Here is a 57,671-nt window from a genome sequence, read left to right as displayed (position 1 = left end):
TATGGGACCGATCTATCGTGGTCATGCCGTCCCGCCGGAAGAACTGCTTCAATACGGACCGAAAGATTGGTGGGAGGACGTCTTGAACGCCTACCAGTCGCTCAAAGACAAAGGATATGAAGAAATCGTCGTCTGCGGACTCTCGCTCGGCGGCGTCATGTCGCTCCGTCTCGCCGAGGAGAAAGACGTGATGGCGGTCATCCCGATGTGCGCACCGACGGGAATCGATGCCGAGGACCGCTTGTATAAAGGAGTCCAGGCATATGCCCGAGAATATAAGGGAAGAGAAGAGAAGTCGCCGGAACAGATCGAGCAGGAAATGGCGGAATTCAAGCCGATGCCGACGCTCAAAGATCTCCGTGCCTTCGTCCGCGACACGGCGTCGAAGCTCGAGGACATCTTCGTCCCGACACTCGTCATCCAAGGCGCCAAAGACGACATGATCGACATTCGATCAGCCGATCAAATTTACGAGGCGGTCAACACGTTCCAAAAAGAGTTGCTCATGTATGAGAACTCGGGGCATGTGATCACGCTCGACAAAGAAAAAGAGAAACTGCACCAGGACGTGCTCGATTTTCTCGAAACGTTACACTGGTCAGTGTAAAAAGGAGGTGTCACGTTGAATTTACGTGACCGCATTACAGAGGTCCTCGAGTCCAGCGAAAAAGCGCTGAGCGTGGACCAACTGACCGAGCGCTTACAGCTCGAGTCAACGGATGATTTTAAAGAACTCATCCGCACATTGAACGCCCTCGAAGAAGAGGGCGCCATCGGCCGGACGCGGACGAACCGTTACGGGACGCTCGCTTCACTCGGCCAAGTATCAGGAATCATCTCGATCCACCAGCGTGGGTTCGGATTCCTATCGGTCGAAGGGGAAACAGAAGACGTCTTCTTACCGGCCGACCAATTGAAAGACGTTTACCACGGGGACACGATCCTCGTCAAAAAACGCGAGGACAACCGGGGCAAGACCGAAGGGGTTCTGTTGAAGGTGTTGAAGCGTGGGCTCTCCGAGTTCGTCGGGACGTATACGCTCCCGAGCGGACGTCTCGACCAGTTCGCCTTCATCGAGCCGGACGACAAGCGCATCAACTTCTGGCCGGTCGTCAACCCGGAGAAGTCACTCGGTGCCGTCGACGGACATAAAGTCGTCGTGCGCATCACGAAGTATCCGGACGGACGCTTCGCCGGTGCCTGTGACGTCGTCCGCATCATCGGGCATAAGAACGACCCAGGTGTCGACATCTTGTCGATCGTCTACAAGCACGGCATCCCGACGGAGTTCCCGGAGGACGTGATCGCTCAGGCGAACGCCGTGCCGGACGAAGTCGATGAGAAAGACTTGATCGGCCGCGTCGACCTTCGTGACGAGACAATCTTCACGATCGACGGCGAAGACGCCAAAGACTTGGACGATGCCGTCCACGTCAAAAAACTCGATAACGGCAACTACGAGCTCGGTGTCCATATCGCCGACGTTTCGCATTACGTGAAAGAGGGCTCGCCGCTTGACGTCGAGGCGCTCGAGCGCGGGACGAGTGTGTATCTCGTCGACCGCGTCATTCCGATGCTGCCACACCGACTCTCGAACGGGATCTGTTCCCTCAACCCGCACGTCAACCGCTTGACGCTCAGCTGCGTCATGGAGATCTCCCCGCAAAACGGGAAGGTCGTCAGCCATGACCTGTTCCCGAGTGTCATCAAGACGACGGAGCGGATGACGTATACGAACGTCCGTGAGATCATCGAGCGCGATGACGAGGAGACGTTGAAAAAGTACGAGCCGTTCATCGGTGAGTTCGACCTCATGGCCGAGCTCGCGGAAGTCCTCCGGAAACGACGCAACTCGCGCGGTGCCATCAACTTCGATTTCGCCGAGGCGAAAGTCGTCGTCAACGAGGAAGGGAAGCCGGCGGATATCGTGCTTCGTCCACGTTCGGTCGCCGAGAAGTTGATCGAGGAGTTCATGCTCGCGGCCAACGAGACGGTCGCCGAACATTTCCACAAGATGGACGTGCCGTTCATCTATCGTGTCCACGACAATCCGAAACCGGACAAGCTCGACTTCTTCTTCGACTTCGTCGCAAACTTCGGCATTCACATCGAACGCTTCAAAGGACAGACGGTCGAACCGAAGACGCTTCAAAAAATCTTGAAGGCGATCGACGGGGAGCCGGAAGAGCCGGTCATCAGCACGATCATGCTTCGCTCGATGCAACAGGCGAAATATGACGACGTGTCGCTCGGTCACTTCGGACTCGCGACGGACTTCTATACGCACTTCACGTCACCGATCCGTCGTTATCCGGACTTGATCGTGCACCGTCTCATGCGCACGTACGTCTTCAACAACGATTTATCGGAGAAGACGATTGCGAAGTACGAGGACCGTCTCGGGGCGATTGCCGAACAGGCATCGAAACGGGAACGTCGTTCGGTCGACGCAGAGCGCGAGACACAGGCGCTCAAGAAAGCCGAATACATGGAAGCCCATCTCGGTGAAGAGTTCGATGGTGTCGTCGCCGGCGTCACGAACTTCGGGATGTTCATCGAGCTTCCGAATACGATTGAAGGGCTCGTTCGTCTTCAGTCGATGGATGACTATTACCACTTCGACGAATCACAGCTCATGCTGCTCGGGGAGCGGACAAAACGTCAGTTCCGGATCGGGGACGCCGTCCGTGTCAAAGTCGACGCCGTCAATCTAGACGAGCGGACGATTGACTTCACGGTCGTCGGCATGCCGAAACGGGAACCGTCAAGCCGTCGCCAACCGACGACGATTAAAGCAAAAGGCGGTCGTCCGAAGAAGGACGAGAAAGACCGTCGTGGCGGTCGCGGTCGGGACGACAAGAAGAAGCGCGGCAAACCAGGAAGACCTGGGAAGCCGGGTAAACCAGGTGAGAAACCGAAACGTGACGGGGAGAAGTCTTCCCAAGGCCGTTCGGCACTCGACCTGAAGAAGAAAGACAAGCATAAACGAAAAGGCGACGCCAAACGAGGTGCGAAGAAGCGTCGCTGACGGGGAAGGGCTCGTCCCTTCCTCCGTATCTTGTAGATAAAGGACTGAATGTGTATGGCCAAGAAGAAAGATTCGAACGCACTCGCCCAAAACCGCAAGGCGTCCTTCGATTACGCGATCGAAGATACGATTGAGGCGGGCATGGTGCTCACAGGGACGGAAATCAAGTCGGTCCGTCAATCGAAGATCAACATCGCGGATGCGTACGTCCGGTTCGACGGGGGCGAGGCGACGCTTCACAACTGTCATATCAGCCCGTTCGAACAGGGGAACCGCTTCAACCACGACCCACTCCGCGTCCGAAAGCTATTGTTGCATAAGAAGCAAATCAATCAGCTCATCGGGGCATCAGGGCGTGACGGCTACACGATCATCCCGCTCAAAGTGTATATCAAGAACGGGTTCGCCAAGTGCCTGCTCGGCGTCGGAAAAGGGAAGAAGAAGTACGACAAACGAGAGGACTTGAAGAAGAAAGACGCGAAGCGTGACGTCGACCGTGCGATGCGCGATCGGCAAAAATACTGACAACGAATCCTAATTGTGGTATATTAAATAGAGTACCAATTACCACCCCGGGGACGTTATGGATTCGACGGGGGTAGGTCGGTCGTATGTGGCGTGTCGAGGGGTCGGCCTCGTTAAAACGCAAACGCCTATAACTGGCAAAACTAACACACAACTCGCAGCAGCCTAAGTGCCCTGCGGATCCTGACATCCATCGCTTGTGTGGATGACTTTCAGGGTCTCAAACTAAGCAAGCTACGCTTCAACCTCGCCGTCTGAGGGCGCGAAGAAGAGATGAAACAGACTGGATGCGACAACGCCTGTTTATCGGCAGTGTCACATCGAGATTCAATAGATAAACTACACACGTAGAAGCATACGTTACGATGCCTTCGGACGCGGGTTCGACTCCCGCCGTCTCCATTTTGAAGCAGTCTGTAACGATTGCGATCAATGATTTTCATGAAGACCTTCTAATTTCATTGAGATTAGAGGGTCTTTGCTTTTGCTTGAGAGTTAGCCACAAAGAAAGGAAGGTGAAACGCATGGGGAAATATCAATTAGACACGAGAAGCAAGGTAGCTGCGGCGAAATACCAGGACGGCAAAAAGCCGACTGTCTCGAACAAGAAGGAACGATTGAACCAGCTTCGTGAAGCGTATTTGCAGAAGCAAAAAGAGAAGAAGTGATCTGACGAAGGATTATTGAGTGACTGCTCATTAATCCTTTTCTTATGGATAGTGGACACCGGTTATTAGGTTTTTGAATGAAATCAAGGGATTGAGCATTGCTTTGTTGAATAGAAACTACGAGTTGTTTTTTGAAAATCGTCATGAAAATATACATACCAAAGGAGAATTCCTCATGTCTAAAAAATCAACGGAACTTATTGTGAATGGAGTCAAAAAATATGGTCCGACTGTAGGAAAACTTGCATTAAAACATAACAAAGAAATCATTGGGGCTATAGGGTCCATCAATTTAATAAAACGATTTAATAAATCCGATGATCCCGATCAAAGCCCTAAAAAAGCCAAGAACAAGCATCCGCGAAAGCAACGGTATCAGTACTATTTAACCGAAGTGACTCCTACGCTAGACACTCGAAATCGAGATGAGTTGTTCCAATATAGACTAGAAGTGGAGCAATGCATTCAACAAATCAAAATGGAGCAAGCGCAAGACATCGTCATCAAAAAACAGATTCATGAGGGGCGGATAAAAGAGTGGGAAGCTATTCTCTCTCACATTGTGAGTCAAATGACAATCAAAGACTATATGGAATATTTAAGACTATTCAACAATCCAGAATATCAAAGTGAATATTTCGCAGGCTTTAAAGCGGATGTAGAGAAATTTAAAAAACTGAATACGGTCGAACAGTATGATGCGCTCGTTCAGTATGTTCATGAAAAAACAATGATTGATATCGAACAAATCAAAAGAGAGTTTTCCGTCCCTGTATGAAGCACCGCGATCCACTTCCTATCTGTATTCGTTATAATCAATAGTGCAACGAATAGATGGAGGTGAAGCCGTTGGGATGGGATTTAAGTGTCGCTGAGGCAAAAGATATGTATTTAACCGAATCTGACTTATGGCGCTTTACGCAACAATTTCTGATGAACGCTTCTCACACGACTACGTACAAATATGTATTGATGAAGGCGTTACTTGAATGTACAACAGAAGTGAGAAAATTTGATTACCTTAAAAATCTAATTTTTTTTTTGGAATAAGAGAATAAATTGTATAATATAGAGGTATTTCAAATATATAGAAGTTTAAAAACACTTATTCATAAAGTAAAAATTAAAATAAATTATAATTTATAGCAATACACAAAGCTGGCGCAGATATAAAAGCTATTTCAAAACAAAGTGGGAATGAGTATGTAGGATAACTAAGTAATTATTTAGTAGTGAATGTTACAAAGGTCGATAAATAAATTATCTTTGATTAGATTGGAGAGAATACTATTAACTCAATAATAACTGACTTATTATCCCAATTAGGTTATGGGGGTATTTGGGTTTCTATAATTATCGTACTTTTCAAGTTTGTTGTTCAACCTATTTTTGAAAAATATATTGAAGCTAAGACTGAAATAGTTAAATCTGAAAAGAAAGCTGAAATTACAAAAGATGAAATGTTAATGAAAAGTAAAATAGATTCAGAAAATAGACTTCATACAAGCCAGATTGAATACGAAAGTTATAAAAGAGAAAGAGTTTTACCTAAACTAGAAAATATTAATGTAGCTTTAATTGAGCATCAAATGTATTTTTCATCATACCTACACGTAATTTTGAACAGAGGTAGATTACATGATGACGATGAAGCTGAACGATTAAATTTAGACGGTTTAATTTTAGAAAATAAAAATAAAATACTTTTTTATTTACCTAGAGAACTGAGGTTGCTTCTAAATAAATTAAGAGTGATAGTATCTGTGTCATGGAAAGATCCAGCATTACTAAATAGTACTTTAAACTCATACGATGGAGTGAATGCAAAAGAAGTTTGTGAATCTGTTCAAAAAATATATATCGATTATATTGAATGTTTTTATGAGTTAATAGAAGAATATATGAAAATCAGCACTGAAGAAAAAAAGTATCATGATATTTTGATAAGGTATAACTTTGACGAAAGTGTTAACTATAAACCTAATAATATTATAGATAAAATTGCAATAGCATATATTTTATTTCACGAATATCATGGATCTGAGGATTTTTCTAAATTAGAAGTGGAGATTCAAGAATATGCGAATATGAGCGAAAACAATTAAGTTGAGGGAAATTCATTTTAACTTATTTAAGAGAAACCATTAGATGAATATCATTTCATGAAGAGCTAACTAAAGGTGTTGAAGCAATCTATTCATAGTCCGAGAGCTTCCAATACATAAAAGTTAACTCATTAAGCGACTATGAAGAGTGAGTAAAGATAAATCATTACTCAAAAATATATATAAGGAAACATCGGCTGATAGAACCAATTAAATAAGGTATGATGGCAGTCTAATCATTCTTTTTAAGAGTTTTACAGCTAGGTTAGTTAATGTTCTGACTTTTTTATTGTTTTTAAAAACTAAATTTTTTCACTAATATCATGAAATTTATTTAGTAAGTAAAAAAGATTGTACACTTTTCTTAGGAGGTGATGGTATGGCAAGAGTAAATGTTGAACCTGACGTTTTGAAATGGGCAGTTCAAAGATCAGGTAAAGAGGAATTAATCAACCAAAGATTTGATAAATTTGATTCCTGGCTAAACGGAACAATCAAACCCACTTTAAAGCAATTAGAAGGTTTTGCGAACTTTACCTCAACTCCAATAGGTTTTTTATTTTTAAAAACTCCTCCTATTGAAAAAAAAAATTTACCGGACTTTAGGACAATAGATGACTCAATAAATAAAAATTTAAGTCCTGATTTGATACAAATTATAGACACAATGAAGATTCGACAAGATTTTATGAAGGATTATTTTATTGATAACGGCTATAATGAATTAGCTTTTATTGGGATTCTTCATTCAGAAGAAGCAAAAAAAAGTGAAGTGATATCACTTCTGAGAAATGTATTACAGTTAGAGACAAATTGGCAGGAACAGTGTTCTAGCTATCAAGAGGCTATAAATTTATTAGTTTCTCGTTTAGAAGAAAATCGAATTATTATTCAGTTTAATAGCGTCAATAAAAGTAATAAGAAACTTGATGTAAGTACTTTCCGAGGATTTGTTTTAGTGGACAAAATTGCTCCTTTAATTTTTGTTAATAGCGCAGATAGTAAGTCCGCACAAATATTTACTATAATCCACGAAATGGTTCATTTAATAATAGGTGAATCTGGATTAATAAGTGCTGACCCAAGACCATACCATTCTAAAAATGATGAAGAAATATTTTGTAATAGTGTGGCCGCTATTTTCTTATGTCCTGATAGAGAGTTCATTGCTGATTGGCATACTCATTTAGGTGATGGGAAAGTTTATGAAACTTTAGCGAATAAATTTAAAGTAAGTCCTATTGTGATTGGACGTCGAGCAGTTGAATTAAATTTGATTGAATTTAGGGAATTCAAAATTTTTTATGATGATTATATTAATGAATTAAATGGAAAATTGGAAACTAAGCATACAGGAGGTCCAACGTTTTATACTTTGCAAAAGAGTAGGCTACAGTCTCTTTTTCCAAAAGCGATTAAATATCAATTAGAAAACAATAATCTTTTGTTTAAAGATGCATCTAGACTAACAGGATTTAAAGGGAATACATTATCAAAATTCCTAGAAATGTATAATTGATGGGTGGTGGTGTAAATGTATTTGTTAGACGCAAACGTTTTCATTGAAGCACATAGAAGATACTACTCTTTTGATATAGCACCGAGCTTTTGGGGAAGTCTGAAAAGTTTAGCCGAAGGCTCTCACATATGTAGCATTGATAAAATTCAAAATGAATTGTGCCCTTCTACCTCTAGTCCAGATCTTTTAAACCAATGGACATCTGAGCAGTTTAGTGATCATTTTAAAAGTGTTGATGATGCTGATGTATTATCGAGTTACAGTGAGATTCAAAGTTGGTCTGCTTCAAGTACACATTTTACTGATGAAGCCAAACGAGAATTCGCACAAAATGCAGACGCGTGGATTGTAGCTTATGCTAAGGCAAAAGGTTATACGGTAGTTACTCATGAAGGAAATAATCCGCAGAAAAGAAATCGTATTTTAATTCCTGTCGCATGTGCAGAGTTTGGAATACCTTATACTGATACTTTTAATATGTTAAGAGATTTAAACGTAACTTTTTGATTCGTTGATTACTTTGACGGTCAGTTATCCATAAATTTTTTATTTATCTCTTGATACAATTAAAGAAGCGGTAAAATCGTTTTTAATTCACATAAAGCATATCAGCAAGTCGAATTTTAAGCAGCTCTCCAAAATATAAAAAGAGTCGCCATTAATAAAGTGCGACTCTTTTTATATTTTGAACATCATTGCAATATGAGTGAAATACTTTCAAAATCTTCACTCACCATAAGTTAAATAAATCCACAATATTCACAGTGGCACCATCTTGGAGTAAAAATATGGATTACCCAATCATCATAAACTTCAACTCGTTCCAACGTATGTCGTTTTCTTTGAAAAATATAAGCGTATTTTAATGAACGTGACAAACTATCAGTTAGCCGTCTTCTTAGAGAAGTACAATTCGCAAGGCGCGACAGAACGAATTTTGAGTAAGTTAGAGTTTGTATCCGTCCGTCAATCACTTGAAGAGTTTAAACAAATTTTATTAGCTCATGGGCATTCAACGTGTTTTTATTGCTTAAAGCCGGTGAAACAGATTCACGTTGATCATTTCATTCCTTGGTCTTATATGCAAAACGATGTCTTATGGAACTTTGTTCTTGCGTGTCCGACGTGCAATACGAGCAAGAATAATCGATTAGCGAAGATTGATTATCTTTATACTTTGGTATAACGAAATCATGAACTGTGTACGTCAGAACATTTGTCTACATACAAAGAGTCAAAACTTATTCATTTGTATCATTATGCTGTTCAAAATGGATTTGAAAACAGTTGGGCACCGAAGACGTGAAAAAAGTCGAACCTTATCAATCAGGTTCGACTTTTGTTTAGTATTCATTATAGTCAGACATTAGAAAATCTAAAATGAATGATCGAAGAAGATAATGTATTTATGTCTGAACGCGTATTAAAAAGGAAGAAGGTAGCGAATTGATAAAAAGGATTTGTAATTGTGAAAATTTGAAAAGAATCACGATAGAGGCCAATATGGGAGCGGATTCGATATGCTGTCCGGTCTGTCAATACAAGATAGAGATGGATGTGTTCACGATTTCTGACGCACTGAAGCGTGATTTCCATGAATGGGTTAGTCGATTCGGAGAATAGATTGACGTGAACGTCCTTACAAGATGGAAAATCAAGGAGGAACAACATAATAGTGAAGGCGACTTTCTTTCGAAAAGTTTGCAAGTTGGGCTTGGTAAAGCATATGAAATTAAATTCACTCCTATAGCATGCGTTAACTTTACAAAAATCTGAGCTTCATTAAAAATATTTATTCCAAAAATTGTATGTTACACTAAAGGAAAACGATTAGGGGTAAACAGATGACCATTCATTTTGACAAGATGACGGAACAAGAAATCGCGAATTATGTGACTTGGTTGATTGACGATTATGCAAAAGATGTGGCACGAAACTATCAACTTCCGATGGTATTGGCGCAAGAAGAATCGACACAATTAATTCACGACCTCTTCCCAGATAATCGACCCGGGGAAGGGCAGACCGTTGTTCATGTGATGAACGAAGACACTCGTGTCGGGGTTTTGTGGTATGCGTTTCAAGCTGAATCGAAACGTGTTTTCATTTATCACATTTTGATTGAAGAGACGTACCGTGGACAAGGATACGCGACAGCAGTGTTTGAGAAACTTGAGAAAGTCGCCTCAGAAGAACTTGGTGCAACATCCATTGGATTAAGTGTATTCGGTACGAACCCAGACGCACAGCGATTGTATAAACGACTCGGATTCCAAGAAGCGTCCATCGCCATGAACAAACAGTTATGAGAGGACTCTATATTTAACGTTATTTGAGTGGCGGCCAAGATTTATCGTTTTAACAATAATCCCACCTTCCAATTGGATAGTGGGATTTATTCAATCCAACACTCGGTTGACCCAGCGTTTGAAAAAAGGTTGTTCCGATTGTGTCACACTATGATTATCAAGCTCGACTTCTTCTATTGCCTCATTCGGAGATCTCAATTGAATCGTCATCTCGTCACCAAGCCCAGTCGTTACACCGTTTTGGAATGTAAGATGTCTCGTCACATATGCATTCGCATATAAGAAACCGCCTTTTTCCTCCACTTGCACATCCTGAATCGTATATTGGAACTGCTCGACCCAATCCCGCTGACCGAGAACGAGCCGGACGAGATCATCTTCGTGCGATAGTTTCGTTCGCTCGATATCCTCGAGCGGCGTATGAGCTTCAATCGTTACGCGCTGCGCTTCTAAGATGTCTTTGAAGTGGTGTGTCGCAACTTCGGTCGTTCATGCAGCAGATCCCGTCCCCGTCTTCGACTCGGTCGCATAATGGAAAAGCGCAAATCCAATCAAGGTGAATAACACCACGGCACTTACTCGTTTGAACTGTTTCATCGTCGTGTTCCCTCCACATGAATTGAAGCCCATTCGTTACCGATCTCATAACGGGTGCTATCGTTTTATTCCGCTCCTGTTCGTAACATATGACCTATCGACCGGTGATTTGATCAAACCAACTTGCGACCAAGTCCGCGCTGCCATCTTGGAACATAAATATGGATACCCCGACCATCACAAGCCCAACTATAATCAACCCACCTTGTTTCGCGCTACTTGCAATTCCTCGCACGATGAGGATAATTCCCAACCCAAGCAAAAGAAAGTACCAAAATCCCATGAATACCCCTCCTTTTTCTAATTATTCTCATTTTAGTATGAATCGAGCGAGCAGGCTCTACATACTTAGACTGATTTATCTTTTTAAAAAGACGGGTACATTACCTCTATGTGAAAACTAAGGGGAGTGAGCTTTATGCGGAAAACGATTGTCATTGCGGGGGCGAGCGGCTATATCGGCTCGAACGTGATGGAGCAGTTGAAAGAAGAGTACGACATCATCGCTTTATCGCGATCGACGAAGAATAAAGGAAATGAAGCCCATATCACGTGGCGTGCCTGTGACTTATTTTCATATGAGGCAACAAAAGAAGCATGTGAGGGCGCGGATTACGCGATGTTCCTCGTGCACTCGATGATTCCGGATGGCGGCTTGACGCAGGCGACGTTCGAGGACATGGACGCGCTCATTGCGGACAACTTCGCCCGGGCGACGAAGGCGAACGACATTGAGCAAATCGTCTATTTGAGTGGGATCATCCCGAAACAAGAGAAGACGTTGTCGCGTCACTTGAAGAGTCGACTTGAGGTCGAACGCATCCTCGGCGGTCAGGGTGTGCCGGTGACGACGATACGGGCTGGACTGATCATCGGTCCGGAAGGTTCGTCGTTCCCGATTTTAGCGAAGCTCGTCAAACGATTGCCGTCGATGATCCTGCCACGCTGGACGAAAACGGAGACACATCCGATCGACATCCGTGAAGCCGTTCAAGCGCTCATCTCGGTCGTCGGTGCCGAGTCGCTTTATGACCGTCATATCGACATCGGGGGTCCCGAGGTGATGACGTATCGGAAGATGATCGAACAAACGGCCGAGGTCATGGACAAGCGTCGCGTCTTGATTGACTTCCCGTTCCCGACAATCAAACTGTCGCGCCTGTGGGTCATGGCGGTCACGGGTGAACCGAAGGCGACCGTCTATCCGCTCGTCGAGAGCATGGGGCATGCGATGGTGGCGGAAGATACGGTTGAAGGCATTGGACAGGGAGAGATTCCGTTTAAACAGGCTGTCGAACATGCGCTTGAAGAAGAGGAAAAAGAATCCTCGGGCGGTAAGAAGAAAAAGCAGCCGAAGTCATACACCGTCCGCTCGATTCAGCGGTTCGGTCTGCCGGAAGAGAAGTCGGCAATTTGGATGGCGGACACGTACTTTGAGTGGCTTGGTCGTTTTATGTACCCGCTCATCCAGACGACGAAAGAAGACGATGATTGGGAGATTGCGCTGCTCGATCCGTCATTCGTCGCACTTCATCTATCGCTTGAACAGGAAGCGACGGATGATATGGCATCCTTTGCGATTGACGGGGGTAAGTTCGTTAAATTGAGTGAAGAGGATAAGACGGGACGTCTCGAGTTTAGACGATTGCCGGAGTCGGATGAAGGACTCGTCGCGATCCATGAGTTCGTACCTGCTCTCCCGTGGTGGCTTTATACGAAGACGCAGGCGAAAGTCCATCTCGGGGTCATGTGGCTGTTCGGTCGTCACGTGAAGTTGCTGGCGAAAGACGCGGACGAGGGCGACCAGGTCGTGGAAGCGCCGACGAATTAAGAAGACGCATCTGTCGTGATGCGTCTTTTTGTTTTGGACATTTTGTTAACGTTCTTCAGAAGTCGTTTACAACCTTTCTTTCCAGGCGTACACTAAATTCGCTTTTGAACTGATGGAAAGAAGGAATTTATCATGAATCATTCACTCAGCCGGCGCGAGATGTGGCAAAAAGACCTCTCCGCCGGCATAACGGTCGGTGTCGTCGCCATCCCGCTCGCCATGGCATTCGCCATCGCCTCGGGGGTCCCGCCGGTGTACGGACTCTACACGTCCATTTTCGCCGGAATCCTCGTCAGCCTGTTCGGGGGCTCGACGTTCCAGATCGCCGGACCGACGGGGGCGTTCATCCCGATTGTCTCCGGTGTTGTCCTCACATACGGATATGAAGGGTTACTCGTCACGACCGTCCTCGCCGGCATCTTGCTGCTCCTCATGAGCGTGCTCCGCGTCGGTCGGCTCATCCGCTTCATGCCCCGTGCCGTCACGATCGGCTTTACGGCCGGGATCGCCGTCGTGATCTTTGTCGACCAGCTCGATGAGTTACTCGGGATTTCTTTTAAGAAAGCCCCGCATTTTCATGAGAATGTGTGGTCACTCATTACCGCATTGCCGGAAGCGAGCCCTTGGCCAATCCTCATCGCAGGTCTCGGCTTTTTGACGCTTTGGCTCGTCCCGAAGCTGCCGTTCCGCTTACCGCTTTTACTCATGGCGATGCTCGTCCCGACGTTTGCCAGTCTCCTCATCCCGGGTGAGATCGCGACAATCGGCAGCGCGTACGGTGGCATCCCGAGCGGACTGCCGGAGTTTAGCGGACTCACGGTCGACCTAGACTTGATCAGAACGCTCCTCCCATCCGCGTTCGCGATCGCCTTCCTTGGTGCGCTCGAATCCCTTCTATCGGGAACGGTCGCCGACGGGATGGCTGGCACGAAGATGAAGCCGGACAAGGAACTGTTCGGTCAGGGACTCGCGAACCTGATTACCCCGTTCTTCGGCGGGATCCCGTCGACGGGTGCCATCGCCCGAACGGCGACAAACATTCAGGCCGGCGCGGTCAGCCGGCGTTCCGGGGTCATCCACGGATTGACGGTGCTCGTCGCAGTGCTCATTCTGGCGCCGTTTGCGAGTTATGTCCCGCTCGCCGCCCTTGCCCCGATTTTGATGCGGGTCGCCTGGAACATGTCAGAGCGCCATCATGTGCTCGCCATGCTAAAACACCGCTCGGCCGAATCGCTCGTGCTGTTGGTGACGCTTTTGTTGACGGTCTTTATCGACCTTGTCGTCGCCGTCGAAGTCGGCGTCGTCTGTGCGCTCGCGCTCTTTGCGAAACGGATGGCGGACACGATCGATGTGAAAGAACGGACGGAACGCTATGTCACACGGGATGGACAAATCGTCTTCAGTGTCGAAGGCCCGCTCTTTTTCGGTGCGGTCGAATTGTTTGAGCATGTCCTGCACCAGATCCACCGGGAGCCGGACGTCTTCATCTTCAACTTCCACCGTTGCCCGGTCATCGACGTGACCGCGGTCGAGGAATTGCGACGTGTCGTCACCGAATTGAAGGCGGCGGAACGGCGTGTCCTCTTCGCGCACTTGTCGCCTTCCGTTCAGACGACGCTGCACCATTACGGACTGTTGGCAGATATTCAAACGTTCCCGACGACGCAAGACGCGATCGAGGCGTCTTAACGCACCGATAAAATGTCGGCGAACGGGACGCGGCGCACCTCGCCGTCGAACAGCTCGACCTCGCGCTCGGCGTAATAGATGGCGTGGACGTAGCCGCGCATGCTTTTCGTCAAGCCGTCCACGAACAGCGTCACCTCGACCTGGTCGCCTTCACGGATGGCCCGTTCGAGCTCGGTTTGCCACAGGTAGAGGAGCTGCTCGTCTAAGTCGGGCAGTTCAATTTTTTGGATTTGGGCGTAATAGCGTTTCAATAGTGCGACATGCTCGGGCATGAGAAATGGGATCCATTTCAATTCACCCCGGTCACGATAGCGGGTTTGGCTCATGAGGAATCGCCTCCTTGTTTATGTCCGCCGATCAGACGCTGGCGCGTCCGGAGCGGACTGTCTTTCAATAAGCTCGAGGCCGGCCGGATCGTCCCGCGACCGAAACGGACATTCAACCCGTCGATTAGGTCGAGGAAGTCGAGCCGTCGCGCTTTCGCCCATTCGTCTTCAAAAAACGACAATTGGACGTGGTCGCTCCGCGGCTCGAGCTTGCCGAGGGCGACCGAGACGTAGCGGACGGCCTCTGTCTCTTCCCAAGCCTCTAAAAATAGTTGCAGTAAAATCGGAAGAAATTCTTGCTCGTCCGCCGTATAGCGGGGGAGCTTTTTTTGTTTGCTGAAGCCGCGCTTCTCACTCGTCCGCGTATAGCGCACCCCGAGATGGATCGTTCCTCCGACGAGTCCCGCCTGCCGGGTCCGCATCCCGACCTCGACGGCGATCGCCTGCACGACGAGCCGGATTGCGGAATACGTCGCATAGTCTTTCATGAGGGTGATGCCGTGCCCGATCGATTTCGGCCGGGTCCGTTTCGCCCCGAACAGAGAACTCGCCGGTAAGATGGTCGGGGACTCGTCGATGCCCCAGGCGTGATGCCACAGCTCGGCGCCGATGACGCCGAATTTTTCATGGAGGGACGCGAGCGGGTAGCGGGCGAGGTCGCCGATCGTCAGAATACCGAGTCGCTGTAGGTGGACCGCCATTTTCGCCCCGACGCCCCACATCTTCTCGACCGGGGCGGGGTGGATCAGCCGTTCGACGTCATGAAGCCAGCAAGTGGCGACGCCTTTCTTTTTCGCATGCAGGTCGAGGACGAGCTTGGCGAGGACGTTGTTCGGTCCGATGCCGATGGTGACGGGGATGCCCGTATAGCGAAAAATCGTCGCACGGATGAGTTTGGCGACGTGGTCGTCACTCCCGAACAACCGCTCCGTCCCGGTCAAGTCGACGAGCGTCTCATCGATCGAGTAGACGCGGATCGCCTCGGGCGGGGCGAACTGATGCAGGATGTGGACGATCTGCACGGAGACGTTCAAATAATGACTCATCCGCGCCTCGACGAACAGGACGTCACGCCGCTCGTGCCACGGCAGGCGGTCGATGTGGAAGCGACGGGACCCGGTCTTGATGCCGAGTTGTTTCATCGGCGGGGTCGCGGCGAGAACGAGCGCCCCGCTGTCCTGTAAGTTCGACAGGACGACTAGCTTCGTCTTATAAGGATTTTTGTTGCGGGCGGCACACTCGCAACTGGCATAGAACGAGACGCTGTCGATGCAAAAGATTCGCCGGCGCATCGTCACCACTCCTTTTTTCACGAACAAATGTTCTGTTTTTTTCATCGTACCACGGTCTCACGTCATCTCAAATAGAGAATTGAAAATATTTTAGCGAACACTTTTTGAAAAATATCCATATTTTATAGGTTTATGGATTAGTAAAAACCAACTTTTAGGAATTTTTCGTAAAAAAATTTCCGAAACGATTGGATTTTCGTTATAATAGACGGGTATGTTGGGATGAATTAAGAAAAAAGATGGAGGCTAGTATTGTGATCGAGTTTGTAAAACAGTTAGCGAATGATCAAAGCCGACGCTTGAAAGGGTATGAGCGACGTGTCGCACGGATCAACCAGTTAGAAACAGACATGAAGGCACTCTCGGACGACGAGATGCGTACATATACGGAGACACTCAAGGCACGTCTCCTTGATGGGAAGAACGTAGACGATATCGCGGAAGAAGGGTTTGCGCTCGTCCGCGAGGCGTCGGTCCGCGTGCTTGGCATGCGTCATTACGACGTTCAATTAATCGGCGGGTTTGCATTACTCGAAGGGAACATCTCCGAGATGCCGACCGGGGAAGGGAAGACGCTCGTCGCCGCCTTGCCGAGTTATGTGAAGGCGCTCGAAGGAAAAGGAGTCCACGTCATCACGGTGAACGACTATTTGGCGACGCGTGACGCGGAACAAATCGGGAAAATCCATGACTTCCTCGGCTTGACGGTCGGATTGAACGTGCCGGACCTGGAAGCGGACGAGAAACGGGACGCTTACCGGGCGGACATCACGTATGGGGTCGGTACCGAATTCGGGTTCGATTATTTGCGCGACCATTTAGTGAGCCATCCGGAAGAGCGTGTCCAGCGTCCGTTCCATTTTGCAATCGTCGATGAGGTCGACAGCATTTTGATCGATGAGGCGAAGACGCCATTGATCATTGCACAAAAAGACCGTTCGCATATCCGTTTGAAGCAGCTTGCGCAACGCGTCATCGCGGATTTCGAGGAGACGGACTACGAAGTCGACCTGGAATCGAAGTCGGTGACACTCGCGGAATCGGGCATTTTGAAAATCGAAGACCTGTTCGCCATCGATAACTTGTTCAGTGCGGCGCATCAGGTGCTCTATCATTACCTCGTCCAGGCACTGCGGGCGAACGTCCTGTTCGAGCTCGACGTCGACTACATCGTCAAGGACGATAAGATTCAGCTCATCGACTTGTTCACGGGACGGATCATGGAAGGACGTAGCCTCTCGGAAGGGTTGCATCAGGCGCTTGAGGCGAAAGAAGGCGTCACGATCACCGAGGAGAACAAGACGACGGCGGAAATCACCATTCAGCACTATTTCCGCATGTACCCGCTCATCGGCGGGATGACCGGGACCGCGCAGACGTCACGCCAGGAGTTTTTGAAGACGTACAACATGGACGTCGTGCAAGTGCCGACGAACCGCGAACGGCAACGAATCGACCATCCGGACCGCGTCTTCATGACGATCGAACAAAAGTATGCGGCCGTGACCGAAAAAGTGGACGAGCTGCATGCGACCGGGCGCCCGGTGCTGATCGGGACGACGTCGATTGCCCAGTCGGAAGCCATCAGTAAACACTTGAAGAAAAAACGGATCCGACATGAGGTGTTGAACGCGAAGACGGTCGCGCAGGAAGCGGACATCATCGCCGAGGCCGGTCAGTTCGGGAAAGTGACGATCGCGACGAACATGGCCGGACGCGGGACGGACATCATGCTTGACGCGAAGTCGAAGGAAAGGGGCGGCTTGTTCGTGATCGGAACAGAGCGTCACGAGTCACAACGTGTCGACAACCAGCTTCGCGGGCGTTCGGGACGACAAGGGGACCCCGGGGCGACACAATTCTTCGTCTCACTCGAAGATGAGATCGTGAAACGATTTGCGACAGAGAAGTTGGAGCGGGTCGGGAAGAAGTTGAAGCCGAACGCTTCAGGTGAAGTGGACGCAAAAGAGGCGGGGCAGGTCATCGAATATGCGCAGACGGCGGTCGAAGGGATCGGGGTCTCCATCCGTGACTACTTGTTCAAGCTCGATGACGTGTTGAATGAGCAGCGGAATATTATTTATACGATTCGCAATCAGGCCGTCAATGCCGACGCCAAAGCCATTACCCAAAACGTTCTCGGCATGATGCGTCTTGCCCTCGAAAATAGCATCGACATGCATGTGTCTGATGAACTGGTCCCAGAAGAGTGGCCGGTCGAGCAATTGAAAGAAGACCTGCGCTATTTGACGATGCGCGAACCGGTCTGGTCACATGACATCGCGGACACGTTTGAATTGAAGGACGCGCTGAAAGACTGGATGGAGGAAATGGTTCAGACGACAGCGCTTCGTCTGGAGCGGGAAGACATCGTTCATTTTGCCAAAGACGCACTGCTTCGGGCACTGGATATGAAATGGACCGATCATTTGACGACGATGAGTGGGTTAAAGGAAGGGATCGGGCTCCGTGGTTACGGTCAGGAAGACCCGGGCCGTCAATTCGGGAAAGAAGGGTTCGAAATCTTCGAACAGACTTATGTGAACATCGCCCGTGACATCACGATGGAACTATGCCAGTTGGACCGCTACTTTGCGGAAGTGGCAGAGGAGGAAGTATAATGCTAGGATTTCGTAAACGGAAACAAATTGATACAGGAAAATCAGAGGAAGGGCGTCAGCTGACGCTCGTTTTCGACGACGAGATGGGAATCCCGAAAGAGGATGAATACGTGTTTCGTTATCATGCGAAACGGCTTCCGATGCTCCGTGACAACCAGCTGTCAATCGAACTGTTGAACGCCGAGCCGCTCGGTGACGACCTATCCATCGTGGCTCTCTTCCGCAATACACTTCCGGGCTCGTTTGAGATCAAGGAGTTAACGGTGCTGTTGCTCGATGCGAACAACTTACCGGTAGGACGTAAAGTACTCGGGCGAGCTGAATTGCCGGACTTTGAGCCATGGACGAGTAAGCCGGTGTACCTGGACTTCTTCGAAGACGAGCTGTTTGCTGACATCGAGTCGTACGATGCACTCCGTCTCGTCTTCCAGATGAATCCAAGCGACAAACTGCAACCTGTCTCTCCGACGGAAGAAGCAAAATTCTCGAAAGAAGCATGGCAACACGTGATGCGGACGAATATTTCGACACCGCCGGTCGGGGAGGATGAGTTCAACTTGTTGCTCGTCTCCGTCGAAGAAAACGAGACGGGCGTCACGGTAGCACTGCTTCTCCGGAACGGCTATACGCGAAGCTTGGCGGTTTCGAATCTGCCGGTGGAACTGGTGAGTGGCGACACGGTCGTCGGCTTTACATCGGTTCGTCTGGAAGAACCGGTTCAAGGCAAGCAGGCGTATCCGGTATCTGTCACATTCGACGAAGTACAAGCGGACGGACCGTTTACCGTTCGCGTCAGACAATAAACGAAAAAGACTGGCTTTCCTCTTCTTTGGGAAGCCAGTCTTTTTTTCGTTCACTCACCATTTTGCGCGAAGACTAAAGAGATATACCGGATGACGAAGGGGAGATGGGATAGAATGAACGATCTTAGCTAAGAAAAGGTGAGCAACAAAAAAAGAAAGCGTTTCCATTGCTTTTGTTGAGCGGTTTATTTATATAGTATAACCAATTAAAAATTTATAAAAATTTAATAGTATTACAATAAATTAGGTGATATATTGGTAAAGGTTAGACAACCATCAACTAAAAAGGGGAAAAAAGAAACATGAAAACTGCATTGAAATGGTCGATTGCAACTGCGCTCGTATTGCCAACTGCTTTACCGTTCCAAGCACCAAACGTTTTGGCTGTAGAGGATCAAGATATCGTGAAGCTCCGCTTCTTAGAGACGACGGACCTACATACGAACATCACGAACTATGACTACTTCCAGGACAGAACAGACGAAGCAATCGGATTGACGAAAGTCGCCACGCTCATCAAACAACATCGTGTCGAAGCTGGGGAAACGAACACGTTCTTGTTTGATAATGGAGACACGATTCAAGGGACGCCGTTTGGCGACTACATCCGTCAGCTTCAAGCTGGAAAACAAGAAGCGTTCGAACACCCGATGTACAAAGTCATGGCATCGCTCAACTATGATGCGGTCACACTCGGGAACCACGAATTCAACTTCGGTCTCGAATTCCTGTTCAACGCGATGGAAGGGTCGAAAGGGAAACTTCGCTTCGTCAACTCGAACGTAAAAGATCTAGAAGGTAACCCGATCGTTGCCAAGTTCAATGTAGATGGACAAGAAGTACAAATCATCGAACGGACGGTCATGGATACGGACGGGGAAACACATACGATCAAAGTCGGTGTGTTCGGTGTCGTGCCGCCGAAGATCATGTCATGGGATTCAGGCAACTTGCAAGGACGCGTGACAGCGGATGATATCATTCCGTCTGCCCGTGAAGCCGTCAAGAAGTTGAAAGACAACGGAGCGGACGTCGTCGTGGCGCTCGCACACTCCGGTATCGGTGATAGCGCCGCACTCGCGGATGAGCAACTTGATGGAGAAGAGAACGTCGGCTATGCCCTCACGAAGATTGAAGGGTTAGACATGGTTATGACCGGTCACCAGCACGGACGTTTCCCGGATGCGAGTGGTCAGTTCAAGGCATTCCCGAACGTCGATATGACGAAAGGAACAATCAATGGCAAGCCGGTCGTCATGGCGAACAACCAAGGGAAAGACCTTGGGGTCATCGACTTCGATCTCGAACTCGTGAATGGGGAATGGACGATCCTCGACGCTTCAGCGAAGCTCGATTCAATCACGAAGGAAACACCGGTCGACGCGGAGACGCAAGCGCTCATCGAAGATGCACACCTTGGAACGATTGAATATATCAACCAACCGGTTGGGGAAATCAAAGACGACGTTCAAAGTTACTTCGCGCTCGTCCGCGACGATTCATCGGTTCAATTCGTGACGAACGCTCAGAAATGGTATGTCGAGAAAGAGCTTGCGACAAACCCTGAGCTCGCACCATATAAAGGATTGCCGCTCTTGTCAGCAGGCGCACCGTTCAAAGCAGGCGGTCGTGAGTTGTCAGATGCGAGTTACTTCACCAACATCCCGAAAGGTCAAATCGCTTTGAAAAACGTGGCGGACCTTTACGTCTATCCGAACACACTTGAAGTCGTCAAAGTGACAGGAAAAGAAGTCATGGACTGGCTCGAGATGTCAGCCGGTGCTTTCAACCAAGTACAAGCGGACGGGGATAACCTTCTTAACCTCTCGTTCCGCAGTTACAACTTCGACATCCTCGACGGATTGACGTACGAAATCGATGTTACGCAACCGGCGAAATTTGATGCCGGCGGCGCTCTCGTCAATGCAGAAGCGAACCGTGTCAAGCAAGTGAAGTACATGGGTCAACCGATTACAATGGAACAAGAATTCTTGGTGGCGACGAACAACTATCGCGCTGGATCGTCTTCATTCCCGGGTCTTGGCGGCGGGAAGAACATCGTCTATCGTTCTGCCTACGAGACGCGTAACGTCATTTCAGACTATATCGTCACAAGTGGCAGTGACCTTGATTACAAAGCAGACAACAACTGGAAAGTCGTGGCGGACGCGAAGCGCATGGTGAAATTTGAAACAGCGGACGCAGGCACACAATACCTCAACTTATATGAAGGAATCGAAGCGACAAACGTGACGCGTGAAGATGCGGCACAACGCCTCTTCCGCACGTTCACGACGGAGCTCGAAGCAGCGACGGTCGATCTAACACTCTCTGTCAACATCATCAAGCCGGGTGCGAAAGTCGTCACGGGCATGACGTCTCCAAACGCAGACGTCACATTGAAAGACGGCGAGAAGGTCCTTGCGACAGCAAAAGCAGATGAGAACGGGAAGTATGCCCTTAACGTCCAACCGCTCAAACTTCGTCAAGTGTTGACAGTCGTCAGTGAATTGAACGGTCAGTCATTGACAGAGACGAAAATTGTCGGCGCAGGATTCGTTGGCACACCGGCTATCTCGAAACGTTTCACTTATTTGAACACGAACGTATTGACTGGGAAATCAACGCCTGGCGCTACGCTCGTCCTCAAGCGTAATGGCAAACGGGTCGACTATGCGAAAGCGGATGCTACCGGGAAATTCGAATTCACTCGAAAAACAGGATTCTTTGCGGCACATTACGAAATCGAAGCGAAAGATGTGACCGGGAAAGTGGTCAAATCAAAATCGTTCGATTTGAAGAAAACTTCGATCATGACACCGAAAATCACGAAAGGTGCGAAAGCCAACACGCACGCATTAATCGGGAAAACAACGCCAGGGGCGACGGTCGTCTTGAAAGATGCGAAAGGTAACCAAGTCGCGAAAGTAAAAGCGAGCTGGTCTGGAACGTATACGTTCAAAGTTAAAAAAGGTCTCTCGAAAGGCGTCTACACGGTCGTCGCGAGTGATGACAGCAGTTCTGGCGCTAAACAAACGAAAGTCACATTGAAATAAGGTACGATGCGACGCCCGATAATCGGGCGTCGTTTTTTGTCGAACAAAAGTGTCTGAATTGTGAATGAAAGCCCTTACATAAAGTCGATACGTCTAGTATAATCAACGGTGTAATCGGTTACACAACGTGTGTGACGGAATACGCCGATAGGGGATCGGCTACATAAGCACGGAAAAGGGGAATGACAGATGATCACATTTTTTGTCGCACTTGCACTTTTGTTGGTCGGGTATGTAGTGTACGGTCGATACGTCGAGAAGACGTTCGGCATCAAGGAAGAACGGACGACGCCTGCCTACGCGTCACAGGACGGCATTGACTACGTGCCGATGGGGAAAAAACGGAACTCGATGATTCAACTGCTCAACATCGCCGGAGTCGGTCCGATTTTCGGTCCGATCATGGGAGCGCTCTACGGACCGGTCGCGTTTCTGTGGATCGTCTTCGGGTCAATCTTTGCCGGGGCGGTACACGACTATTTGACAGGTATGATCTCGCTTCGGAATAACGGGGCGCATTTGCCGCAGCTCGCCGAGAAGTTCCTCGGCCGGTCGCTCCGTCATATCGTCAACGGGTTTGCCCTGTTGCTTCTATTGCTTGTCGGGACGGTATTCGTCACGTCGCCGAGTAACATGATCAACAACTTGTTCGATGGGAACGCCTCGAGACTCACGCTCGTCATCTTCGGTGTGTTCGCGTACTACATTTTGGCGACGCTGCTTCCGGTCGATAAAATCATCGGACGGATCTATCCGCTGTTCGGGGCCCTCCTCGTCGTCAGTGCGGTCGGAATTGCGATCAGCCTGTTCGCAAAAGGCTATCAGATTCCAGAGATGACTTTAACGAACATGCATCCGGACGGCTTGCCGATTTGGCCGCTCCTGTTCTTCACCATCTCGTGTGGGGCACTCTCCGGCTTCCATGCGACCCAGTCGCCGATCATCTCACGGACGACGATGAAAGAAAGTAACGGTCGTTCGATCTTTTACGGCATGATGATCGCCGAGGCGGTCATCGCCATGATCTGGGCCGGGGCTGCGATGGCGATTTTTGAGCCGGGTGAACTCCTCGGACTCATCAACACCGGGACACCGGCACTCGTCGTCCAGGAAGTGGCGACACTCATGCTCGGTAGCATCGGTGGAACGCTCGCAATTCTCGGGGTCATCGTCTTGCCGATCACATCAGGGGACACGGCGTTCCGCAGTGCCCGGATGATTATCGCCGACTATTTGAAGATTGCACAGAAGAAGTTCTCGTCACGCCTTTGGATCGCACTTCCGCTCTTTGCGATGTCATTCGTCTTGACGAAAATGGACTTCCGCATGCTTTGGCAATACTTCAACTGGGCGAACCAGACGACGGCGGTCATCGCACTCTTCGTCGGGGCGATGTACCTCTACATTAAAAAGCGGAACCACTATATCGCACTCGTCCCGGGGACGTTCATGTTATATGCGGTCTGGTTCTATATTTTGACGGCGCCGATCGGATTCAAGATGGACGGCTATATTCCGTATCTCGTCGCCACGCTCGGCACGATTACGCTCCTCGTCTTGTTCCACAAGCGAGCGAAGGCGATGCGGGCCGCACAAATGGAATGTGATCTTCCGGAAAAAGACGTCGCCTGACGAAAAACATGGGTCCATTTTGGTCCCATGTTTTTGTTTGCGTTCAAATCGGGAAGTGTCCATACTAGAAGGACAAAGAACGAAAGGTGGGAGCAAATGGAACAAGAAAAACTAAAAGAGATGCTCCATGCCGACACGCTCGGAGAAGAAATCGCGAGCGCCATCACGCACGGCTTAGGAGTCATTTTCAGTATCGTCGCCCTCGTCCTGCTCGTCTTGAGTGCGACGGAGAGCGGAAGTACGTGGAACGTGACGGCGGTCAGTGTGTTCGGGGCGTCGATGATTCTGCTCTACCTTTTCTCGACCCTCATGCACGCGATCCCGCACCCGCCCGCTAAACGGGTGTTACAAGTGTTCGACCACGCGGGGATTTACTTACTGATTGCAGGAAGTTACACGCCGTTCGCGCTCGTGACGTTGCACGGGACGCTCGGATGGACACTGTTCGGGATCGTCTGGGGGGTCGCCATCCTCGGGATTGTCTGGAAGCTGTTTGCGACCGGGAAATACATGTGGATCTCGAACATGACGTATCTGGCGCTCGGATGGATGTGCATCATCGCCATCCGCCCTCTTTACGAGTCGCTCGGTCACCAGGGGTTCATGCTGCTCTTGGCCGGCGGTTTGGCGTACTCGATTGGAATCGTTTTTTACGTGTGGCAAAAACTCCCGTTCAACCATGCCATTTGGCACTTGTTCGTCCTCGCGGGGAGCGTGTTCATCTTCCTCAGTATTTTGTTTTACGTGGCACCGAGCACGAGTCTATAAGACGGACGTCCAGACGGGCGTCTGTCTTTTTTAAAACATAGAAAAGAAACTGTTGGAAACGGTTACAAAAATACAGACGAAACGACGTTTGTGTGTCATAATAATTTCAGACATCATCAAGAGATAGATGGGTGTAAAAGTAAGGGGGAACTTCAGATGGAAAAAGTGTTGCGCGATGGATTTATTTACATGTCACAAAACAAAACACTCAATAATTTGGCGAAGAAATACGGCCTACGATTTGGTGCATCACGCTTTGTAGCAGGGGAAGATTTTAAAGCGTCGGTCCCGACGATTCGTGAACTGAACGCGAAAGGGCTCTCGGTCACAGTCGACCACCTAGGGGAATTCATCAAGACGGTCGAGGAAGCAAACGAGAACCGGGATGAGATTATTCGTGCCATTGAAATTATGGCAGAAGAACAATTGGACGCTTATATGTCGCTCAAATTGACGTCGCTCGGATTCGATATCTCCGACGAGTTGATCGAGGAAAACATGCGTCAGATTTTGACGGTCGCCAAAGAAGTCGGTGTCTTCGTCGCCATCGATATGGAGGACGAGCCGCGCTGTGAGAAGACGCTCGAATTGTTCAAGAAGCTGAAGGCTGAGTTCGACGGACTGGGGACGGTCATCCAGTCGTACTTGTATCGTTCAGAGGACGACATCAACCATCTCGCCCCCCTTCATCCGAACCTTCGCATCGTGAAGGGTGCGTATAAAGAGCCGGCGACGGTCGCCTTCCCGGAAAAAGAAGACGTCGACCACAATTATTTAAAACTCGTCAAACTCCATCTTGCGAACGGAAACTATGCATCCATCGCGACACACGATGACCATATGATCGATGCCATCATCGAGCACGTCAAGGAGCAGGATATCCCGCTCGACCAGTTCGAGTTCCAGATGTTATACGGTATTCGTGTCGAGCGTCAACTCGAGCTCGTCCGCCAAGGATACAAGGTCCGTGTCTACGTGCCATACGGTCGTGACTGGTACGGCTACTTCATGCGCCGTCTCGCGGAACGACCGGCGAACGTGGCGTTCGTCTTAAAAGGCATGGTGAAAAAATAACAACAGGCACGAGCGCTCCGGATCGGAGTGTCTCGTGCCTTTTTATTTGATGACTTCAACTTTCTTCGCTTTCCCTTGGGCCGGGTCGCTCTCGAGCACCGGACCGTCGAGCCAGACGTTGACCTCGAGCGGACTGTGGAAGCGCCCGGGGTCGTCAATGTCGGACAAGTCGACCCAGATGCGCCCCTCTTCCAAGTCGTTGACCAGGATGCGATTTGCCGCGCGGTCCACATCGATGATCTCGCCGTGGCGGTCGACGGTCCCATATTCAGCATCGCCGAGACATCCAAACAGAAACGTGAGGATCAAAAGGGAAGTCAGCGTGAAGAACAGTTTTTTCAATGGCCTCATCTCCTTTCGCACCACTACCGGTTCAAAAAGACAGCACCTTACTGGAAAAGGCGCTGTCCGTTCATCAACCGTTGACGATGATTCCGCCATTGACGTGAAGCACTTGTCCGCTCACGTACGTCGAGTCGTCACTGGCGAGATACACATAGGCCGGGGCGAGCTCGGCTGGTTGTCCCGGACGCTTCATCCCGACACTCGTGCCGAACTTGTCGACTTTTTCCGCATCGAACGTCGAAGGGATGAGCGGTGTCCAAATCGGACCCGGGGCGACGCCGTTGACACGGATCCGTTGGTCGACCAGGTTTTTGGCGAGTGAACGGGTGAATGCGGTGATTGCGCCTTTCGTCGAGGCGTAATCAATCAGTTGCTCATGACCTTCGTATGCGGTGATGGACGTGGTGTTGATGATACTCGAGCCTTCTTTTAAGTATGGAAGGGCGGCTTTTGTTAAGTAAAACATACTGAAGATGTTCGTTTGGAACGTGCGTGCGAGCTGCTCATCCGAAATGTCGAGGAGCGACTCTTGCGGATGTTGTTCGGCGGCATTGTTGACGAGGATGTCTAAATGACCGAACGTCTCGAGCGTTTCTTCGACGACCTGCTGACAAAACGCGGCTTCACCGAGGTCGCCCTGCATCAAGAGACATGCCTGTCCCAGCTCTTCGATCCGCTCTTTCGTCGCCTCGGCATCTTCGAGTTCGTTCTGGTCTTTATAGACGATGACCGAGTTCGCCCCTTCATGAGCGAAAAAGATGGCAACCGACTTTCCGATCCCGGAGTCACCGCCTGTTATGATGGCGACTTTATCTTTTAACTTGTCACTTCCTTTATAGTCCTCACGTTCATAAATCGGGAGCGGCTCCATTCTCGAATCGATTCCGGGTTGATGGACCTGCTTTTGTCCGTCCTTATGGAATGACTCAAAATCTTGGCGGTTGCCGACTGTGTTTAAACGATTTTCACGCATACAAGAAATCCCCCTCCTATAAATATGACTCTTTCACTCTTTACCACTCAGCTACGAATTTAATCGCAAATTCAAGATTTGGAACGAATTTGACAAAAGCAAGCTTGCGAATGAATGTTCATTCATTTATGATAGAAGAGTAAACACGATGGTGATTGCGATTTTTTTTACGCGTGAAATGAATCACTATTCATTCTCATTTTAGGGGGGAACACTATGACGAGTCACATCGAACAATCAACCGACCTCCGTTTGACGAACTCAATTCGTTTTGCGGTCGTCATCGGTTCAGGAGTAATGGGGGCGGGGATTGCGGCTCACTTAGCGAACGCGGGGATTCGTTCGCTCATGCTCGACATCGTACCACGGGAATTGACAGCAAAAGAAGAAGCGAAAGGGCTGACGCTTGAGTCGCCGCAAGTGCGTAATCGCATCGCTTCGGAGAACCGTCAGAAGCTATTGAAGCAAAACCCGGCACCACTCGCGACACCGGATCATCTCAACTTCATCGAGGTTGGAAACTTAGAGGACGATTTGGAACGCTTGAAAGAAGCGGACTGGGTCATCGAGGTCGTCGTCGAGCGCCTCGACGTGAAGCAACAGCTATTTGAAAAGATTGCACCTTACATCCGTGAAGATGCGATCCTCAGTTCGAACACGTCAGGGATCTCCATCGAAGCGATGGCAAGTGCCCTTCCGGAAGGATTGAAATCACGCTTCCTCGGGACGCACTTCTTTAACCCACCGCGCTACTTGAAGTTGCTCGAACTCATCCCGACGGAGAAGACAGCACGGCCGGTCATCGACTTCATGTCACGCTTTGCGGAAGACCGTCTCGGGAAAGGTGTCGTCGAAGCAAAAGACACGCCAAACTTCATCGGGAACCGCATCGGGACATACGGGCTCCTCGTCACGTTCGAAGAGATGCTCAAGCAAAACGCGTCAATCGGAGAGATGGATTCGATCACAGGTCCACTCATCGGTCGTCCAAAATCAGCGACGTTCCGTACACTCGACGTCGTCGGAATCGACACGTTCGTCCACGTGGCGGGTAACGTCTACGAGACGCTCGAGTCAGGAGAAGAGAAGGATACGTTCGACGTCCCTTCAGAAATGAAACAACTCGTCGAAAAAGGCTGGATCGGACAAAAGGCCGGTCAAGGCTTCTATAAGAAAGAAGGAAAGGTCATTCAGGAATTGAATCTTCAGACGTTCGAATACGAACAATTGAAAGCGATTACAGGTCCTGAACTCGATCAAATCAAGTCACTTCCGGGTTCAAAAGCGAAGTTGAAAGGTGCCATCTTGAACAAAGGGCGCGTCGGACAACTGCTTTGGCCGATCACGGCGAAGACGCTCGCTTACTCGGCACGTCTCACTGGTGAGATTGCAGACACAATCGTCGCCATCGACGATGCGATGAAGTGGGGCTTCGGCTGGAAATTCGGACCGTTCGAGATGTGGGATGCCCTCGGTGTTACAAAATCAGTCGAGCGCATGAAAGCGGAAGGCTATGATGTCCCGGCATGGATCGATGAGATGCTTGCTGCAGGCAACACGTCATTCTACAAGGGAGACCAGTATTACGATCAAGCGTCTGGGACGTACGTCGAGAAGACCGTCAACCCGAAAGAATTGAAACTTAAGCCGCTCGCGAAATCAAACGGCATCATCCTGGAGAACGGTGGCGCTCGCCTCGTTGATATCGGAGATGACGTTGTCGCACTCGAATTCACGTCACCGAACAACGCAATCGGCGTTGACATCATGCAGATGATCGAGCAGTCGATCGACCGTGTCGAGCAGGACTTCAAAGGAATGGTCCTCGCGAACGACGGTAAAAACTTCTGTGTCGGAGCCAACCTGGCGATGATGCTCATGGAAGCTGAAGACGAAAACTGGTATGAGCTCGACTGGATCATCAACAAGTTCCAACAAGTCGTTCAAAAGATTCGCTACTCGGGTCGCCCGGTCGTCGCAGCTCCATACGGCATGACACTCGGTGGCGGAACGGAAATCAGCTTGCCGGCAGCACGTATGCAGGCGGCGCTTGAGACGTACATGGGACTCGTCGAAGTCGGTGTCGGTCTCATCCCGGGTGGAGGCGGAAACGTCAACACGTACCGTCGTCTCCTTGAACAGACACCAAAATCGATGCAAAACATCGAGAAGGCAGCGCAGCAGACGTTCGAGAACATCGCGATGGCGAAAGTATCGAAATCAGCATATGACGCCAAGACGCTCGGATTCCACCGTGCGGTCGACGGCATCTCGATGAACCGTGACCATTTGACGTTCGATGCGAAACAGACGGTTCTTTCACTGGCGGACGGCTACACGGCACCGGTACGTGAGAAGATCCCGGTTGTCGGTCAAACAGGGAAAGCAACGCTCGAACTTGCGGCGTACGAGATGTTCTACGGTGGTTACATTTCAGAGCACGACTTGAAGATTGCGAAGAAACTCGCGCACGTCATCAGTGGTGGCGATTTGGCATACGGCACGCTCGTCGACGAGCAATACCTCCTCGATATCGAGCGTGAAGCGTTCTTGAGCCTCATCGGAGAGCCGAAATCGCAACAACGGATGCAGCACATGCTCGTGAAAGGCAAACCACTACGGAACTGATAAAGGGGGATTATACAGATGAGGGAAGCAGTCATCGTAGCCGGCGCACGGACGCCGGTCGGAAAAGCAAAGCGCGGTTCATTCCGTAACGTTCGTTCGGACGAACTCGCTGGATATGCCATCAAGGCGACGCTTGAGCGTTCAGGATATACAGGCCCGATTGATGACGTCATCATGGGATGTGCGATGCCGGAAGCAGAACAGGGAATGAACATCGCTCGCTATGCGGCGGTCCGGGGGGGACTGTCGCACGAAGTACCAGCGATCACGATCAACCGTTACTGCTCGTCAGGTCTTCAAGCGATTGCAGACGCGGCGGCAAAAATCATGATTGGACAAGCGACGGCCATCGTCGCAGGTGGAATGGAATCGATGAGTCTTGTCCCGATGGGCGGTCACGTCATCCGTCCAAACCCGACGATCATGGAGACGGCACCGGAGTACTACATGAGCATGGGGCATACGGCAGAACGGGTCGCGGCAGAATACAACATCTCCCGTGAAGACCAGGACGCTTTCGCCATCAACAGTCACCAAAAGGCAGCCGCTGCGATTGCAGGAGGCAAGTTCGAAGAAGAAATCGTCCCGGTGACGGTCGTCGAACATGTCCTCGGAGAAGACGGTAAAGTCGCGGAAGTCGAGAAAGTCGTCAAACACGACGAAGGCGTACGGGCCGATTCGACAATCGAAGCACTCGGTAAGCTCCGCCCAGCCTTCAAAATCAAAGGTTCTGTCACAGCAGGGAACGCATCACAAGTGTCAGACGGGGCGGCAGCCGTCCTCGTCATGGACCGCGAAGAAGCAGAACGTCAAGGATTGCAGCCGATGGCGAAGTTCCTCTCGTTCGCAGTCGGTGGTGTCCGTCCGGAAGTGATGGGGATCGGTCCGGTCGTTGCCATTCCGAAAGCGCTCGAAATGGCAGGCGTCAAGCTGGAAGAAGTCGGCTTGTTCGAGTTGAACGAAGCGTTCGCAAGTCAATCACTCGGGGTCATCCGTGAACTCGGAATCGACCCGGCCAAAGTCAACGTGAACGGTGGCGCCATCGCCCTCGGTCACCCGCTCGGATGTACGGGAGCAAAACTTTCAGTCTCGATCTTGCATGAGATGAAACGACGCAATGAAAAATATGGTGTTGTGACGATGTGTATCGGCGGCGGAATGGGTGCGGCTGGTGTCTTCGAATTACTATAAGGGGGAATCGGATATGGAACGTACAGAACACGAATTGATTAAAGGCGGTAGCTTTGTCATTGACTCACTCGACGCGGAGCGTCTCTTCACACCGGAGGACTTCTCTGATGAGCATAAAATGATCGGGGACACGACGGCAGGGTTCGTCGATGACCGTGTCATGCCGGTCCTCGGTCGCATCGAGAAACACGAGTTCGACCTTTCTGTCGAATTGTTGAAAGAAGCAGGGGAGCTCGGTCTTCTCGGCGCGGATGTGCCGGAAGAGTACGGTGGCTACCAGCTCGACAAGATTTCTTCTTCAATCATCACGGAGCGTTTCGCGAAAGCTCGTTCATTCGCACTCAGCTACGGTGCCCACGTCGGGATTGGGACACTTCCAATCGTCTTCTTCGGGACAGAAGAGCAAAAGCATAAATACTTGCCAAAACTCGCGACAGGCGAATGGATCGCGGCTTACGCGCTCACAGAGCCAGGCTCAGGTTCAGACGCACTCGGTGCAAAAACGACGGCTGTCTTGAACGAAGCGGGTACACACTACGTGTTGAACGGTGAGAAACAATGGATCACAAACGCCGGCTTCGCGAACGTCTTCGTCGTCTACGCGAAGATCGACGGCGACAAGTTCAGTGCCTTCATCGTCGAGCGTGACTTCAAAGGCGTTTCAACTGGCGCAGAAGAGCAGAAGATGGGAATCAAGGGATCGTCGACACGTACGCTCATCCTTGAGGACGTCGAAGTTCCTGTCGACAACCTCCTTGGAGAAGTCGGTAAAGGTCACGTCATCGCCTTCAACATCTTGAACGTCGGTCGTTACAAACTTGCAGTCGGTGCGGTCGGTTCATCAAAACGTGCATTCGACCTCGCTGTACAATATGCGAACGAGCGTAAACAGTTTAAGACGCCGATCAGCCAGTTCCCGCTTATCCAGGAAAAACTCGCGACGATGGCAGCGAACATCTATGCGATGGAAAGCTCGGTCTACCGTACAGGCGGCTTGTTCCAAGACAGCCTCGATGCACTCGGTGACGAGAACATGCGCGACGGCTCAAAAGTCGCACAAGCAATCGCAGAATACGCGATCGAATGCTCACTCAACAAAGTCTTCGCTTCAGAAACATTCGACTATGTCGTCGACGAAGCGGTTCAAATTCACGGTGGGTACGGCTTCATGGCAGAGTATGAAGTTGAGAACCTCTACCGTGACTCACGGATCAACCGGATCTTCGAAGGAACGAACGAAATCAACCGTTTGATCGTACCGGGTACGCTCCTCAAGAAAGCGATGAAAGGCGAGTTGCCGCTCCTCGCAGAAGCACAGAAGCTCCAAAAAGAGCTTATGAGCTACATGCCACAAGAGCTCGACGGCTCACCACTCGCTCGCGAGAAGATGCTTCTTTCGAACATGAAGAAGATCAACTTGATGGTCGCAGGTACGGCTGTCCAGAAGTATCAGCAAGACCTTCAAAACGAACAAGAGATCTTGTCGAAGATTGCCGACATGATCAGTGCCATCTATGCGCTTGAGGCGGCCATCGCCCGTACAGACAAAGCGATCGCGCGCACAGGCGAAGAGAAGAACACGCTCAAAGTCCGCTACACAGAAATCTTTGCGGAACAAGTGTTCAAACAAGTCGAACTCATGGCGAAAGAAGTGTTGTACGCCGCTTCGTCTGGCGACGAGCAGCGCATGCTCCTTTCAGCGATGAAGAAATTCAGCCGCTACCAGCCGATCAACGTCATCGGGACGAAACGCGAAGTCGCAGCGAGCCTCATCAAAGCAAACAAATTTATCGTGTAACACCAACACCTTTCAACAGGAGGGACCGGGACGCCGGTTCCTCTTTTTGGTCGTGAAGACAAACGTCTCCTTTCACATCCGGGAGGAAACCCGTACACTGAAAAGGAGATGGCCATGAAAGGGGAAATGGAAGTTGAGACGAGATGCACTACTGGAACGGATGGAACGGATCGGGGAATCGGTCGCAACTCATGAAGGGGCGCTTATGTTGCTCGCACTCGGGTCGATTGGGCTCGAGACGGAACGATTGGATGACTATTCGGACCTCGATTTCTTTTTGATCGTGGAGGATGGACAGAAGGCGCGCTACATCGATCAATTGGACTGGCTCGCAGTCGAACCGATCGCGTATCAATTCCAAAACACGAAAGATGGACATAAGGTGATGTACACGGATGGGATTTACGCCGAGTTCGCGGTCTTTGAAGTCCACGAGCTGACGTCGATCGCCTACACGCCGGGACGTATCATCTGGCGCCGGGATGAAGCGCTTGAGCCGTTCGCGACACCAGACGTCGTGACGGAACCGGTCGATGTGACTTACAGTTATGAAGAAGCCTTGACGAACCTTTATGTCGGGCTGCTCCGTGAACATCGCGGGGAACGACTGGCCGGTTTCGAGCTCATTCAAGTAGCGGCCGTTCATCATGTGTTGAAGGCGGCAGGAGAGCCTGGCGATCCGTTCAATCCGATGCGGCGAGCGGAAACGAGACATCCCGATTTGGTTGCTTTGTTAGAGCAAGGGGTATTGGGATATGGCCGGTCCATCGAATCAGCCGAGGTCCTCTTCCGGTATATTGAATCGAAGCATCCGGTGAACGGAATGTTGAAGCGTGAAATCGAGCGCTTGCTTGAAGCGTGAATTCGCGCTGACAAGTATGCTACATTGACAACAGAGGTGATGAGAACATGTTGACAGTTTACGGTTATCCACCGTGCAGTACGTGTAAGAAAGCAGAGAAATGGCTGAAGGAGCAAGGAATCGACTATACATATGTCCATATCGTCGAGTCGACTCCGTCAAAAGAAGAACTCGCCAAACTTTGGGAACAGTCCGGCCAACCGCTGAAGAAATTCTTTAACACGAGCGGGCAAGTGTACCGGAACGAAGGGATCAAAGATAAGCTGCCCAATCTGTCAGAAGACGAACAACTCGAACTATTATCGAGCAATGGTATGCTTTTGAAGCGTCCAATCGTCTCAAACGGCGAAAAAACGACCGTCGGTTTTTCAGAAAAGTCCTTTACGGAAGTTTGGGGCGAAGTGCTATAATACAGGTGTGAGTCTAATTTATTTGAGGGGGAAGTTACGATGAGCAAAGTACCAGCTAATTTACGTTATTCAAAAGAACACGAATGGGTGGAAGTAAACGGGACGAAAGCCCGCATCGGCATCACAGATTTCGCACAAAGCGAACTAGGGGATATCGTATTTGTGGAACTTCCTGAAGTGGACGGTACGATTTTGCTCGACGAGCCGTTTGGTTCGGTCGAATCGGTCAAAACGGTATCAGAACTCTATGCACCGGTATCCGGTCGCATTACAGCGGTGAACGAGGATCTTGCTGATTCTCCGGAACTCGTCAACGAGTCACCGTTTGAGAACGCTTGGATGGTTGAAGTCGAGTTGACAGAAGAGTCGGACCTCGACAAGCTCATGACAGCGGAAGAATACGAAGCGATGATTCAAGGGTAAACCCCGTGCCGGTCTCATTCATGAGACCGGTTTTTGTATGCCGAAACACATGTTTTGAACAGGGATGATCCGCCCTTTATAATAGAGCGAGAGGTGATAATAGTGATTACAGACGGTTTGTTATATATATACGCTCCAATGTGTGGTACATGCGCTGTGGCGGAAAAAATGTTGACGGTTGTCGAGGCGGTCGACCCGGAAATTCAGATTGAAAAACGGGACGCAAACTATATTCCAAAAGAGCTTGAAGCTTATCAGGTGATGAGTGTCCCGGCGCTCTTGAAGCTTGAAAATGGCGAAGTTCGGGACCGGCTCTATGCCTTCCAAAATGTGCAGCACGTGCTGACATTCGTCAAATAAAGTCGAAACATTAGAATAATCAGAAAATTTTAAATAATCAGTTGACACAGAAAGTTCACGAATGGTATATTCATTACAACATCTTACTTGAACACAATATAGGACGAGATTTTCCCGTCAGCAAGACGTTTTAGCGAAGCCGATGACTAAAATTATACGACGATCCGTCACCCTTCCCTTCGATTGTCCCCCAAAAAAATCAAGCGAAGGAAGACGAGCTGTATAAATGCAACGGTGCATGCTAGGACCGAGTGGTGACTGGCGAAAGTCCCCCATATCAGGGTGTAAATCTTGAACGGGCAAAAGATTTTCATCTATGGGCTGTCCTTCCCGTGACTCAAGGTGCTACGTTCTGTGTCGTCCTCGGACGGCACCTTTTTTTATTTTTTTGAAAAAAGGGTTTGACAGCGAAAAAAGCTGTCGCTATGATAAAGCTAATCGAATACACAACACTCTTATCAAGAGAGGCTGAGGGACTGGCCCTATGACGCCCGGCAACCGCGGATGATTCCGAAATGGTGCTAATTCCAGCAAGGTGAAAGCCTTGAAAGATGAGAGCAATCGTTGACCGTACCGATAAAGTGCGCACGTTTGCTCAAACGTGCGCGCTTTTTTTGTTGTCAGGAGGGAAAGAAATTGATTCAATTACGAAACGTCGCCAAATGGTTCGATACGAAGAATGGTCGAGTCCAGGCGGTCGATGATGTGTCACTGACGATTGATCGGGGCGAAATTTTTGGAATAATCGGATATTCAGGAGCAGGGAAGTCTACGCTCATCCGACTCCTCAACCGTCTCGAGTCACCGTCAAGCGGGGAAATCGAGGTCGCAGGCAGCGAACTCACGAAACTCACCCCGAAGGAGCTGCGGGGGGTTCGGAAGAACGTCTCGATGGTGTTCCAGCATTTTAACTTGTTATGGTCACGCACGGTCGCTGAAAACATCAGCTTCCCGCTCGAACTCATCGGAGTTCCGGCAAGCGAACGCAAACGTCGTGTCCAAGAACTTGTCGAACTCGTCGGCTTGGCCGGACGGGAAGACAGCTATCCGTCGCAATTGTCAGGCGGACAAAAGCAGCGAGTCGGGATCGCCCGTGCGCTCGCTACGAATCCGGATGTACTCCTCTGTGACGAGGCGACGAGCGCACTCGACCCGAAGACGACCGATTCGATTCTCGAACTACTCGTCAGCATCAATAAAAAATTAGGTCTGACGATTGTCCTGATCACCCACGAGATGCACGTCATCCAAAAGATCTGTCACCGGGTCGCGGTCATGGAGGCGGGGAAAGTCGTCGAGACCGGTCAAGTGGCCGACGTGTTCCAACATCCGGAACAACCGATCACAAAAGAGTTCGTCAAACAAATCGGTGCGGTCGAAGACTTGTCACTCACGTTCGAGCATTTGAAAGAGCGCTATCCGACCGGACGAATCGTCAAGCTCAAGTTCTTGAACGAGACGGCCGAACAACCGATTCTGTCGGACGTGTTAAAACAGCACGAGATTGGCTTCAACATCATCGGCGGAAACGTGACACAGTCACAAGTCGGTGCCCTCGGGACACTCTTTATCCAATTGCTCGGAGAAAAAGTGGAGATCGAGCGAGCGGTCGATTCGCTTCGTTCACAGTCGGTAGAAGTGGAGGTGGAAAGCGATGTTTCCTAACGTAGATTGGCAGGTCATGATGGAACAGACGTGGGAGACGCTTTACATGACGCTTGTCGCAGGTGCAGCGACATTCGTGCTCGGACTCGCGCTCGGCTTAATTCTTTACATTACGAACGAGTCGCTCTTACTGAAGAATCGTCCGGTTTATGTGCTCGTCAGCGCAATCGTCAACGTGTTTCGATCGATCCCGTTCATCATTTTGATCATCCTGCTCATTCCGTTCACGCTGTTCTTGCTCGATACGATGCTCGGTTCGACCGCGGCACTCCCGGCCCTCATCATCGGGGCGGCACCGTTTTACGCCCGGATGGTCGAACTCGCGCTTCGTGAAGTCGACCGCGGGGTCATCGAGGCGGCTGAGTCGATGGGCGCAACGAAATGGCAAATCATTTATAAAGTGTTGATTCCTGAGGCACTTCCGGCCATCGTCTCGGGGATTACGGTCACGATTGTCGCAATCGTCGGTTACACGGCCATGGCCGGAGTCGTCGGCGGCGGCGGTCTTGGGAACCTGGCATTCCTTGAAGGGTTCCAGCGCTCGCAAAACGATGTGACGTTCGTCGCGACCGTATTGATCTTACTCATCGTCTTCGTCGTTCAATTCATCGGCGACAGACTGGTCACAAAAATCGATAAGCGTTCCGCTTAAAGACATATAAAAAAATTTGGAGGGGTTTTATTATGAAAACTTGGAAGACAGTACTCGGATTGACAGCATTATCAGCATTCACGGTTCTTGCGGCTTGCGGCGGGGAAGATGCGCAAACAGGGGCAGGCGACGACAAAACACTCGTCGTTGGGGCATCGAACGTTCCCCACGCAGAGATCTTGGAACATGTGAAAGACGAATACGAAGCAAAGGGCTACAAACTCGAAATCAAAAAGTTCCAGGACTACGTGCTTCCGAACAAGACACTCGCGAGCGGCGAGCTTGACGCGAACTATTTCCAGCACGAGCCATACCTCAAATCACAAATGGCTGAAAACAAGGACTACAAGTTTGCGTCTGCAGGCGGTGTCCACATCGAGCCGATCGGCGTGTATTCAAAAGATTACAAGGCACTCGATGAGCTCCCGGAAGGTGCAGAAATCATCATGAGCTCTTCGGTCGCAGACCACGGTCGTATCCTTACGATGCTTCAATCAGAAGGCTTGATCACGCTTGCTGACGGCAAGACGGTAGACGCGACGGTATCTGACATCGTCGACAACCCGAAAAACTTGAAGTTCAAGACGGACGTCGAAGCAGCGCTTCTTCCACAAGCGTTCAATAATGGTGAAGGGGATGCGGTCCTCATCAACACGAACTATGCGATCGATGCAGGCCTCAATCCGCTTGAAGACGCGATCGCACTCGAAGGCGAAGATTCACCATACGTCAACTTGATCGTCACTCGTGAAGGGGACGAAAGTGATGAGCGTGTCAAAGCGCTTCTCGAGGTACTGACGTCTGAAGAGACGCAACAATGGATTTTGGATGAGTACAAAGGTGCAGTCGTACCGGTCAAATAATCGAAATGTGAGCAGAGGTTCGGGGGAGTCCCCGGGCCTCTTCTTTTTATAGTCTTCCTATATAAAAAGAAGTACACTACATATATGTAGAAAAAGGGGGGATTTGGATGAAACTACGACATATTCATCCACTGACATGGGGGATTTTATTCGGCACGTTTCTGGCACGGATGGCAACGTTTTTTGTCATGCCGTTTTTTGCGATTTATTTGGCCACACTCGGCTTTTCCGCAAGTGTGATCGGGACAATCTTTGCCGTGATGGCACTTTCGAGTCTGTTCATGAGTTTCTTCGGGGGGATGCTGTCTGACCGGTACGGACGAAAACAGTTGATGCTGCTCGGCATTATAAGTTTTGCGGTGACGTTTGCGGGGCTCGCGCTCGCCAGCGAGCTGCTCTGGTTTTACATCCTTTCGGCTTTGATGGGAATATCCAAGTCGTTTTTAGAGCCGGCGTCCCGTGCGCTGATCAGTGACACGACCCGGGCGGATGAACGCGTCATCGTCTACAACATCCGCTATTTCATCATCAACCTCGCTGCGGCGTTCGGTCCGCTGCTTGCTGTCGCCTTGTCCATGACGGGCGTGAAGAATGCATTTTTCATCGTGACCGTCTCTTACGTGTTGTATGGCATCGTCATGGCTCTGTTATTCCACCGTTATCCGGTTGAAGAGAGTGGGGAAGTGAAGGCGCGTCCAAAGCTGACCGAGACGTTCCGCGTCTTGCGTGAGGACCGGACGTTCCGGTATGTCATCATCGGGATGATTTTTGCCATTATCGGTTATAGCCAAATCAACTCGACGCTGCCCCAATTCATCGCATTCAATGATGGATTCACGGACGGGTCACGACTATTCGCTTATTTGTTAACGACGAACGCCGTCACGGTCCTGATTGTTCAATATCCAATCATGCGGTTTGGGATTCGTGTTTCGCCGATCCGGTCGTTGTTCTTTGGGATCTCGACACTTTCGATTGGATTGTTACTCATCGGTCTTGCGACGATGGAGTGGGTGTTGTTCGTGGCCATGTTCATTTTTACAGTCGGAGAGGTATTCATGTTTACGATGACCGATGTTTTGACGGATGACTTGGCACCAGAACATTTACGGGGAACGTATTTCGGAGCGATGGGATTGACCGCCCTCGGACAATCGGTCGGACCGATTATCGGAGGGGCTCTTCTGGATTGGTTCGGAACCTCGTCACTTCCGGTGTTCGGGAGTCTGGCGCTCTTGACCGGATGCGGTGCCTTCTTCTTCGCGATGGCGATCAAAGAGCGGAAAGCGACCCTTGCACTTGTCGAGGAGACAGCCGGATAATGTCTTGATTTCCTAATGTTATCATTCTCAACATTTAGGATTTTATTGAGAATGAGTTGCGAGTTGAGTCGCTTGAAATAAAAAATTGACTAGATTAAGATTAGAATATATCTAATCTACGCCATTCAATTGGTGAGAAAAAACGGAAGGGGTATCCGAATGTCTAACGTACCACAAATGAAAATTGATGACCTCCGCGTCTCAATCGAAGGAAAAGAGATTGTCAAAGGTCTTAACCTAGAAATTAAAGGTGGCGAAATTCACGCCATCATGGGTCCGAACGGGACTGGTAAATCAACACTCGCATCAGCACTCATGGGTCATCCACTTTATGAGGTCACTGGGGGAAGCGTCGACTTGAACGGCGAAGATGTCCTCGAGATGGAAGTCGACGAGCGCGCACAAGCGGGGATGTTCCTTGCGATGCAATATCCGGCTGAAATCAGTGGTGTTACAAACGCTGACTTCTTACGTTCAGCAATCAACTCACGTCGCGAAGAAGGACAAGAAATTTCACTCATGAAATTCATCCGTGAGCTCGACGCGAAAATGGAACTTCTCGAAATCCCTTCAGAAATGGCACACCGTTACTTAAACGAAGGATTCTCGGGCGGGGAGAAGAAACGTAACGAGATTCTTCAGATGATGATGATCAAACCAAACATCGCAATCTTGGACGAGATTGACTCAGGTCTTGATATCGATGCGCTTAAAGTTGTCGCAAAAGGTGTCAACGACATGCGCTCAGAAGAGTTCGGCTGCTTGATCATCACGCACTATCAGCGTCTCCTCAACTACATCGAACCAGACTTCGTACACATCATGATGGACGGAAAAATCGTCATGTCTGGTGGTAAAGAGCTCGCTCAGCGACTCGAGGCAGAAGGTTACGACTGGGTGAAGCAAGAACTTGGAATGACAGTAGACACAGAAGCGTAAGGAGGCCGTACGATGACCGTACAATTTGAATTGGATGCACAAGCGTTGTCGGCACATGCAGAAGCGCTCGGCGGGCCATCATGGATGGTCAACCGTCGTAAAGAGGCTGCAGAACTTGCGCCGACACTTGCTTTGCCAAAAGTAGAAAAAATCAAAATCGATAAGTGGGACTTCACAAACGGTGATGTCGTGCTCGAACAAAAAGACGGCCTAACGCCTGATATCGACGCGCTTCTCGGAGACCACCGGACAAACGTGCTCGTTGAACGCAACGGTCATGTCGTCTATAACGAATTGGCGATGCCAGAAGGCGTCCTGTTCATGGGCATCAAGGAAGCGATGGAACAACATCCGGAGCTCGTTGAGAAATACTTCATGACAGAAGGCGTACGCATCGATGAAGAGCGTCTTTCGGCGTTGAACGCTGCCCTCACAAACGGTGGTGCGTTCATCTATGTACCGAAAAACACGCAATTGAAAGATCCGCTTCAAGCGATCTTCACGATGGAACAGGCGAATGGCGCCCTCTATCACCACACGATCCTCGTCGCTGACGAAGGCAGTGAAGTGACATATATCGAAAACATCCTCTCTGGTACGAACGAACCGCATACGGTCAACGTCGTGACGGAAGTATTCGCTGGTGAAAACGCGAAAGTCGTCTTCGGCGGTGTCGATCAGCTCGCTGAATCAGCACTCACGTTCATGAACCGTCGTGGTGTCGTCTATGCGAACGGTCGTCTTGATTGGGCGCTCGGTCATATGAACGACGGAAACTCGGTCATTGAGACGAAGACACACCTCGTCGGAGATAACACGTATTCGGATACGAAAGCTGTGACGATCGGACGCGGAGCCCAAAAACAAAACTTCAACATTCGCACGGACCACTTCGGAAAAGCGTCTGAAGGATTCATTTTGATTCACGGTGTTCAAAAAGATGCGGCGACAGCCATCTTCAGCGGAACATCGATGATTCACCACGGTGCATCAAAATCGAACGGTGTCCAAACCGAGCGTGTCTTGATGCTCTCTGAAAAAGCGCGTGGGGATGCCAACCCGATTCTTCTCATCGATGAAGATGATGTTATGGCAGGTCACGCGGCTTCTGTCGGACGTGTCGACGATACACAACTTTACTATTTGATGAGCCGCGGGTTGTCTCGCCAAGAGGCAGAACGATTGATCATCCACGGATTCTTGACGCCGGTCGTCGAAGAACTCGCCATCGATTCGGTTAAAGACCGTCTCCGCGAAGTCATCGAAGGGAAAGTACGATAAGATGATTGACGCCTCGATTCGTGAACAGTTCCCGATTTTACATCAGGACATAAACGGTCATCCGCTCGTCTATCTCGACAGCGCGGCGAGCTCACAGAAGCCGCTCGCTGTCATCGAGGCGATCGAGGACTATTATCGTCGTAACCATTCGAACGTCCACCGGGGTGTCCATACCCTCGGGACGCAAGCGACGGATGCGTATGAAGGCGCCCGTGAACGTGTTCGTGCTTTCATCAACGCGGCCGTGCCGGAAGAGATTATTTTCACGCGCGGAACGACGACGGCGATCAACCTCGTCGCATCGAGTTATGGCGATGCGAATGTCGGGGAAGGCGACGAGATCGTCCTCACACCGATGGAGCACCACGCCAATCTCATCCCGTGGCAACAGCTCGCTAAACGCAAAGGGGCGACCCTTCGTTACGTCGAGCTCACACCGGACGGACGGGTCACGCTCGATGCGGTCAAAGCCGTCTTGTCGGACCGGACGAAGATTGTGGCGATGACACACGTTTCGAACGTGCTCGGTACGATCAATCCGATTGCCGAAGTGACAAAGCTCGCGCATGAAAAAGGAGCGGTCATGGTCGTTGATGCCGCGCAAAGCGCGCCGCATCGCAAATTGGATGTCGAAGCACTCGATTGCGACTTCCTTGCGTTTTCAGGACATAAGATGCTCGGTCCTACGGGAATCGGCGTCTTGTACGGGAAGAAACGCCTCTTGAAAAACATGGAGCCGGTCGAGTTCGGCGGTGAGATGATCGATTATGTCGATTTGTATGAATCGACGTGGAAAGACATCCCGTACCGATTTGAAGCCGGGACACCGATTATCGCAGGTGCGGTCGGATTGGCTGCGGCGATCGACTTTTTAGAAGAGCTCGGTCTTGAGAACATCGAAGCGCATGAACGTGAGCTCGCGTCTTATGCGATCGAACAGATGAAAACGATTGAAGGAATCGAGATTTACGGTCCGGAAGAACGGGTCGGTCTCGTCACGTTCAACTTGAATGACGTCCACGCACACGATCTTGCGACCGTCCTCGACATGCAGGGCATCGCAGTTCGGGCAGGACATCATTGTGCACAGCCGCTCATGCGTCTTTTGAAGCAATCGTCGACGGCACGGGCAAGCTTCTACTTGTACAATACGAAGGAAGAAGTCGACCGTTTCATCGAAGGGTTACGTCAAACGAAGGAGTATTTCAATTATGAGTTTTAATAACCTTGACATGTTGTACCGCCAGGTCATCATGGATCACTATAAAAATCCAAGAAACCGTGGTGTCATCGAAGATGGCGTGACGGTGGACTTGAACAACCCGACGTGTGGGGATTCGCTTCGCCTTCAGCTTCAAGTAGAAGACGATCTGGTGAAGGATGCGAAGTTCGAAGGAGAAGGCTGCTCGATCAGTCTCGCTTCGGCATCGATGATGACTCAAATCGTCAAAGGGAAGACCGTGGAAGAGGCGCTTCAACTCGCCAACATCTTCTCGGAAATGGTTCAAGGAAAAGACTACGACACAGATACGTTCGACCTCGGGGACATCGAGGCACTCTCGGGCGTATCGAAATTCCCGGCTCGGATCAAGTGCGCCACGCTCGCGTGGAAGGCGCTTGAAAAAGGAGTAGACGAGGACGCGTAAGGAGAAGGAGGAGACCGATATGGCAAAGAATATGCCGGAGATTGGCGATTATAAATACGGCTTCCATGATCGGGACGTTTCGATTTTCCGTTCAGGCCGCGGCTTGACAAAAGAAATCGTAGAGACGATCTCGCACATGAAAGAAGAGCCACAATGGATGCTCGACTTCCGTTTGAAGTCACTCGAGCACTTCAACAAAATGGCGATGCCGACATGGGGTGGGGACCTCTCGGCACTCGATTTCGATGAAATCACGTACTATGTAAAACCGTCTGAGAAGACGGAACGTTCGTGGGACGAGGTACCGGAAGAAATCAAACGCACGTTTGACAAGCTCGGGATCCCGGAAGCGGAGCAAAAATACTTGGCTGGTGTCTCGGCTCAGTATGAGTCAGAGGTTGTCTACCACAGTATGCAGGAAGACTTCGAAGCAAAAGGGGTCATCTTCAAAGATACGGATACGGCGCTTAAAGAAGACGAAGGCATCTTCAAAGAGTACTTCGGTAAGTTGATTCCGCCGACGGACAACAAGTTCGCGGCGCTCAACTCGGCGGTTTGGTCAGGTGGCTCATTCATCTACGTACCAAAAGGCGTGAAGCTCGAGCAACCGCTCCAAGCTTACTTCCGCATCAACTCAGAGAACATGGGTCAGTTCGAGCGTACGCTCATCATTGTCGATGAAGGCGCATCGGTCCACTACGTCGAAGGATGTACAGCACCGGTCTATACGACGAACTCACTTCACTCAGCTGTCGTTGAGATCTTCGTCAACAAAGACGCATACTGCCGTTACACGACGATCCAAAACTGGGCGAACAACGTCTACAACCTCGTCACGAAGCGTGCCATCTGTGAAGCGGGCGCGTCGATGGAATGGATCGATGGAAACATCGGTTCGAAGCTGACGATGAAATACCCGGCTGTCATCTTGAAAGGGGAAGGATCGCGCGGTATGACGCTCTCGATCGCCCTCGCAGGAAAAGGACAGCACCAGGACGCAGGAGCGAAAATGACGCACCTCGCGCCGAACACGTCTTCTTCGATCGTTTCGAAGTCGATCTCGAAACAAGGCGGGAAAGTATCGTATCGCGGAATCGTCCACTTCGGACGTAAGGCGAAAGGCGCTCGTTCGAACATCGAGTGTGATACGCTCATCATGGATAACGAGTCGACGTCGGATACGATTCCGTACAACGAAATCCTGAACGACCAAGTGTCGCTCGAGCACGAAGCGAAAGTCTCAAAAGTGTCAGAAGAGCAACTCTTCTACCTCATGAGCCGCGGAATCTCGGAAGAAGAAGCGACAGAAATGATCGTCATGGGCTTCATCGAGCCGTTCACAAAAGAATTGCCGATGGAATATGCGGTCGAAATGAACCGTCTCATCAAGTTCGAGATGGAAGGTTCGATTGGTTAATCAATTCTGAATATGCTTTATAAAAGTGCCGGAAAATCGTAAAGATTTTCCGGCACTTTTATGTGTCGAAGGAAAGAAAATACCAGATCACGGGGAAGCGTAGATGAATCTTCTAGACAATTTCTAGAATATGAGATTATATCGAATTAGGTATACATAAACATTTTTAAGGAAATACATCGATCAGGAGGGAAGCCAGTGTCTATTTACGTAAAAAATGGTCGAAATATCTTAATGGAACAGTATGAAGCATATGTACAGGATCTTCCGATTCAAGTTGAAAGCGAGATGGTAGAGACACGTTATGGCAAGACGCATGTATTGGTAGGAGGACCTCGGAACGGGAAACCGCTCTTTTTGTTTCAAGGGGGAAATTGTATCAATCCGATGACGTTGTCCTGGTTTTTACCTTTGTTCGAGCATTATCGTATCTATGCGCCTGATACAATCGGGCACCCGGGATATAGTGAGGAATCAAGGATCTCCGCGCAGGATGAGAGTTTTGCATTTTGGAGTGAGGACTTGATGAACCATTTCAACGTGAAAGAAAGCTCGTTCGTCGGTCCATCCTATGGCGGCGGGATTATTTTACGTTTAGCTACATATATGCCAGACCGCATTACAAGGGCTGTTCTCGTTTCTCCGGCAGGTATTCGATTAGGTTCAAAATTGAAGATGATTCAGAAAATCCTGATACCGCTCCTATTTTATCGATTGACGAACAAGGAGCGCCATTTAAGAAAATTGACCGATACTATGTCCAACAATGAAATGAAAGAGCGAGACAGACAGATCATCGGACAAATTTTTAAATTCACAAAACTCGAACAGGACATGCCAAAATTGACGACCCGCCAAGAGTTGGTCCATTACAAAGCCCCAATGCTCATCATAGGCGGGACGCAGGACATCTTTTTCCCATCGAGTGTTGTGAAGAGTCAGGCAGAGCAGATTTTCACAGGGCCGTTCACTTTCCTGGAATATGAGATGGGACATTTCCCGTCAGAGGAACAGCTGCGAGAGATTAATGAGGAAATCCAGTCCTTTTTACAGAAACATGTGACAGAGGCTCAACAGGAAAAGATCGAGTGAACCAATATTGAAATACGCCCGAGTAGGGTATGCTAAGTAGGAGAATGTTTTTAGAAAGGAAGGAATCACATGACACGTATTCCACATAAAGATGAGATTGACCCGAAAGACATCACCCGTATCGCCGTCATCGGAGCGGGCTGGGTCGGCGTCAGCTTCGCCTACCAATTGTCGACGGCAGCTCTTTGCGAGGAGCTCGTCCTGATCGACTCGAACCATGCAAAAGCAGAAGGGGAAGCGATGGACCTCAACCACGGCATCTCGTTCGCTCCGACACCGGTCCGAATTTGGGCGGGGGATTATGCAGACTGTAAAGATGCCGACATCGTCGTCATCACGGCAGGGGCGGCTCAAAAGCCGGGGCAGACACGGATGGACCTCGTAGACCAAAATGCAAAAGTTGTCCGTAGCGTCACAGAAGACTTGATGAAGAGTGGCTTCGACGGCATCATCGTCGTCGCGACGAACCCGGTCGATGTGATGGCACATGTGGCGTGGAAGGCTTCGGGTCTCCCGAAACATCGCGTGATCGGGTCGGGTACCGTGCTGGACACGGCACGCCTTCGCTATAAACTCGGTGATTATTTCGAATTGTCATCGCGAAACTGTCACGCCTACTTCATGGGGGAGCACGGGGACACGGGCTTCGTGGCTTGGCATAATGCCCGGATTTACGGGAAGAGCATTGATCAATTGTTAGAAGAGAACGAGCAGTACCGTTTTGAAGATTTGGAAGCCATCTATCAAGATGTTCGGGATGCAGCTTACCAAATCATTGAACATAAAAATGCGGCGTATTATGCGATCGGGGTCGGCCTGCTTCGCATCGTCCGTGCGATTGTGCGTAATGAAAATACCGTCGTGACGATTGGGGCGCACTTGGACGGCGAGTATGGGGCGTCGGACTTACACATCGGGGTACCGGCATTGATTGACCGTACCGGAATTCGTGAGATCATCGAGATCGATTTGACAGAGGAAGAACAACAGAAATTCGACGCCTCGGTCCAGGCGATCAAGGCGGGCATCGAGAAAGTGGAGTCTCCCCGGTAATCCTTAACTACTGCTTAGTCGTTTGAAGGAGGAACGTTCACGATGGTTGCGAAACATTTGATCATTTCTGGAAGAGTACAAGGTGTCGGGTTCCGTTATTTTTCGCAAGAGACGGCCACGCGTTATCACATCAAAGGATGGGTCCGAAACTTGAATGACGGGACGGTGGAGCTTCATGCTGAAGGGGATGCCCGTGATTACGAGACCTTCAAGCAGGCACTTCAAGACGGGAATCGGTTCGTCGGGGTGGAACAAATCGACGAAACCGACGTGACGAGTGAAGGACACCGTACGTTCGACATCCGTTATTAAACGATTCAATCCTCCCTTTGACCAGGGAGGATTTTTGTTACACCTTTTTTTCGAAAAACAGACATTGATTTTTGAGTTGGGGTGGTCAAACAATATGAAGTGTGTATAATGGAATAGACCAAGCGATATATTGTCAGAAAATTTAGTTATTATCTTTTCGTAAAGTTCGTTCGGAATACCAGTATGTGGAGGTAGTTGTATGAAAAAATCGACATTGTTCCCGTTAGCGTTTACGATTTTTGCTTTATTCTTTGGTGCCGGGAACTTGCTGTTTCCACCGCAGCTCGGTGCCATGGCAGGAGAAAATATCGTCCCAGCGATGATTGGATTCGTCATTACGGGTGTCGGTTTACCGCTTATCGCCTTGTTTGCGGTTGCGCGTGTAGGTGGAGGGACTCACCAGATTGCACGTTATATCCCTAAACGTTTAGCCTTACTTTTGACAGGATTAATGTACGTTGCCATCGGACCATTTTTCGGAATTCCGAGAACGGCGGCTGTCACATACGAAATGGCGCTTTTGCCGTTTCTTGATGGTCCTTCGACCGCGACGATTGCCATCAGTTCAACGGTTTTCTTTGGTTTAACATTCTTCTTGACGCTTCGAGCGCAGAAGTTAATTGAAATCATCGGGCGAATCATCACGCCGATTCTTTTATTCTTGCTCGCATCGATCGGCATCACGAACCTTTTGGCGCCACTTGGTGAGCCGGGTACACCAGCGGAAGGGTATGAGACATGGGTTGGTGCCCTCGGACAAGGTTTCCAACAAGGCTATTTGACGATGGACGTTTTCGGTGCCCTCGTCTTTGGCGCGATTGTCCTCGTGACGTTGAAAGCGAACGGCATGAATGACCAAAAAGAAGCCGCCTCATTGCTTCGTTCAGCAGGGATCGTTGCGGTGACCTGTTTGATGCTCGTCTATATCTCACTCGGGTCAATCGGTGCCAACATGACCGGTGCTGAAGGGACGACGAGCGGAGCATCTCTTCTCCAAGCGTTCGCCGGCTCATCATATGGACAATTCGGGATGCTTGCTCTCGGATTGGCTGTCTTCCTCGCCTGTTTGACGACAGCGGTCGGACTCATCTCCGAGTTCTCTCGCTTTATCAGTAACCAGTTCGAGAATCTTAAGTATCATCATGTGGTCATCGCGACAACATTGTTTGGCTTCATGATTTCACTCGTTGGATTGAATACGTTGATTGAAATCGCGGTGCCGCTCCTTACGCTTCTCTATCCGGTCATGATCGCACTCGTGCTCGTATCTGTGACCGAGCGGATCCAGCGCAATCCGAATGTGGCGATGCGAGCGACGATTTACGTCGCACTCGTTCTCTCGCTCTTTGAGACGGTACATGGTATGCAACCATCCGCTGTCACAGCATGGATCACAAACCTGCCATTGGCCGATATGAACCTTGCCTGGTCGGTACCGACGTTGGTCGTCTACCTCGTCACGCTGTTCCTTCCAAAACGTGACACGCAAGAGCCCATCGCACAATCAAGAATCTCTTAACAAGTAGACCGCTCCTTTTTTAAGAAGGGGCGGTCTTTTTTTGTCTTATCGTTTGCCCATTCCTGACGTCAAACAGTAAAATGAAAGGATGAAAAGGAAGTGACAGGTGTTGACGACAAAACAGAAAAAACAATTGGCGATCCTCATGTTGAACATGTTCATCGCCGTAGCGGGGTTCGGGATCATCATTCCGATTATTCCGGATTATTTGAAGTTGATCGGCGAAGGCGGTACGGCTGCCGGTCTCATGATTTCCGTCTTTGCAGGGGCTCAGCTCGTCATGTCTCCGGTAGCCGGTAAATGGGCTGATGTCTATGGACGACGACTCATGATTATTTTAGGATTGATCGGTTTTACCGTGTCGATGGCAGTCTTTTATCTTTCGGACAATTTGTCCGTCCTGCTCGTGTCACGGGCCATCGGTGGAGTCGGTGCTGCTTTGTTGATCCCAGCTATTTTTGCCTATGTCGCGGACATCACGAGTCTTGAGCACCGGGCGAGAGGCAACAGTTACATTTCCGCGGCAATGTCGCTTGGCATTGTCATCGGCCCTGGGATTGGCGGTTTCTTTGCCGATTTCGGAATTAAGACGCCGTTGCTCGTCTCGGCCATCGTCTCGTTCATTGCCGTCATCTCATCTTACTTCTTGTTAAAAGAACCGGACCGGGAACCGTATGTCGTCTCGGACGAACAAGTTTCGTTCCCGCGGCAACTTTTGTCTTCGACAAAGAAACCATTCTTTTTTGTCCTGATCATCAACATGGTCATGGCATTCGGGTTGATGGCATATGAGTCCGTGCTTGGGTTGTATGTGAGCGAAATGTTCCAGGCGACACCGCAACAAATCGCACTGATGGTGACCGGGACTGGTCTGGTCAGTGTGATTGTCCAGTTGTTTGCGGTGGACCGGCTCGTGTCACTCGCAGGAGAAATCAAAGTCGTCCTGCTGTTCATCGGACTTGCCTCGTTCGGCTTCCTATTGTCCTTGTTTGCGGATACGTACAATATCTTCTTTGTCGTGACGCTCGTCATCTTTTTGTCGTCTTCGATTTTACGTCCGGTGTTGAACACGCTCGTCTCCAAAATGGCCGGAAATGAGCAGGGGTTCGCGATGGGGATGAATACGGCTTATATGAGCATCGGCAATATCATCGGACCGACCTTAGCTGGGATTGCCTTTGATTTCGATATGCGATACCCGTTCATCATGGGACTCGTCTTACTGATCGTGACCTATTTCGGGACATGGAGCTGGTCGAGACGGAAGGCATCGATGATCACGGATTCTTGATAGAGGGGGAAATACGATGATTTACGTTGGTGTGACAGGTTGGGGAGACCATGATTTACTTTATACGACACCGGAAGAACGAAAACATAAGTTATCGACCTATGCCGGACATTTTCCGACAGTCGAGGTGGATTCTACTTTTTACGCCATTCAACCCGTGAAGAACTTTGAAAAGTGGAACAATGAAACGCCTGATGCGTTCCAGTTCATTGTGAAAGTTTCCCGGGAAATGAGTGGACACGACCGGGAACCGAAAACGCCGCTGAATGAACTGTTCGAGCGCTACCGGACGTCGGTCGCTCCGTTGAAAGAAGCGGGTAAGCTTCGGGCAGTCCTCGTTCAGTTGCCGCCCTGGTTTGACGTATCGAAGCCGCATCTTGATTATTTGCGTACGATTCGGGAGGAATTGAGAGGCTACGAGGTTGCGATTGAATTTCGAAACCCGACCTGGTTCTCGGAAGCGTTCCGGGACCGGACACTCCGTTTTCTGGCGGAACAGCGGTTCATCAATACGATTTGTGACGAACCACAGACGAAAGAGAGCAGTATTCCGTTCGTTCCGGTCGTCACACACCCGGAAGTGGCAGTCGTACGGCTCCACGGTCGCAATACATCGGGCTGGTTGAAAAAACCGGGGATGACGAGTCAGGAATGGCGGCACGTCCGCTGTTTATATGATTACAGCGAGGACGAGCTGCAACAATTGGCGGAGGCACTACGTGAGATCGACCGCGAGGCGAAGGATGTCTATGTTTATTTCAACAACAACTCGGCTGGGGATGCGGCACCGAATGCGAAACGGTTGATTGAGATCCTTGGTTTGGAATATGAGCTCGCTCCGAGACAAATAAGCCTGTTTTAGAAAGAAGGAATGGCCGTGACCCAATTAACGATATTTCATTACAATGACTTGCATTCAAAGTTCGACCAATGGCCACAGCTCGTCTCTTTTTTAGAGGATCGTCGTACTGCGGACACGCTTTACTTTGATTTGGGTGACCATGCGGACCGGACGCATCCCGCCACCGAGGTGACGCGAGGAAAACTGAACGTTCGTCTGTTGGAATCGCTGCAACCGACGGCCATCACGATCGGGAACAATGAAGGGATCACGTTCCCTCATGACTGGTTGGCAGAACTTTATGAAGAAGCGACATTCCCGGTGTTAGTAGCCAACGTGTACGAAGCGAATGGGGAAAGACCGGACTGGGCGAAAGAAACGCTGATCGTCGAACAAAACGGGGTGACCGTCGGGTTGTTCGGCGTGACAGCCCCTTATGAAGAGTTGTATCCTGCGCTCGGTTGGCAGATTGAGTCTCCGATTGAGGCGGCAGAACGGGCGATCGGGAAACTGTCAGGATGTGATGTTATCATCGCCCTCAGCCATCTCGGTTTTTATGCCGATGAACGCTTGGCGGAGCGTTTCCCGGAAATCGATGTCATTCTCGGGGCACACACCCATCATGTGTTGGACGAAGGGGTCGTGACCAATGGGGTGTTGATTGCCCAGGCCGGCAAGTACGGGCAGTATGTCGGGGAAGTGACCTTGTCGCTTGACGAGACCGGTGTGACTAAAAAAGAGGCACGACTTCATGACCTGACCCACCACACGAAAAGTGAAGCGACCTTACACGTTTTACGGTCAGAGCATGAGGAAGCCAATCGGTTACTCGATGTGACAATCGCGGAGACGGAAGGGTATGGCAGTGACTGGTTCGGTCCCTCTCCGCTAGGAGATTTGTTAGTCGAAGGGTTGGCGGACTGGTGTGACGCAGACCTCGGAATCATTCCTTCTGGTGTCGTCCTTGAAGGGTTGGAGCGGGGGAAAGTCACGTTGAACATGCTGCATCGAATCTGTCCGCATCCGATCAATCCCTGTCTGGTGACGCTGGATGGAAAAACGTTGAGACGCTTTTTGGATGACGTCCAGGAAGAGACGTTCACGACGATGCGTGTGCGTGGACTCGGATTTAGAGGGACGGTGCTCGGAGAGCCGAGCCTGTATCAAGTCGAGGCGGTCGACGGGCACTACCATGTTGCCGGACAACCGATTCAGGACAGTCGTCAATATCGTGTCGCAACGGTCGATATGCTGACGTTTGGTCCGCTGTTGCCTTATTTGGCCGATCAACAGAGACGATATTACATGCCGGAGCTGCTCCGAGATGTGTTGCGAGAAACGATTATCGACCGCCATCATCTCCTTCAAAAAGAATAGGGATGGCGCCATGTGCATGGTATGATAAAACAGTGGAGGTGGGAATGATGATTCGAGTGAATCGCCACGGATATACCGTGATCGAGGAGAAACGCGAAGGCTTCGACGAAGAAGCGTTTATCGCGCGATATAGTGATGTGTTGGATAAATATGATTATATCGTCGGCGACTGGGGACATGGGCAACTTCGGTTAAAAGGGTTTTATGAACCGAAATCGAAGCATGCTACATTTGAGAACCGAATCGATCATGTCATGGATTACGTGTATGAGTATTGCAACTTTGGTTGTCCCTATTTCATTCTGAAAAAAGAGACCGAAATCAACGAAGAAGAGAGTGGACCGGTCTTCGGCGGGACGAAACAAAAATTAAAGCTGAAGCGTAAGTTCAATAAACCAAATGAGCCACAAACAGGAAGTGCTGAATAAATCAGCGCTTTTTTTATTACAATTGATTTCCAAATATTTCGTTTAGGTAAAAAGTCGCCTTCTCGAGTTTAGAGGTTGGAAAATTGTGATAGATTGTAATTAAGGATAGCTACGCGCTTTTGTTTTTTCATGTGAGGTGATTGGATGCAACATGTACAAACGACTGTCGGGGATCGTGATGACGTCCATAATCGAATCCATAACCTCGGGTTGGGGCTACTTTCTGTCGGTTTCTTCGGGTTCCACATGATTATGACATTTTATTTCACTGCCGCAGTACTTTTATTCGAGCTGGTGCACGTCTTTTTCATCCGTCGCTTTGAATACGGTCAGTCATTTTTACGAAACCGGCTGTTCAACGTGACGTCGCATATCGTCTTGTCGATTGGTGTGCTCCTGTTTATTCTTTCGATGTCTCATTTCTTTTTAGGCAATGTCATGATTCAGTAAAGGGAAGGGAAAAACCTTTCCCTTTTTTCTTATTTTTTGAAACGTGTCAAACGGATTTCACGTACACTTAAATAAGACTATGAAAAAGGATGGGGTTCGCATGAGATCTGAATGGAAACAACACGCACGAAGCATGATGAAAGGGAAATGGTGGCTGATGGCGGGGCTTGCACTCTTGTTCGTCATCCTCAACGGGATTCCGCAATGGTTCGCTCCAACTTACGAAATCAATGATCCGCAACCGTACACGTCGACGGATGTCACGATGTCATTCATTTCAAACGTATTAACGATTTTGATTGCACCGCTCTCAATCGGTTGGACATGGCTCGCATTATCCGTCTCACGTGGCGAGAAACCGGCTGTCTCGAAATTGTTTGAGCCTTTTCGAAATGGCTATGTGAAGCATGTCATCGTATCATTTTTAGTCACTTTGTTCATTGTACTCTGGTCGTTATTGTTGCTCGTACCGGGGATCATCAAAGCATTCTCTTACTCACTGACGTTCTATATTTTACGCGATCAACCTGAACTGAAAGCACTTGAAGCGATTACGGAGTCGCGCCGTCTCATGGACGGGCATAAGATGGAAGCCTTCAAGCTGTCACTCTCGTTCTTCGGCTGGTTCCTGGTCGGCCTCATGACACTCGGAATCGGGTTCTTCTTCATCGGACCATACTTCTCGGTGACGTACGCCACGTTCTATGATTCGGTTCGTGGGGAAACGGGCACAAGCATGACGGATGAACCGGAACAAGCTTTCTAATTCAAAAAACGCCTCGCTCAATTCATTGAGCGAAGCGTTTTTTTATTAGACGTTAGCCTTCTCTTTTTGCAGGTATGGCTTAAGTGATAAATAATGTTCCGCTACGACTTTACGAATCGTACGCGTTTTTGAGCGCATGACGAGTGATGTCGTTTCAACGATATCGTCCGTCAAGAATTTGACGCCGTCAAGGAGTTCACCTGAAGTGACGCCGGTCGCAGCGAAGATGCAATCGTCACTCTTGACGAGGTCATCGAGTGTGAGCAGTTGGAGCGGGTTTTGTATGCCCATTGAAATGACACGAGCCGTCTCTTCGTCGTTCATCGGGTGGAGGCGGGCTTGCATGTCTCCGCCCAGTGCTTTGACGGCTGCTGCCGTGATGACGCCTTCCGGTGCGCCACCGGTACTGATGAAGATATCAATCGGGTTCGATTTGACTGCGGCCGCAATTCCGGCTGAGACGTCCCCATCTTCAAACAGTTTGACGCGGGCACCGACGCGCATCGCCGCTTGACGTAAATGTTCATGGCGGTCACGGTCTTGCATGATCACGGTCACTTCTTCGATCCGTTTGTTATTGTATTTCGCTGCTTTCTCGATGATTGACTCGAGTGGCTCATCAAGCGATACTTTCCCTTTCAAGTTCGGACCGACGACGAGTTTGTCCATATACATATCTGGTGCGTGGAGGAGGGCCCCTTCATCAGCGACCGCGATGACGACCATTGCGTCACCGAGACCTTTTGCGACAATCGAAGTGCCTTCGAGCGGGTCGACCGCGATGTCAACCTTTGGACCGAACGTGGTGCCGAGTCGTTCACCGATATAAAGCATCGGGGCCTCATCGAGTTCCCCTTCACCGATGACGACTGTCGCATCCATGTTGACCGTTCCGAGCACTTCACGCATGGCAGAAGTCGCGGCATCGTCCGCCTCGTTCTTCTGACCGCGTCCAATCCATTTTGAGGAAGCGAGTGCCGCCGCCTCTGTTGCCCGTACGATTTCTAAAGCTAATTCACGTTCCATAGTGTTGTACCCTCCACGTCAAATCTATTTAATGTGTTATACTTTTTTACGAATAAATCCGTGGATTAGTGTATCACAATGTAATAAATGATGTAAATAGGGGTGGTTCTTTTCTCTGGCTAAAAAAAGGATTAGTATTAAGGGCAGGGGGGATCATCATGTATTTTGTGGATAGAGAAAAAATTAATCAGACACTGAACCTTATGGAAACGATGCTTGCGCAATACGAAGGACTGGATGGAAATCCGTTCACGTTGGAGTTGGCCAAACAACGCATGGCCGTTTTGTTGATGGAAGGGGTCATCGACGTCGGGAATTCGATGATTGACGGCTTCATCATGCGGGATCCGGGAAGCTATGAAGACATCGTCGAAATCTTGTTGGACGAGCGTGTGCTCGATGCGCAGACCGCAGAGGCGACAAAGGCGTTAGTGGGCCTCCGTAGCTACTATGTACGAGAGTTCGTCGAGGCTGACGCGAAGTCGTTCGACATGTGGATGACCGAGTCAAAACAGGCATTCGAGGCATTTCCAGACAAAGTTCGTCGCTATCTAGAAGCCGAGCTCGGACCGGTGTCCGCATTCTTACCAGAAAGCGAGTGATTGGATGGAACCGATTAAAGGATACTTATTTGATTTAGATGGCACGATGTATGCAGGGACGGAGCCGATTCATGCAGCCGTCGATTTTGTGAATGAACTTGAGGCGACGGGTTTTCCGTACTTGTTCGTCACGAACAACGCATCGATGACACAGCAGCAGGTCGCAGATAAACTGATTTCGATGGGCGTTCACGTTAAAGCGGAGCGTGTTTTGACGAGTGCCATGGCGACGGCTCACTATATCGAGAAGATGTCGCCGGGTGCGACCGTTTATATGATTGGGGAACAAGGATTACGCATTGCCCTTGAAGAACGCGGCTTCCATGTAACGGATGAGGCGAAGGCAGACTATGTCGTTATCGGCCTCGATCGTCATATTACGTATGAGAAACTGGCAAAAGCAGCGATTGCGATTCGTTCGGGTGCCCGTTTTATCTCGACGAATGGCGATATTGCCATTCCGACGGAGCGCGGTTTGTTACCGGGAAATGGGGCGCTCACTTCTGTATTGACCGTTACGACGGAAAAAGAACCGTTTTTCATCGGTAAACCGGAACCGGTCATGATCGACATTGCCTTGGAAATGATCGGACTCCAAAAAGGGGACGTCGTGATGGTCGGGGATAACTACCATACGGACATTCTGTTCGGGATCAATGGGGGCATCCGTACCCTCCATGTCAATTCCGGCGTTCACGGTCCGGCTTTTATCCAAGAACAAGAAAAACTCCCGACCTACATGGTCGAGAGTTTAGATGAATGGAAGCATGAAAAAAAGGGATGACGTATGTCTCCCTTTTTTATTAGAATACTTGTTCAACTTCAACGATTCCCGGTACTTCTTCGATGAGCGCACGTTCAATCCCAGCTTTCAACGTGATTGTTGAAGACGGGCAGCTGCCGCAAGCACCCATCAAACGAAGCTTGACGATGCCTTCTTCAACATCGACGAGTTCAACGTCGCCGCCGTCACGAAGCAAGAACGGACGTAATTTATCGAGTACTTCTTGGACTTGATCAAACATTTCCATGGTATCTACCCCTTTCTCGTTCTTCTTCATTCTAGCAAGTTTGAGATTGTTTCTCAATCATTTACACCGAGCGTTCTTTCGGGCGAACCGAATTCATTTTTGTATAATGAGGAGGAGGGGGAATGAAGATGAAAATCACGGTTTATGGAGCGGAAGTCCAGTGTGCGAGCTGCGTAGGGGCGCCGAGCTCGATTGAGACATACGATTGGCTCCAAAGTGCGCTCGGTAGAAAATATCCGGAGCATACCTTTGACTTTGAATACATCGATTTTGAGCAATCAGACGATGACATCGCCCAAGCGATCAAAGAAGATGAGTGGTTTTATCCGCTCGTTTTGCTCGATGGAGAGGTCGTAGATGAAGGTGTGGTGCAGTTACGGAAGATTTATGCGGCCATTGATACGAAAAAATGAAGTGTGACAAAAGTGGAAAATGTGATCGTCGAGCTTGAAAAGGCGACAAATCAGATTGCGATTTCATCCGAGCAACTCGTAACAACAACGGAGCAGTTATAAGTCATATAAGTCATATAAGTCGACATCACGGTCGTTCATAATAAAACAAGCGGAGCGTCTGAAGCGCTCCGCTTGTTTTATTTAATGACTTTATGCTTCCAAAGAATACCGGACTTGAGCAGTCGCGCGACCTTACCCGTGAGTGATTGTTTCCCCATGAATACTCCAAAACCAGCCTTTTTCCCAAGAGACCCGAGCGTCCCTTTCAGCTTGATGTCAGGTAAGTCAGGATACGTGACGCCTTTCCACTTACATAATAATACTTGGACGATTTGTTCTGCCTGTGCCTCCGCCAATTGCCCGGAAGGGGCGTAAGGAAGGCTCGCATTGTCACCGACGACAAATACATCGGGTAAGCCTGGAACAAAATGATGCTCAGTCAGTTTGACCCGCCCGCCACCGTCGAGCTCCCAGCCCTGGTTTCGAACGACAGCGACCGGTTGAATCCCAGCCGTCCAGACGATGAGATCGGAAGCAAAATAGTCCTCGTGATTCCAAAGCCCGTCCGCATCGACACGCGTGATGTTGGCGTTGTTGATGACGTCTACGCCGTGATCTTCAAACCAGGTTTGAACGTACATCGAGACACGATTCGACAAGAACGACAATACAGACGGTCCGCGGTCGAACAGTTGGACCGTCAAATCAGGACGGCTCTCACGAAGTTCGCTCGCGAGTTCGACTCCGGAGAGTCCGGCTCCGACAACCGATACGACAGAACCTGGACAGAGTCCGTTGATCGCTTGTTGC

The 57,671-nt window shown here is 49.7% G+C and carries 56 protein-coding genes, 1 other RNA gene and 1 riboswitch (2 of these 58 cut by a window edge); of the genes, 48 read left to right on the top strand and 9 right to left on the bottom strand.

The window, feature by feature from the left end:
- The 11 genes from KNP03_RS03200 to KNP03_RS03150 all read left to right on the top strand — a co-directional run.
- A protein-coding gene (locus tag KNP03_RS03200; RefSeq protein ID WP_214825177.1) for an alpha/beta hydrolase crosses the window boundary here: on the top strand, window positions 1-607 show its 3' portion. 134 nt of this gene lie to the left of the window's left edge; only the last 607 of its 741 coding nucleotides appear in the window; its start codon lies off the left edge, out of view; the stop codon is at window positions 605-607.
- Window positions 608-622: 15 nt separating this feature from the next.
- Complete coding sequence (rnr, locus tag KNP03_RS03195; protein ID WP_214825174.1) at window positions 623-3,028, top strand: ribonuclease R; 2,406 nt, start codon at window positions 623-625, stop codon at window positions 3,026-3,028.
- Window positions 3,029-3,082: 54 nt separating this feature from the next.
- Window positions 3,083-3,553, top strand: a complete 471-nt coding sequence (smpB, locus tag KNP03_RS03190) for an SsrA-binding protein SmpB (protein ID WP_012726899.1) — start codon at window positions 3,083-3,085, stop codon at window positions 3,551-3,553.
- Window positions 3,554-3,602: 49 nt separating this feature from the next.
- Window positions 3,603-3,958, top strand: a transfer-messenger RNA (tmRNA) gene (ssrA, locus tag KNP03_RS03185).
- A gap of 119 nt (window positions 3,959-4,077) precedes the next feature.
- Window positions 4,078-4,221 carry an alcohol dehydrogenase gene (locus tag KNP03_RS03180; protein ID WP_214825171.1) on the top strand — a complete coding sequence of 48 codons (144 nt, stop codon included), beginning with the start codon at window positions 4,078-4,080 and terminating at the stop codon, window positions 4,219-4,221.
- 175 nt (window positions 4,222-4,396) lie between these two features.
- The gene (locus KNP03_RS03175; protein WP_214825167.1) at window positions 4,397-4,999 is read left to right on the top strand and encodes a hypothetical protein; all 603 of its coding nucleotides are present in this window, start codon (window positions 4,397-4,399) and stop codon (window positions 4,997-4,999) included.
- Window positions 5,000-5,687: 688 nt separating this feature from the next.
- Window positions 5,688-6,326 (top strand): hypothetical protein, encoded by a 639-nt coding sequence (locus KNP03_RS03170; protein ID WP_214825165.1) that lies wholly within the window; start codon window positions 5,688-5,690, stop codon window positions 6,324-6,326.
- Window positions 6,327-6,705: 379 nt separating this feature from the next.
- Window positions 6,706-7,845: an ImmA/IrrE family metallo-endopeptidase gene (locus KNP03_RS03165; RefSeq protein ID WP_214825161.1), complete on the top strand. Its 1,140-nt coding sequence runs from the start codon at window positions 6,706-6,708 to the stop codon at window positions 7,843-7,845.
- Between the two features lie 15 nt (window positions 7,846-7,860).
- On the top strand, window positions 7,861-8,352 hold the full coding sequence (locus KNP03_RS03160; protein ID WP_214825158.1) for a DUF4411 family protein: 492 nt from the start codon (window positions 7,861-7,863) through the stop codon (window positions 8,350-8,352).
- Between the two features lie 358 nt (window positions 8,353-8,710).
- Window positions 8,711-9,031: an HNH endonuclease signature motif containing protein gene (locus tag KNP03_RS13650; RefSeq protein ID WP_214825155.1), complete on the top strand. Its 321-nt coding sequence runs from the start codon at window positions 8,711-8,713 to the stop codon at window positions 9,029-9,031.
- Window positions 9,032-9,689: 658 nt separating this feature from the next.
- Window positions 9,690-10,154 carry a GNAT family N-acetyltransferase gene (locus KNP03_RS03150; protein WP_214825152.1) on the top strand — a complete coding sequence of 155 codons (465 nt, stop codon included), beginning with the start codon at window positions 9,690-9,692 and terminating at the stop codon, window positions 10,152-10,154.
- 90 nt (window positions 10,155-10,244) lie between these two features.
- Here the strand turns inward: KNP03_RS03150 and KNP03_RS03145 are convergent, their stop codons facing one another.
- A complete protein-coding gene (locus KNP03_RS03145) occupies window positions 10,245-10,457 on the bottom strand; it encodes a hypothetical protein (RefSeq protein WP_214825151.1) in 213 nt (70 codons plus the stop codon).
- A 388-nt stretch (window positions 10,458-10,845) separates the two neighbouring features.
- Window positions 10,846-11,034, bottom strand: coding sequence for a hypothetical protein (locus KNP03_RS03140; protein ID WP_214825149.1), 189 nt, complete (start codon window positions 11,032-11,034; stop codon window positions 10,846-10,848).
- A 135-nt stretch (window positions 11,035-11,169) separates the two neighbouring features.
- Here KNP03_RS03140 and KNP03_RS03135 point away from each other — a divergent pair, with 135 nt between their 5' ends.
- Window positions 11,170-12,582 (top strand): NAD-dependent epimerase/dehydratase family protein, encoded by a 1,413-nt coding sequence (locus KNP03_RS03135; RefSeq protein ID WP_214825147.1) that lies wholly within the window; start codon window positions 11,170-11,172, stop codon window positions 12,580-12,582.
- A gap of 132 nt (window positions 12,583-12,714) precedes the next feature.
- Complete coding sequence (locus tag KNP03_RS03130) at window positions 12,715-14,271, top strand: SulP family inorganic anion transporter (RefSeq protein ID WP_214825145.1); 1,557 nt, start codon at window positions 12,715-12,717, stop codon at window positions 14,269-14,271.
- Here the strand turns inward: KNP03_RS03130 and KNP03_RS03125 are convergent.
- Together KNP03_RS03125 and KNP03_RS03120 are read right to left on the bottom strand one after the other, a co-directional pair.
- Complete coding sequence (locus tag KNP03_RS03125; protein WP_214825143.1) at window positions 14,268-14,597, bottom strand: YolD-like family protein; 330 nt, start codon at window positions 14,595-14,597, stop codon at window positions 14,268-14,270. The two genes, KNP03_RS03130 and KNP03_RS03125, sit on opposite strands and share 4 nt — an antisense overlap.
- Complete coding sequence (locus tag KNP03_RS03120; RefSeq protein ID WP_214825140.1) at window positions 14,594-15,889, bottom strand: Y-family DNA polymerase; 1,296 nt, start codon at window positions 15,887-15,889, stop codon at window positions 14,594-14,596. The genes KNP03_RS03125 and KNP03_RS03120 overlap by 4 nt, the downstream gene beginning before the upstream one ends.
- Before the next feature lie 254 nt (window positions 15,890-16,143).
- Between KNP03_RS03120 and secA2 the strand changes: the two genes are divergently transcribed.
- The 6 genes from secA2 (at window position 16,144) to KNP03_RS03090 (ending at window position 25,843) form a co-directional block, all read left to right on the top strand.
- Window positions 16,144-18,510, top strand: a complete 2,367-nt coding sequence (gene secA2, locus KNP03_RS03115) for an accessory Sec system translocase SecA2 (RefSeq protein ID WP_214825136.1) — start codon at window positions 16,144-16,146, stop codon at window positions 18,508-18,510.
- Window positions 18,510-19,313: an SLAP domain-containing protein gene (locus tag KNP03_RS03110; RefSeq protein WP_214825134.1), complete on the top strand. Its 804-nt coding sequence runs from the start codon at window positions 18,510-18,512 to the stop codon at window positions 19,311-19,313. The genes secA2 and KNP03_RS03110 overlap by 1 nt, the downstream gene beginning before the upstream one ends.
- Window positions 19,314-19,615: 302 nt before the next feature.
- Complete coding sequence (locus tag KNP03_RS03105; RefSeq protein ID WP_214825131.1) at window positions 19,616-22,369, top strand: bifunctional 2',3'-cyclic-nucleotide 2'-phosphodiesterase/3'-nucleotidase; 2,754 nt, start codon at window positions 19,616-19,618, stop codon at window positions 22,367-22,369.
- A 189-nt stretch (window positions 22,370-22,558) separates the two neighbouring features.
- On the top strand, window positions 22,559-24,001 hold the full coding sequence (locus KNP03_RS03100; RefSeq protein ID WP_214825128.1) for a carbon starvation CstA family protein: 1,443 nt from the start codon (window positions 22,559-22,561) through the stop codon (window positions 23,999-24,001).
- Window positions 24,002-24,097: 96 nt separating this feature from the next.
- A complete protein-coding gene (gene trhA / locus KNP03_RS03095; protein ID WP_214825125.1) occupies window positions 24,098-24,769 on the top strand; it encodes a PAQR family membrane homeostasis protein TrhA in 672 nt (223 codons plus the stop codon).
- A gap of 156 nt (window positions 24,770-24,925) precedes the next feature.
- On the top strand, window positions 24,926-25,843 hold the full coding sequence (locus KNP03_RS03090; protein ID WP_214825123.1) for a proline dehydrogenase family protein: 918 nt from the start codon (window positions 24,926-24,928) through the stop codon (window positions 25,841-25,843).
- A gap of 42 nt (window positions 25,844-25,885) precedes the next feature.
- Here the strand turns inward: KNP03_RS03090 and KNP03_RS03085 are convergent, their stop codons facing one another.
- Together KNP03_RS03085 and KNP03_RS03080 are read right to left on the bottom strand one after the other, a co-directional pair.
- Window positions 25,886-26,185 (bottom strand): DUF3221 domain-containing protein, encoded by a 300-nt coding sequence (locus tag KNP03_RS03085; protein ID WP_214825121.1) that lies wholly within the window; start codon window positions 26,183-26,185, stop codon window positions 25,886-25,888.
- A 73-nt stretch (window positions 26,186-26,258) separates the two neighbouring features.
- Window positions 26,259-27,161: an SDR family oxidoreductase gene (locus KNP03_RS03080; RefSeq protein WP_214825119.1), complete on the bottom strand. Its 903-nt coding sequence runs from the start codon at window positions 27,159-27,161 to the stop codon at window positions 26,259-26,261.
- Window positions 27,162-27,377: 216 nt separating this feature from the next.
- On the opposite strand from KNP03_RS03080, the gene KNP03_RS03075 reads away from it, so the two are divergent.
- From KNP03_RS03075 to KNP03_RS02950, 26 genes are all read left to right on the top strand, one after another.
- Window positions 27,378-29,789 carry a 3-hydroxyacyl-CoA dehydrogenase/enoyl-CoA hydratase family protein gene (locus KNP03_RS03075; protein WP_214825118.1) on the top strand — a complete coding sequence of 804 codons (2,412 nt, stop codon included), beginning with the start codon at window positions 27,378-27,380 and terminating at the stop codon, window positions 29,787-29,789.
- A gap of 18 nt (window positions 29,790-29,807) precedes the next feature.
- Window positions 29,808-30,980 carry an acetyl-CoA C-acetyltransferase gene (locus KNP03_RS03070; RefSeq protein ID WP_214825117.1) on the top strand — a complete coding sequence of 391 codons (1,173 nt, stop codon included), beginning with the start codon at window positions 29,808-29,810 and terminating at the stop codon, window positions 30,978-30,980.
- Between the two features lie 13 nt (window positions 30,981-30,993).
- Window positions 30,994-32,778 (top strand): acyl-CoA dehydrogenase family protein, encoded by a 1,785-nt coding sequence (locus KNP03_RS03065; protein WP_214825116.1) that lies wholly within the window; start codon window positions 30,994-30,996, stop codon window positions 32,776-32,778.
- Window positions 32,779-32,911: 133 nt separating this feature from the next.
- Entirely contained in the window at window positions 32,912-33,640 is a 729-nt protein-coding gene (locus tag KNP03_RS03060; RefSeq protein ID WP_240544419.1) for a hypothetical protein, read from the top strand.
- Window positions 33,641-33,687: 47 nt separating this feature from the next.
- Window positions 33,688-34,050 carry an arsenate reductase family protein gene (locus KNP03_RS03055; RefSeq protein WP_214825114.1) on the top strand — a complete coding sequence of 121 codons (363 nt, stop codon included), beginning with the start codon at window positions 33,688-33,690 and terminating at the stop codon, window positions 34,048-34,050.
- A 39-nt stretch (window positions 34,051-34,089) separates the two neighbouring features.
- Window positions 34,090-34,473 carry a glycine cleavage system protein GcvH gene (gene gcvH, locus KNP03_RS03050; protein WP_214787015.1) on the top strand — a complete coding sequence of 128 codons (384 nt, stop codon included), beginning with the start codon at window positions 34,090-34,092 and terminating at the stop codon, window positions 34,471-34,473.
- Window positions 34,474-34,575: 102 nt separating this feature from the next.
- Entirely contained in the window at window positions 34,576-34,833 is a 258-nt protein-coding gene (locus tag KNP03_RS03045; protein WP_214825111.1) for a thioredoxin family protein, read from the top strand.
- A gap of 452 nt (window positions 34,834-35,285) precedes the next feature.
- Window positions 35,286-35,391, top strand: a riboswitch (SAM riboswitch).
- A 78-nt stretch (window positions 35,392-35,469) separates the two neighbouring features.
- Complete coding sequence (locus KNP03_RS03040) at window positions 35,470-36,498, top strand: methionine ABC transporter ATP-binding protein (RefSeq protein WP_214825108.1); 1,029 nt, start codon at window positions 35,470-35,472, stop codon at window positions 36,496-36,498.
- Window positions 36,488-37,150 carry a methionine ABC transporter permease gene (locus tag KNP03_RS03035; RefSeq protein ID WP_214825104.1) on the top strand — a complete coding sequence of 221 codons (663 nt, stop codon included), beginning with the start codon at window positions 36,488-36,490 and terminating at the stop codon, window positions 37,148-37,150. Before KNP03_RS03040 ends, KNP03_RS03035 begins: the two co-directional genes overlap by 11 nt.
- A 32-nt stretch (window positions 37,151-37,182) precedes the next feature.
- On the top strand, window positions 37,183-38,013 hold the full coding sequence (locus KNP03_RS03030) for a MetQ/NlpA family ABC transporter substrate-binding protein (RefSeq protein WP_214825100.1): 831 nt from the start codon (window positions 37,183-37,185) through the stop codon (window positions 38,011-38,013).
- A 107-nt stretch (window positions 38,014-38,120) separates the two neighbouring features.
- Complete coding sequence (locus KNP03_RS03025; RefSeq protein ID WP_214825097.1) at window positions 38,121-39,335, top strand: MDR family MFS transporter; 1,215 nt, start codon at window positions 38,121-38,123, stop codon at window positions 39,333-39,335.
- 177 nt (window positions 39,336-39,512) lie between these two features.
- On the top strand, window positions 39,513-40,274 hold the full coding sequence (sufC, locus tag KNP03_RS03020) for a Fe-S cluster assembly ATPase SufC (protein ID WP_214826219.1): 762 nt from the start codon (window positions 39,513-39,515) through the stop codon (window positions 40,272-40,274).
- Between the two features lie 12 nt (window positions 40,275-40,286).
- Window positions 40,287-41,555: a Fe-S cluster assembly protein SufD gene (gene sufD / locus KNP03_RS03015; protein ID WP_214825094.1), complete on the top strand. Its 1,269-nt coding sequence runs from the start codon at window positions 40,287-40,289 to the stop codon at window positions 41,553-41,555.
- Window position 41,556: 1 nt separating this feature from the next.
- Window positions 41,557-42,777 carry a cysteine desulfurase gene (locus KNP03_RS03010; RefSeq protein WP_214825091.1) on the top strand — a complete coding sequence of 407 codons (1,221 nt, stop codon included), beginning with the start codon at window positions 41,557-41,559 and terminating at the stop codon, window positions 42,775-42,777.
- A complete protein-coding gene (sufU, locus tag KNP03_RS03005) occupies window positions 42,767-43,201 on the top strand; it encodes a Fe-S cluster assembly sulfur transfer protein SufU (RefSeq protein ID WP_214825088.1) in 435 nt (144 codons plus the stop codon). The genes KNP03_RS03010 and sufU overlap by 11 nt, the downstream gene beginning before the upstream one ends.
- Window positions 43,202-43,220: 19 nt before the next feature.
- Window positions 43,221-44,618, top strand: coding sequence for a Fe-S cluster assembly protein SufB (sufB, locus tag KNP03_RS03000; RefSeq protein WP_214825085.1), 1,398 nt, complete (start codon window positions 43,221-43,223; stop codon window positions 44,616-44,618).
- A 198-nt stretch (window positions 44,619-44,816) separates the two neighbouring features.
- Window positions 44,817-45,710: an alpha/beta fold hydrolase gene (locus KNP03_RS02995; protein WP_338082701.1), complete on the top strand. Its 894-nt coding sequence runs from the start codon at window positions 44,817-44,819 to the stop codon at window positions 45,708-45,710.
- 69 nt (window positions 45,711-45,779) lie between these two features.
- Window positions 45,780-46,763, top strand: a complete 984-nt coding sequence (locus KNP03_RS02990) for an L-lactate dehydrogenase (protein WP_214825082.1) — start codon at window positions 45,780-45,782, stop codon at window positions 46,761-46,763.
- 42 nt (window positions 46,764-46,805) lie between these two features.
- The gene (locus KNP03_RS02985) at window positions 46,806-47,075 is read left to right on the top strand and encodes an acylphosphatase (protein WP_214825079.1); all 270 of its coding nucleotides are present in this window, start codon (window positions 46,806-46,808) and stop codon (window positions 47,073-47,075) included.
- A 199-nt stretch (window positions 47,076-47,274) separates the two neighbouring features.
- On the top strand, window positions 47,275-48,594 hold the full coding sequence (gene brnQ / locus KNP03_RS02980; protein ID WP_214825076.1) for a branched-chain amino acid transport system II carrier protein: 1,320 nt from the start codon (window positions 47,275-47,277) through the stop codon (window positions 48,592-48,594).
- Between the two features lie 109 nt (window positions 48,595-48,703).
- Complete coding sequence (locus KNP03_RS02975; protein ID WP_214826211.1) at window positions 48,704-49,885, top strand: MFS transporter; 1,182 nt, start codon at window positions 48,704-48,706, stop codon at window positions 49,883-49,885.
- Window positions 49,886-49,901: 16 nt separating this feature from the next.
- Entirely contained in the window at window positions 49,902-50,747 is an 846-nt protein-coding gene (locus KNP03_RS02970) for a DUF72 domain-containing protein (RefSeq protein ID WP_214825073.1), read from the top strand.
- A gap of 9 nt (window positions 50,748-50,756) precedes the next feature.
- Window positions 50,757-52,103: a bifunctional metallophosphatase/5'-nucleotidase gene (locus KNP03_RS02965; protein ID WP_214825070.1), complete on the top strand. Its 1,347-nt coding sequence runs from the start codon at window positions 50,757-50,759 to the stop codon at window positions 52,101-52,103.
- A 47-nt stretch (window positions 52,104-52,150) separates the two neighbouring features.
- Complete coding sequence (locus KNP03_RS02960; protein ID WP_214825067.1) at window positions 52,151-52,531, top strand: YutD family protein; 381 nt, start codon at window positions 52,151-52,153, stop codon at window positions 52,529-52,531.
- 144 nt (window positions 52,532-52,675) lie between these two features.
- On the top strand, window positions 52,676-52,981 hold the full coding sequence (locus KNP03_RS02955) for a hypothetical protein (protein WP_214825064.1): 306 nt from the start codon (window positions 52,676-52,678) through the stop codon (window positions 52,979-52,981).
- 100 nt (window positions 52,982-53,081) lie between these two features.
- Entirely contained in the window at window positions 53,082-53,747 is a 666-nt protein-coding gene (locus KNP03_RS02950) for a DUF975 family protein (protein WP_214825061.1), read from the top strand.
- 45 nt (window positions 53,748-53,792) lie between these two features.
- On the opposite strand, the gene glpX is transcribed toward KNP03_RS02950, so the two are convergent.
- Window positions 53,793-54,773, bottom strand: a complete 981-nt coding sequence (gene glpX / locus KNP03_RS02945) for a class II fructose-bisphosphatase (RefSeq protein ID WP_214825058.1) — start codon at window positions 54,771-54,773, stop codon at window positions 53,793-53,795.
- Window positions 54,774-54,931: 158 nt separating this feature from the next.
- Here glpX and KNP03_RS02940 point away from each other — a divergent pair, with 158 nt between their 5' ends.
- Window positions 54,932-55,375 carry a DUF86 domain-containing protein gene (locus KNP03_RS02940; protein ID WP_214825055.1) on the top strand — a complete coding sequence of 148 codons (444 nt, stop codon included), beginning with the start codon at window positions 54,932-54,934 and terminating at the stop codon, window positions 55,373-55,375.
- A gap of 4 nt (window positions 55,376-55,379) precedes the next feature.
- Window positions 55,380-56,159: a TIGR01457 family HAD-type hydrolase gene (locus KNP03_RS02935; protein WP_214825052.1), complete on the top strand. Its 780-nt coding sequence runs from the start codon at window positions 55,380-55,382 to the stop codon at window positions 56,157-56,159.
- Between the two features lie 19 nt (window positions 56,160-56,178).
- Here the strand turns inward: KNP03_RS02935 and KNP03_RS02930 are convergent, their stop codons facing one another.
- Window positions 56,179-56,436 (bottom strand): NifU family protein, encoded by a 258-nt coding sequence (locus KNP03_RS02930; protein ID WP_240544461.1) that lies wholly within the window; start codon window positions 56,434-56,436, stop codon window positions 56,179-56,181.
- Between the two features lie 98 nt (window positions 56,437-56,534).
- Here KNP03_RS02930 and KNP03_RS02925 point away from each other — a divergent pair, with 98 nt between their 5' ends.
- Window positions 56,535-56,819 (top strand): YuzD family protein, encoded by a 285-nt coding sequence (locus KNP03_RS02925; RefSeq protein ID WP_214826208.1) that lies wholly within the window; start codon window positions 56,535-56,537, stop codon window positions 56,817-56,819.
- Window positions 56,820-56,998: 179 nt separating this feature from the next.
- Here KNP03_RS02925 and KNP03_RS02920 read toward each other — a convergent pair whose 3' ends face one another.
- Window positions 56,999-57,671, bottom strand: the 3' portion of a protein-coding gene (locus tag KNP03_RS02920; protein ID WP_214825049.1) for an NAD(P)/FAD-dependent oxidoreductase. It continues 383 nt past the right edge of the window; only the last 673 of its 1,056 coding nucleotides appear in the window; the start codon falls outside the window, past its right edge — the gene reads right to left on this strand; the stop codon is at window positions 56,999-57,001.

It is taken from the genome of Exiguobacterium algae, from assembly GCF_018617875.1.
Lineage (GTDB): Bacteria > Bacillota > Bacilli > Exiguobacteriales > Exiguobacteriaceae > Exiguobacterium > Exiguobacterium algae.
The sequence above is the reverse complement of the archived record's forward strand: the minus strand, read 5'-3'. Positions and strand labels throughout refer to the sequence as shown.

Bases quoted from the DNA above. Each gene is read 5' to 3' on its own strand.
- KNP03_RS03170 (WP_214825165.1), top strand. From the start codon at position 5,688: ATGAAAAGTAAAATAGATTCAGAAAATAGACTTCATACAAGCCAGATT.
- KNP03_RS02955 (WP_214825064.1), top strand. From the start codon at position 52,676: ATGCAACATGTACAAACGACTGTCGGGGATCGTGATGACGTCCATAAT.
- KNP03_RS03160 (WP_214825158.1), top strand. From the start codon at position 7,861: ATGTATTTGTTAGACGCAAACGTTTTCATTGAAGCACATAGAAGATAC.
- brnQ (WP_214825076.1), top strand. From the start codon at position 47,275: ATGAAAAAATCGACATTGTTCCCGTTAGCGTTTACGATTTTTGCTTTA.
- KNP03_RS03030 (WP_214825100.1), top strand. From the start codon at position 37,183: ATGAAAACTTGGAAGACAGTACTCGGATTGACAGCATTATCAGCATTC.
- gcvH (WP_214787015.1), top strand. From the start codon at position 34,090: ATGAGCAAAGTACCAGCTAATTTACGTTATTCAAAAGAACACGAATGG.
- KNP03_RS02970 (WP_214825073.1), top strand. From the start codon at position 49,902: ATGATTTACGTTGGTGTGACAGGTTGGGGAGACCATGATTTACTTTAT.
- trhA (WP_214825125.1), top strand. From the start codon at position 24,098: ATGGAACAAGAAAAACTAAAAGAGATGCTCCATGCCGACACGCTCGGA.
- KNP03_RS03175 (WP_214825167.1), top strand. From the start codon at position 4,397: ATGTCTAAAAAATCAACGGAACTTATTGTGAATGGAGTCAAAAAATAT.
- KNP03_RS02990 (WP_214825082.1), top strand. From the start codon at position 45,780: ATGACACGTATTCCACATAAAGATGAGATTGACCCGAAAGACATCACC.
- sufC (WP_214826219.1), top strand. From the start codon at position 39,513: ATGAAAATTGATGACCTCCGCGTCTCAATCGAAGGAAAAGAGATTGTC.
- glpX (WP_214825058.1), bottom strand. From the start codon at position 54,773: ATGGAACGTGAATTAGCTTTAGAAATCGTACGGGCAACAGAGGCGGCG.
- KNP03_RS02960 (WP_214825067.1), top strand. From the start codon at position 52,151: ATGATTCGAGTGAATCGCCACGGATATACCGTGATCGAGGAGAAACGC.
- sufD (WP_214825094.1), top strand. From the start codon at position 40,287: ATGACCGTACAATTTGAATTGGATGCACAAGCGTTGTCGGCACATGCA.
- KNP03_RS02950 (WP_214825061.1), top strand. From the start codon at position 53,082: ATGAGATCTGAATGGAAACAACACGCACGAAGCATGATGAAAGGGAAA.
- KNP03_RS03080 (WP_214825119.1), bottom strand. From the start codon at position 27,161: ATGCGTGAAAATCGTTTAAACACAGTCGGCAACCGCCAAGATTTTGAG.
- KNP03_RS03110 (WP_214825134.1), top strand. From the start codon at position 18,510: ATGCTAGGATTTCGTAAACGGAAACAAATTGATACAGGAAAATCAGAG.
- KNP03_RS03065 (WP_214825116.1), top strand. From the start codon at position 30,994: ATGGAACGTACAGAACACGAATTGATTAAAGGCGGTAGCTTTGTCATT.
- KNP03_RS03035 (WP_214825104.1), top strand. From the start codon at position 36,488: ATGTTTCCTAACGTAGATTGGCAGGTCATGATGGAACAGACGTGGGAG.
- KNP03_RS03070 (WP_214825117.1), top strand. From the start codon at position 29,808: ATGAGGGAAGCAGTCATCGTAGCCGGCGCACGGACGCCGGTCGGAAAA.
- KNP03_RS03135 (WP_214825147.1), top strand. From the start codon at position 11,170: ATGCGGAAAACGATTGTCATTGCGGGGGCGAGCGGCTATATCGGCTCG.
- KNP03_RS02940 (WP_214825055.1), top strand. From the start codon at position 54,932: ATGTATTTTGTGGATAGAGAAAAAATTAATCAGACACTGAACCTTATG.
- KNP03_RS02925 (WP_214826208.1), top strand. From the start codon at position 56,535: ATGAAAATCACGGTTTATGGAGCGGAAGTCCAGTGTGCGAGCTGCGTA.
- KNP03_RS02985 (WP_214825079.1), top strand. From the start codon at position 46,806: ATGGTTGCGAAACATTTGATCATTTCTGGAAGAGTACAAGGTGTCGGG.
- KNP03_RS03150 (WP_214825152.1), top strand. From the start codon at position 9,690: ATGACCATTCATTTTGACAAGATGACGGAACAAGAAATCGCGAATTAT.
- sufB (WP_214825085.1), top strand. From the start codon at position 43,221: ATGGCAAAGAATATGCCGGAGATTGGCGATTATAAATACGGCTTCCAT.
- KNP03_RS03120 (WP_214825140.1), bottom strand. From the start codon at position 15,889: ATGCGCCGGCGAATCTTTTGCATCGACAGCGTCTCGTTCTATGCCAGT.
- smpB (WP_012726899.1), top strand. From the start codon at position 3,083: ATGGCCAAGAAGAAAGATTCGAACGCACTCGCCCAAAACCGCAAGGCG.
- KNP03_RS03090 (WP_214825123.1), top strand. From the start codon at position 24,926: ATGGAAAAAGTGTTGCGCGATGGATTTATTTACATGTCACAAAACAAA.
- KNP03_RS03075 (WP_214825118.1), top strand. From the start codon at position 27,378: ATGACGAGTCACATCGAACAATCAACCGACCTCCGTTTGACGAACTCA.
- KNP03_RS02935 (WP_214825052.1), top strand. From the start codon at position 55,380: ATGGAACCGATTAAAGGATACTTATTTGATTTAGATGGCACGATGTAT.
- KNP03_RS03025 (WP_214825097.1), top strand. From the start codon at position 38,121: ATGAAACTACGACATATTCATCCACTGACATGGGGGATTTTATTCGGC.
- sufU (WP_214825088.1), top strand. From the start codon at position 42,767: ATGAGTTTTAATAACCTTGACATGTTGTACCGCCAGGTCATCATGGAT.
- KNP03_RS03180 (WP_214825171.1), top strand. From the start codon at position 4,078: ATGGGGAAATATCAATTAGACACGAGAAGCAAGGTAGCTGCGGCGAAA.
- KNP03_RS02930 (WP_240544461.1), bottom strand. From the start codon at position 56,436: ATGAAGAAGAACGAGAAAGGGGTAGATACCATGGAAATGTTTGATCAA.
- KNP03_RS03105 (WP_214825131.1), top strand. From the start codon at position 19,616: ATGAAAACTGCATTGAAATGGTCGATTGCAACTGCGCTCGTATTGCCA.
- KNP03_RS13650 (WP_214825155.1), top strand. From the start codon at position 8,711: ATGAACGTGACAAACTATCAGTTAGCCGTCTTCTTAGAGAAGTACAAT.
- KNP03_RS03055 (WP_214825114.1), top strand. From the start codon at position 33,688: ATGTTGACAGTTTACGGTTATCCACCGTGCAGTACGTGTAAGAAAGCA.
- KNP03_RS03010 (WP_214825091.1), top strand. From the start codon at position 41,557: ATGATTGACGCCTCGATTCGTGAACAGTTCCCGATTTTACATCAGGAC.
- KNP03_RS03125 (WP_214825143.1), bottom strand. From the start codon at position 14,597: ATGAGCCAAACCCGCTATCGTGACCGGGGTGAATTGAAATGGATCCCA.
- KNP03_RS03130 (WP_214825145.1), top strand. From the start codon at position 12,715: ATGAATCATTCACTCAGCCGGCGCGAGATGTGGCAAAAAGACCTCTCC.
- KNP03_RS03100 (WP_214825128.1), top strand. From the start codon at position 22,559: ATGATCACATTTTTTGTCGCACTTGCACTTTTGTTGGTCGGGTATGTA.
- KNP03_RS03140 (WP_214825149.1), bottom strand. From the start codon at position 11,034: ATGGGATTTTGGTACTTTCTTTTGCTTGGGTTGGGAATTATCCTCATC.
- KNP03_RS03165 (WP_214825161.1), top strand. From the start codon at position 6,706: ATGGCAAGAGTAAATGTTGAACCTGACGTTTTGAAATGGGCAGTTCAA.
- KNP03_RS02965 (WP_214825070.1), top strand. From the start codon at position 50,757: ATGGCCGTGACCCAATTAACGATATTTCATTACAATGACTTGCATTCA.